This window comes from Jiella sonneratiae (assembly GCF_017353515.1).
Classification (GTDB): domain Bacteria; phylum Pseudomonadota; class Alphaproteobacteria; order Rhizobiales; family Rhizobiaceae; genus Jiella; species Jiella sonneratiae.
Window position 1 is genome coordinate 1 of record NZ_JAFMPY010000010.1, and the last position, 55911, is coordinate 55911.

Genomic DNA, 55911 nt, shown 5'->3' on the forward strand with positions numbered 1-55911 from the left:
GCCGCCATCGCCGGCGCCACGATCGCGAACCTTCGCCCGCTTGACGGGGACCGGGCCGATGCCGGTCTGGATCGCCCGCTCCGGGCCATGACCGTGGCGCACGAAGCGGGCCCGGCCGTCGCCCAGCCGCTCCTCTTTCATCGCAGCAAGAAAGGCAGCGGCTTCCGCCTCGACCGCCTCGGCAAGAAGACGCCGGGCACCGTCGCGCAGGACTGTGGTCAGGGGATCATCAATCGTGTCGGGATGTCGAAATGCGGAAACGGTGCTATCCGTCGTCATGGGCGTATCGCTCCTACGGGAGGTTCTGGCAGGCTTGATCACCCGCCTCGATACGCCGCCTCTCTCAGACCGTCATCACCCAGCTTCCGCCATAGCTCATCGCCGGTGGCGGCGATATACATCGCCCCGTCCGCCTCGGTGATGGTCTTCGACACGCTGACCCGGTCGCCGACCGAGAGTTCGTCGATGCTCTTGAGATCGTACATCGCGTTCAGTGCGCAGCGGCGACGGGCACGAGGCGGGCCGCGCCGGTCACGGCCCTCTCCTCGCCGACCAAGCCCGCCAGACCTTGGCCGCTTCCAGCCGCGGCAGCCAATAAGCGATCGTGTCCTGTTTCAGCCGCGCGGCGACCTTGCGATTGATTTCGCCCTTCCTCGCGAAGCAATCGTCGGCCGTAATCGGCGAGTTCCGGCATCTCCAGCGCTTCGGCAAGCGCGCACGCAGTCGACATCGAGATGATCAGATGCCCGTCGCTCGCGGCGTGGATCCCATAAGGCGCCGGGCTGAACCAGGCGGCCAGCCCGTCGCGGCCGCGCGGGGAATCGTGGGGAGCGCCGTTCATCCAGGCGGTGATCGACTCGGCCTGAAGATCGAGCGCGGCCTGGAGCATGTTGACCTCGACCCTGCGGGCAACGCCGGTGCGTTCGCGTTCGAACAGAGCGGCAAGGATCGCCGAGACGTAGATCGTTGCCGTGTGCTGGTCGATCGGCACGGTGCCGACGGCGACCGGGCCGCTCTCGGCCGAGCCGGTATGAGCGGCGAGCCCTGACATCGCCTGAAGGAGGACATCCTGGCCAGGGCGGTCGCGGTAGGGACCGTCGGCACCGAAGCCGGTGCTGACGGCAAGGATCAGCCGTGGGTTCTCGGCCCGCATCACCGCCTCGGACAGGCCAAGCCGGTCGAGCGTGCCGGGGCGGAAATTCTCAATCACCACGTCCGCCCGGCCAATCAGCCGCTTGATCGCGGCGATCCCGTCCGGCGATTTCAGATCGACGGCGATGGAGCGCTTGTTGCGACCCGTGGTCATGTGATTGACGGATGTGTCGTCGACGAAGTGGTTGGCGACCGCCCAGTTGCGCTGGAAGGCGCCGCCGATCGGCTCGACGGCGATCACGTCGGCGCCCATGTCGCCTAGAAACTGCGCTGCGGCGGGGCCGGACAGGAAGTGATTGAAGCTAAGGATCCTGATCCCGTCGAGGGCGCCCATCGCTGTCTCCGTCTCGATCTCGAAAAAGCCTTAAGCTCCCGATCGCAATGCGTGAATATCGCCTGCTATGGGAATGACGGGCGAGACAATTGGAAATGCTATAGTTCATCACCGGGCGGGATCACCGGTGTGGGCGCCCGACATCAATTCGGGCTCAAAGCGGGCCCGGCCCGCGCCACGGCATCGTCTCGAGGCGAGGCGGGTTCGCCTTCCAATTCACCGGAGAATTCCTCGAGACGCCCGCGGTCGAGCGCAGGTGTAGAGGAAGGGGGCCAGCTCGTTGCACAAGCCGGCGACAGGGTCGTTTTGCTCTTGAGTCGAGGGCGTGGGGTCTGCGCTTGGTCGCGTCTCCATTCAGGAATTCCGTTCTGCGCCGAGATTTGATTCGAGATCGCAAACGGAGAGCGATCTTGAGCAGACGAATCCTGACTGATGCCCAGTGGCATCGCATCGAAGAGCTCTCGACGAAGCGGCTCTCGCCTTCGCCATGGCCGGCGACGCCCCAGAGGCTGGGACGATAATCGATATCGAGCGCGGTCCGCGCTCCGTGCTTTCTGGCGAGCGCCAGGGCCTTCTTGACCGCCGCCTTGGTGCGCGGATGGCTGAGATGCGTGCCGGTCGCCCGACGCCGGCTGGAGAGACGACGCGAAGCGGCCTGCTTGACATGGGCGGCTGAAAGATCAACAAATCGCATATCGATCAATTGATCGAATTGAGATCTCTATGGGAGGAGCATCCAATGAAACTGTCCGCACTCTGCGCCGCCGCAGTGGGCGCCGCACTGGCGATCCTGCCTGTCCAGGCGAAGGCACAGGATCTCACCGGCAAGAAGATCGGCCTGGCGTCGCGCGAAATCACCAACGACTACAACCGTGACATCATCGCCGGCGCGCGGGAGGTCCTCGAGGCGGCAGGGGCCGAGGTCGTCGTCACCGATGGTGGCACCGATCCGCGCAAGCACAACGAGAACATCGAAAACCTGATCAATTCCGGCGTGGCAGGCATCATCGTCCAGCTCGGCAATGCCCAGCAGCTCGCGCCCGTGGTTGCCAAGGCCAACGAGGCGGGCATCCCGGTCGTCACCACGTCGGTCGGCTCCACCACCGAGGGCGCGCTGACCGATGTCGGCGGCGACGACGCGCTGATGTCGGCGATGATGAGCCGCGCGCTTCTGTCGAGCATCGACTATCAGGGTGACGTCTACGTCTTCTGGGTTCCGGGCGCGCCGCTCCTCGAAACCCGCAAGCGCGTCCTCGAGGCGATGGCTGCCGACTATCCGAAGGTGAAACTGCACGAAGTTCCGACCGAGCACAGCGTCGCCCGCGTCCAGACCCAGATGGAAGACCTCCTGACGGCCAATCCGGCGCCCGGCAGCATCGCCGCCGTGTGGGGCGCCTATGACCTGCTGACCTCAGGCGCGGTCGAGGCGATCCGCCGCAACGGCCGCACCGAAATCAAGGCGGCCTCGATCGACGGCGACCGCATCGGCTTCCAGATGCTGCTCGATCAGGACAGCCCCTTCGTCGCCACCGTCGTGCAGGACGTGCCGACGATCGGCCGCAAGGCCGCGCAGGCACTGCTCGACAAGCTGAACGGCAAAGAGGATTTTCCCTCCGCGCTCTACACCGACGCCTGGCTCGCGGTGCGCGGCAATGGCGTTGCCGCCGCGCAAAAGCGCTGGGGCGACGGCATCTGGGCCGATCTCGGCATGGACAAGGCCGACGTGGAATCGCGCTATCCCCAGGACAAGGACCTCGTGGTCGTCCAGCCCGTGCTTCCCTGACCAGATTGCTGTTCGTGGCCGGCGGCCGCTTCGGGGGCGCCGGCCGTTCATCTTCGGCACCCCGGCTCCTTCCACCGAAGAAGCCGGTCGGCTCTCGGTCCGCATTTCATGGCTTTTGATTTCGATCCGCCCCGGCCTGCGCTGGAGTGCCGGAACATCCGCAAGGAATTTCCGGGCGTTCTTGCGCTCTCGGACGTTTCCCTTCAGGTCCGCAAGGGCGAGATCCACGCCCTTCTCGGGCAGAACGGCGCGGGCAAATCGACGCTTGTGAAGGTCTTGACCGGCGTCTACCGCCAGGAAGCCGGCGACATCCTCGTCGACGGCGAGGTGGTGCGCATGGACCGGGTGGCGGATGCCGAAGCCAACGGCATCGTGATCGTCCATCAGGATCAGCAGCTCGTCGCCCAGTTCGACGTGACCCGCAACGTCTATCTCGGCATCGAGGAAACCACCGCAGCGGGCTTCCTGAAACTCGCCGAGATGCGCGCCGAGACCGCCAAGGCGCTGGCCAAGGTGGGCGCGTCCTTCACGCCCGATACGCTGATCCGCGATCTCAGCGTCGCCCAGCGCGAACAGGTGGCGATCGCCGCCGCCCTGCTGCGCAAGCCGCGCATCCTCATCCTCGACGAACCGACCGCCTCACTCTCCGAAACGGAAGTGGCGCTGTTGTTCGACGTCGTCCGGCGACTGCGCGACGACGGCGTCACCATCGTCTACATCTCCCACTATCTCGACGAGGTGCTCGATCTCGTCGACCGGCTGACCGTATTGCGGGACGGCAAGCTGATCGCCACCCGCAATGTCGGCGAAACCTCGCGGGGGGAGATCATCAGGATGATGGTCGGCCGGGAGATTTCGCAGCTCTATCCCAAGGAAGAGGTGCCGATCGGCGAAACGGCGCTGTCGATCCGCGACCTTTCGGTCGGCAGCGCCGTGCGCGGCGTCAGTCTCGACATCCGCCGCGGCGAGATCTTCGGCCTTGCCGGGCTCATGGGTGCAGGGCGCTCCGAACTGGCGCTGGCGCTGATCGGCGCGCTGAAGCGGACCGGCGGTACCGTGACCTTGCATGGGAAGCCGTCGAATCCTTCCGGCCCGCAGGCCGCCATGGCGGCGGGCTTCGCCTTGATCCCCGAGGATCGCCGGCATGACGGGTTGATCGCCGATCTGTCGATGCGCGACAATCTGACCCTGCCCAACATCGCCAAATGGGCTCGCTTCGGCCTGATCAACCTCGGCGCCGAAAAGGCCGAGGCGCAGGCGCTGCAGCGCGACCTGTCGATCCAGCCGCCGAACACCGCCACGCTGACCCAGAATCTCTCCGGCGGCAATCAGCAGAAGGTCGTCATCGGGCGCTGGCTGCCGGGACATTCGGACATCTTCCTGTTCGACGAGCCGACGACCGGCGTCGACGTTGGCTCGAAGGTCGAAATCTACCGGCAGATGACCGCGCTTGCGCGCCGCGGCGCGGTCGTCATCCTGATCTCCTCCGACTTCGAGGAGATCGTCGGGATGTGCGATCGGGTCGCGGTAATGCAGAAAGGGCGGGTCAACGCCCTGCTCGAACGCAACGAACTCGATGTCGCGACGGTGCTCTATCACGCCTCGGGCGGCGAGGAGGCCGAGCCGGGCGCAAAGCCGAAGGCGCCGCGAGCCGTGCCGACGGCGCCCGCCGAAAGCCCGCCCGGGACCGCCCGTCTCCGCGACGCCGCCGGCTTCGTCTCGCATTGGGGTGCACTCATCGGAATGCTCGCCACCCTCGCGGTGATCGCCTTCCTGGCGCCGGTGTTCCTCAGCCCCGGCAATCTTTTCGACGTTCTCAAGCAGGGGAGCGTTCTCGCCTTCATCGCGCTCGGCCTGACCCTGGTGCTCGTCGCCGGCGGGCTCGACGTCTCGGCCGGGGCGATCAGCCAGCTGACCTCGAATGTCGCCGCCGGTCTGATCGTCGGGGCGGCGGGCTCAGCGGCCGCGGTCGCTGCCGGTGTCGCGCTCGGCGCGGTGGTCGGCCTCGTCAATGCCGCTTTCGTGCTCGTCTTCGCCATGCCGCCCTTCGTCGCGACCCTCGGCGTGATGTTCGTCACCATGGGGGTGACGCTGCTCTACAATGGCGGCCAGGCAATCACCCTGGCCGGCGAGCCCGGCTTCTTCTATCTCGGCCAGGGCTATGTCGGACCGGTTCCGGCGGTGTTCATTCTGCTCGCCGTCCTCACTGCCATCCTGCACCTGTTCCTTTCCAGGACCCGCACGGGCCTGCGCATGTATGCGGTCGGGCAGAACCTGCCGGCGGCGAGACTGCGGGGCATAAGCCAGCCCCGCTATGCCACGGCCTCCTTCGTCATCGGCGGCGCGATCCTCGGCTTTTCCGGCGCCATCCTCGCCTCCTACAGCTATGGCGCCTCGGCGCTTGCGACCGGCATCGACTATCTGATCAGCGCGCTCGCGGCGGCCTTCCTCGGCTCCACCCTGTCGCGCAGCGGCCAGCTCAACGTCACCGGCACGGTGGTCGCGGCGATCTTCCTCGCCTCCCTGTCGAACGGGCTGATCCTGATCGGCATTTCCAATCAGGCGCTCCCCGCCGTCCAGGGCGTGGTGCTCATCGCGTCGATCGCGATCGGCGTCGTCCGCCGGCGCGAGATCGGCCAGATCCTTCTGTTCTAGCTCCGGGAGGCCGCATCATGAGTCAGGTTCTCAGTCAACGATCAACGGGCGGAGCGGCCCTCGGCTTCCTGCGCGACTACGGCGCGATCTTCGGCATGCTGGCGGTGCTCGCGATCTTCTACGTGATGCAGCCGGCCTTCGTGTCGCCGAACAACGTCCTCAACGTGCTGCGCCAGTCGGCGGTGCTGATCGCCATCTCGCTCGGCATGGCCGTCGTCATGTCGATGCGGGGCGTCGACCTGTCGGCCGCCCAGATCGCCGATGCGGCCGGGCTGATCGCCGCGATGCTGATTCTCCACGGCCAGCCGGTGTGGATGGCCTTCGTGCTGCCCGTCGTCTTCGGTGTCGCGATCGGCGCGATCAACGGTCTCCTGATGGCCTATGTCGGCGTGCCCGCCATCATCGGGACGCTCGGCATGATGTTCATCATCCGATCGGGCGAGTTGATCGCCACCAACGGCGCGGAGCCGCAGATCCTGTTCTCGCTGCCGCGCGGCATCACGGCGCCGTTCCTGTTTCTCGGCCAGGGCAGCCTCGGCCCTGTGTCGATGCTGATCATCCTCGCCGTCGTCCTGTTCGTCCTGGTTTACGGGCTGATGTCGCTGACGAGCTTTTCCCGCCGCGCTCGCGCCATCGGCGCCAATGTGCGCGCCGCCTATCTGGCGGGGATCCGCATCCGCTGGGTCTTCGCGCTGGGCTTCGTCGTCTCGGGCGCCTTGGCGGCGATCGGCGGCGTGGCGCTCGCCTCGCGCACCGGTCTTGCCATGCCGCGCGGCGCCGAACCATTCCTGCTCGACGCATTCGCCGCGGTGTTCCTGGGCACGCTGTTTTCGAAGCAGGGCGGAGTGAGCATCCCCGGAACCCTGATCGGCGCGCTGTTCATCGGGTTCCTCGGCAACGGCCTGACGATCGTCGGGCTCGGGGCGCCCTATCGCTACGCCCTGAATGGCGGCTTCATCCTGTTGGCGATGATGGTGGGCGGGCTGAAGAAGCGCACATGAACGACCAAACAGAGGAAAAGGACGATGACGATTATCGATTCCCACAATCACGTCGGCACGATCCGAAAGGCGCGTCAGTCCGGCGGCGATCTGGTCGCCAAGATGGACAAGGCCGGCGTCGAGAGGGCGGTGATGTTTCCCTTCGTCGAGGGCGATTTCACCAATGACGAGATCCGCGTCGCCCACAAGGAATTTCCCGACCGCCTGATCCCCTATTGCGCAGTCAATCCCTGGAACGCCGGCGCTCTCGACGAGCTGCGGCGATGCATCGAGACCGACGGCTTCAAGGGGCTGAAGCTTCACCCGACGATCAACGGCTATCATCTTTCCGATCCGCTTCTCTGCGACCCTCTGTTCGAAGCTTGCGGAGAGTACGGGATTCCGATCGTCGTCCACGGGGCGAGCGACCTGCGCAACTGTCCGCCGGAATTCGCGCTGATGGCCGCGCGCTTTCCCAATGTCACGCTGATCATGGCGCATATGGGGTTCTTCTGGTCGGTGGATCAGGCGATCCGTTTTGCCAACGAATATCCGAACCTCTACCTTGAGACCTCCCGCGTGCCGATCTTCGAAATCCAGAAGGCGGTGAGCGAGGTTGGTGCCGACAAGGTGATCTGGGGTACGGATTCGCCCTTCGTGGACTATAAGCTGGAATTCGAGAAGATGAGCGGCGCGGCCGAAGATCGGGCAGCCTACGAAAAGATCGTCGGCGGAAACATCGCGCGTATCCTGAAGCTTTGATGGAGACTGCGGAGAAGGTGAAGAAATCGGTTCCGCGCTACCCGCCCGATACCACCGATCGCAGGCTCGATCTGGCGGCGCGCGCGGCCTGGCTTTCTTATGAAAAGCACCGGACCCAGGATCAGATCGCCAAGGAGATGCAGGTCTCCCGTCAGGTCGTCCAGCGCCTGATGGCGCTGGCGCACCGTTCCGGGTTGATCGAGTTTCGGCTCAATCACGTCCTGAAGGATTGCATCGAGCTCGCCGAAGCGCTGCGGGATCGCTACGGCTTGCGCTACTGCGACGTCGCGCCGAACGAATCGGAGACGATCGAGGACATGGCGACGGTCGGCAGTCTCGGGGCGCGCTATCTCGAAACCATCCTGCCGCCGAACGAGTCTTTCACCCTCGGCGTCGGCAACGGCCGGACCATGCGCGAACTCTCCCGGCGGCTCGACCGGCGCGAACTGCCCAACTGCCGCTGCGTCTCGCTGATGGGCAATCTGACCCGCGACGGCAAGGCCAACAATCACGACGTCGTCACATGGGTGGCCGAGGCGTTGGGAGCGCAATGCTATCCGCGCCCCATGCCGATCATCACCAACACTGCCGAGGAATGCCGGGTGCTGCAGGCGCAGCCGGGCTATCTTTCGATCAGCGGCCTGATCGCCGAGGCCGGGGTGCTGATCATGGGCATGGGCTTTTTCGGCGCGCGGTGCTCGCTCCTGGAGGACGGGTTCATTACCGAGGCGGAGGCACGCCAGGCGATCGCTGCCGGCGCCGTCGGGGAGATGCTGGGCTTTGCCATCGATCAGGACGGCCAGTTCGTCGACGCCGAGTATCACGATCGGCTGACCTCCTATCGCCAGGAGCCGAACCAGGAACGGCCGGTGGTCATCGTCGCATCGGGCCTCCAGCGCGCCGCAGCGATCATCGCGGCCTGCAACGGCCGCCTCGTCAACGGCCTGATCACCGACGAGAACACGGCCCGCATCCTGCTCGACGAGGAGCGATCGAAGAAGGGCAACCGCTGACGGCTGACTTGGCAATCGTATCGCGGCGAGGGATGCTGGATCGCAGCCGAGGCCCTCAGACCAAGCTGCTGCCAGTGGCTGCGTCGAATAGACTGGCGCGGGAGGCGTCCGGCACCAGAGCCATGCGGTCGCCCGGGCCGACGTCGAGGCGATCGCGGCAGACATATGTCAGTTCCGTGCCTTTGCGCCGCAGCTTGACCTGGGTCTCCGAGCCAGCGGGCTCGACGAGTACGACTTCGGCGACGAGGCCGCCACCCTCGGCCCGCTCGAGGTGCTCGGGACGGATGCCGTAGATCGCCGGCCCCGGCGTCGGTCGCTCGAGGGCGGCAGGCAGTGCAAGGGCCTCGCCAGTCTCCAGGCGGAAACAAGGCGTGGCTCCGGTCTCGACGCTGCCCTTCAGCATGTTCATCGCAGGGGAGCCGATGAAGCTGGCGACGAAGAGGTTCGAGGGGCGGTCGTAAAGCTCCAGCGGCTTGCCGATCTGCTCGACACGGCCGCCCTGCATGACGACGATCCGGTCCGCCATGGTCATCGCCTCGACCTGATCGTGGGTGACGTAGATCATCGTCGTGCCGAGGCGCTGGTGCAGTTCCTTGATCTCGGCCCGCATCGCTACGCGGAGCTTGGCGTCGAGATTGGACAGCGGCTCGTCGAAAAGAAACACCTGCGGGTCGCGGACGATGGCGCGGCCCATCGCGACGCGCTGCCGCTGGCCGCCGGACAGTTCGCGCGGGTAGCGGTCGAGAAGGTCGCCCAGCCCCAGAATTTCGGCGGCGCGATCGACCTTCGCCTTCACCTCCGCCTTGCCCAGCCGGCGCAGGCGCAACGCGAAGGCCATGTTGTCGCGAACAGTGCGGTGGGGGTAGAGCGCGTAGTTCTGGAAAACCATCGCGATGTCCCGGTTTTTGGCGGCGACGTCGTTCACCACCCGGTCGCCGATGCGGATCTCCCCGTCGCTGATCTCTTCCAGTCCGGCGATCATCCGCAGCAGGGTCGACTTGCCACAGCCCGAAGGCCCGACCAGCGTGACGAATTCTCCGTCCGCGACGCTGAAGTCGATGCCGTGAATCGCCTCATACGCCCCATAGTACTTGCGGGCGCCCGCTATCGTTACGCTTCCCATTCATTCACTTTCCGTGTAGCCGAACTGCCCCCGGGTTCCGTATCGTCAGCCTCTCGCAACCCATTTCAGGATGTGCTGGCCGACCGCCACGACGTCCCCGGCCTCGTTGACGATCGTCACCTCTGACGTCGCGCGCCGCTTCTCGAGATCGAGCGCGGCAACCCGGTAGGTCACGGTGATCGTGTCGCCGATGAACACAGGGGCGACGAAGCGAATGCGATCGTAGCCCAGTGAAACCGGCGATTCCGGCGCATCGATGCGGCCCGCCCTCTCGGCCACGATGGTCGAGGTGGTGGACATGAAGCCGATCAGCATCGCCCCATGCGCCATGCGCCGGCCATAGGCGGTGGAGCGCATCTCGGCCTCGTTGATGTGATTGGGCGAGAAGTCTCCGGTGATGCCTGCATAAAGATAGACATCCGACTCGCCGATCGTCTTGCTGAAGCTCGCCTCGTCCCCAATCGCCACGTAGAAATTCGCGCTGTCCGCCGATTGCATCATGCTCACGCCACCTTCGCGTAGGCTGTCTCGGAATTCAGGCCGGCGAGGGTCATCATCTCGCAAATCTTGGCGATCTCGGGATCGGTCAGCTTGACCAGCGGCGGGCGCACCACGGCCCGCTCCATCCGCCCGAGATACACCAGCGCCTCCTTCATGCGGTTGTGCTGGTCGAACAGCGGCGAGTCGTAGAAGGCTCGAACGGTCGGGAAAATCCGGTCGTTTATCTCGCGCGCGTGCTCCAGCCGGCCCTCGCTGACGGCGCGGAACAGGGCGACCTGCAGGTTGGCGATGACGCTGCCGGCGCCGGACAGGATGCCCTGGCAGCCGAGCGCCAGCGAGCCGAGCAGCCAGGTGCTGTGCGTCGTGAGGACGTTGACGGGCCGGTCGAGCGCCGCCAACTCACGGATATGGCGCTCGTGCATCTTGCCGTCGCCGTACTGGTCCTTGATGGCCCGGATCTGCGGGTAGCGGTGGCAAAGGTCCAGGAGGGTCTCGAGCGGATAGGCGAGGCGGGACGCCAGCGGGTACTGGAAGGCGATGATCGGCAGATCGCTGGCCTCGGTGATCCAGCGGAAATGCTCGACGATGCTGGCCGGCCGCATGGTGCCCTCCAGCCCGAGGATGTCCGGCGGGAACACCAGCAGCGCGTCCGCACCCTCGTCCTGCGCCATCCGGGCCAGCCGGGCCGCCTCCATGCTGGAGTTGGTGAACACGCCGATCACCGTCGGTACGCGGCTGCCGAGCACCTCCTTGGTCACCGCGACGACGCGGCGCTGTTCGTCGAAGGTCAGCGAAGACACCTCACCGGCATGGCCGTTGGCGCAGATCGCCGCAACGCCTTCGACCGAGGCGACGTCTTCGAGGTGCCTGCGATAGCCGCGCTCGTCGACCGACAGGTCCTCGTTGAACGGGGTGAGACAGGCCGGCATCACGCCGCGCGCCTGGAACTGGTTTGTCTGCGTCATGGGATGAACCCCCCGTTGCTTTGATCAGCGGCGGACCCCGGCCATCGAGATGCCCGAGATGATATGCCGTCTGAGGATGAGGAAGATGATGAGGGCCGGCAGCGTCGCCATGAACGAGCCGGCCATCATCAGGTCGTACTGAATGTCGCCCGCGCCGACGAGAGTCTTCAGTCCTATCGGCAACGTCCTGACGTCGGCACGTTGGAGCGAGATCAGCGACCAGAAGAACTCGTTCCACGAGAAGATGAAGATGAAGATCGACAGCGCACCGTAGGCCGGTAGCGACACGGGGATGATGACGTGCCACAGGATGCCGAGATGCCCGCAGCCGTCGATCCGCGCCGCGTCCTCGAGATCGGTCGGGATGTTGATGAAAAACTGCCGCAGCAGGAACAGGCTGACGGGTAGCGCGGCGAGCGGCAGGGCGGCCCCGAGGAAGGTGTTGAGGAGGCCCAGGTCCTTGACGATGAAGAACAGTGGGATCGAATTGATCTCCCAGGGCACGAACATCGCGAGGATCAGCATCGTAAAGACGACGTTGCGGCCGCGCCATTCGAGGCGGGCGAGAGCGTAGGCGGCGAAGGTGGTGACGACGACCGTGATCGCCGTCGCCAGCGCCGCGATCTGGAACGAGTTCAGCAGCCAGAGGAAGAACGGCTTCTTGGCGAGCAGTTCGCCGAAGTGGGAAAAGGTCACCTCGCTGGGGATCCAGCGTGGCGTGAAGCTCATCACCTCGGGCGTCGGTTTGACGGCGGTGACGGCCATCCAGACGACGGGCACGAACCAGACGAGGGCCAGCAGGTAGCACAGCCCGTAGCGGAGATAGCGGCCGGCACGCATCAAGACAGCTCCGAGCGGAGGCCGAGCACCCGGAACAGCACCAGACTGACGCCGAATACGATGACGAAGAGGATGAAGCCCACTGCCGCGGCCTGGCCGAAATTGAAGGATTCGAATGCGGTGCGGTACATGAACAGGGCCATGACCTCGGACGCGGTTCCCGGCCCGCCGTTGGTCATCACCAGAACCTGCCCCAGCATGCACATGCCGGCAACCAGCGTCAGGATCGCGGCGAACAGGATCGACGGCCGCATGAGCGGCAGGGTGATGAAGAAGAACTGCCGCACAGAGCCGGCGCCATCGAGGGACGCTGCCTCGTAGAGATCATCGGGAATGGCGTTCAGCCCGGCCCGGAATACGATCATTCGGTAACCGGCCAGCCACCAGGCCGATACGACGGCGATGGTCGGCAGGACGATCATCGGGCTGTTGAGGAAATTCGGCGGGTCCACTCCCACGACGCGGAGGTAATACGGGACGATTCCGACGTCTGGATCCAGCAGGAATCTCCAGAGGATGCCGACGACCGAGACGTTGAGGAGATAGGGAAAGAACAGCGCGGCCTCCACGGCGGCGCCGCCCGGCAACTGGCCGCGGCGCAGAAGCAGCGCAAACACGAGGCCGACGAGCAGGATCAGCGGGATCGCCCAGGCCGCGTAGATCAGCGTGTTCCAGAGTGCCCCGACGAAACGCGGATTGCGAAACAGGTCGCCGTAGTTCTGGAACCCGATGAACTTGGAGGTGCCGATCGGGTTCCATTTGTGCAAGCTGATGAAGAAGCCGTAGACGATCGGCACGAAGGCGAAGATGCCCCAGAGCACCAGGTAGGGCAAAAGAAACAGCAGTGCGATCGCCCCGTTTCGGTTCCGCTTCGATTTCGGCATCGTCTTCGGCGGCCTTCATGTTCGGCGAGAAGGCCCGTGTTGGGCCTCCTCGAAATCTCTCTCAGGATTCAAGCGCTCGATTGGCAGCATCCTCGGCACGCGCAAGAGCGTCCTTGACGCTCATCGTGCCGTTGTAGGCCTCTTGAGTGAAAGGCTCGACGGCGGTATCGACGTCGGTGATCTTCGGATGCCTGGGTTCGGCTCGGATGACCCCGTCCGCCGCGGCCTTGGAGAAAACGTGCAACGTCTTTTCCCAAGTGCGAGACTTCTTCAGCTCGGGATCGCTCAGTGCGGCATTCCAGAGGGGGACGGCGCCCCCCATCTCCCCCCACATCGAGTAATGGGGCGTGAACGCCTTGAGGAATTCTGCCGTCCTTTGCAGCGCGGCCTCCTCGTCGCTGGACTGCTTCGGCAGGACCAGCAGATGATAGCCGCCCCACGCCACCTGGTCTTCGAAAAACGCCGGCGGCATCGAGCACCCGTAGTTGATCTTCGCATTCTCGACAGTGAGGTAGAACCAGGTGCCGTTTTGAAGAATGCCGAGTTCGCCGGCCAGAAACTGGTTGATGCCGTCCGTGCCGGGCTTGTTCCAGCCCCGCTTTTGAACCACATCGACCAGATATTGGAGGCTCTCGACTCCGCGGTCGTCGTTGAAGGCTGCCTTCCCGTCCTTCAGATATTCGCCCTTCGCGCTCCACAGGAGAGCCATCCAAGCCCGACGGATGTAGCGAGTGGCACCGCTGAGTGCCGGGTGATAGGCGACCTTGCCGATCTTCGTGATCGCATCGCAGGCATGTTCGAACTCTTCGCGGGTCTGCGGAAAACGCTCGGGATCGAGACCTGCCTCCTTGAAAATATCCTTGTTGTAGTAAAGCCCGAAGCCGTTCTGGTCGAGCGGCAGCCCCAATGACTTTCCGCCGACCTTGGTGGTGTCCCACTGTGCGAAGTCGTCCGGCTTGACGCCCATCAGGTCGAGAATATTGCCGGCGGGCGTATCCTCGACGTCATAGAGGACGTCGGCGACCGACTCGTATCGGAAGTCGTCCACCACGCCCAACTGCGGCGCTTCGCCGGCGACGACGGAATTGTAGAGCTGAGCATAGTATTCTGTCCAGGAACCCTGCGTCAGATCGATGTTGAGACTTGGGTTTTCATCCCTGATTTTCTTGACGATTGCGTCCATCGCGTCGGCGTCGCCGCCGTGGAACAAGGTATTGAACCAGAACTTCCCGTCGGCCGCAGCCGACGTTCCGGGAAACGAAAGCCCTCCGGCGCCGACAAGCCCGAGCGCAAGCGAAGATTGCATGAAATTTCTGCGGTCCATACGAGTCCTCCCTCGGTAATGGCACACTGGATGTAATCCATTACATCGGTGCTGTCAAATCGGGCTCACGCTTGAAGTGATGCGGTGGGAACGTCTAAATGGATCGCAATGCGACGAGGCGGGACGTCAGTGCCGCAGGGCCCAGGCGGACGATATCATTGCCAGCGAAAGACAAGTCCATCAGGCCTGCTCGGCGCAGCAGCGTCACCTCCAGCGCTGCGACGGTCCGCGACGTCGCGAACTTGGCACAGGTTTCGACGGCGACGGTGTCGCGGACGTTGAATGCGCCGGATCTCGTACGGCCCGAGGTCAGGGAGCGGGTCAGCAACGCGATCCAGAAACTCGGATACATCCCGAACGATTCTGCGCGCGCCCTGCGCCAAAACCAGACTCGCTTCATCGGTGTCGTCGTCCCGACGCTCAGCTATGCGCTCTATGCGGATTTCTATGCAGCGGTCGAGGAGCAGCTTTCCGCTCTGGGGTACTTTCCGGTGCTCAGCACGACCGACTACGACCTTGACGTCGAAGCCGAGCAGATAACCCGTCTGTCCCGGCAAGGGGCACAAGGACTGATCCTGGTCGGCCGCGTCCGCAGCAGCCGGGCGGCGTCCTATCTGGCCGCGACCGGCCTGCCGTTCGTCAGCACCTATGCCACCGATCCGCTGGGACGGGATGGGACCATCGGGTTCGACAACGAGGCGGCGATCAACGAGGTCGTCAACCACCTGGCTTCGCTCGGGCATCGCCGGATCGCCATGCTGTCGGGCTTGCGCTCCAATCTCAACGACCGGGCCATCGGCCGCGCGAACGGCTTCATTTCGGCGGTTCGAAAGCACGGCATCGCCTCGCCGGACTGGATTTTCGAAGGCCCCTACACCATCGAGAGCGGGCGTCGGGCATTGTGCGCGCTTCTGGATCGCGGAATCGACGCAACGGCCATCGTCTGCGGCAGCGACATGCTTGCGATCGGCGGGCTTCAGGAATGCAAGGCGCGAGGTATCCGGGTTCCGCGGGACCTGTCCATCGTGGGTTTCGACGACCTCGAGATCGCCGCGCACATCGACCCGCCGCTGACGACGGTGGCGGTGCCGTCGCGCGAGCAGGGCCGGCTTGCCGCGCAGGCGATCGTCGATCTCTGCAACGGGCGGCAATGCCCTCCGAACGCGGTTCTGCCGACGCATATGGTGGTCCGCGAGACGACGGCCGGACCGGGAGGCTGAGCCTCAGGTCCGGTTGTGCGCGTAGCCGACCGGGGCACGCTTGACCTCGGGCACGCCGACCACTTCGTCCGCGATGAGCTTCCCGATCTCGTCCTCGGTCAGGCCGAGCCCGCGCAGGATGTCGCGCGACTGCGCTCCCAATGGCTGCGGTGCCAGCCGCACCGCCGGACGTTCGCCGTCATAGCTGACCGGGTGCGCCACAAGCTTCACCGTCGCCGAAGTCGCAGCATTCGGCACGGCCATGATATGCCCGTTATGCTGCACCTGCGGATCGGCCTCCAGCTTCTCGTAGTCGTTCACCGGCATGTTCCAGACGTGATGCGCGGTCAGCCTTTCCTGCAGCTCCGCGACCGTGAACTTGCGCGTTCCGCGCGCCGTCAGCGAAGAAATCTCGTCCCGGCGCGGGAAATTCTCCTCGTCGGGAATTGTCGCCAGCTCGGGCGTATCCAAAGCCGCACCAAGCTCGCGGTTGCTGCAAAGCGAGATCGCGATGTCGCCGTCACGGGCTGGATAGATGCCGTAAGGCCCCTGCATCGGCCATCCGGACACATGTCCGGGCTGACGGATATCAGTCGGACGGCTGCCGTTCAGATAGGCGGTGAGGCTTTCTGTCTGAAGATCGAGCGCCGCCGCCAGCAGGCTCACGTCCACCCGGGAGCCCTGTCCGCTGCGCCGGGCCCTGTGCAGCGCCGCGAGCACGCCGACGGCAAGAAGCGCGGCGCCGTGATGATCGACCGCCGACACGCCGACGGCGCGCGCCCCGCCTTCGACGGTCCCGGTCACGGCCGCAAGCCCGGACAGCGCCTGGACCAGAAGATCCTGCCCCGGCAGGTCCTTGTATGGGCCATCCGGCCCGTAGCCCGAGGCGGACGCATAGACCACGCCGGGATTCATCGCTCTGACATCCTCGTAGCCAAGTCCGAGACGGTCCATCACGCCGGGCCGGAAGTTCTCCATCACCACGTCGGCGGTGCACACAAGGCGGCGCGCGATGTCCTTGCCCTTAGGATTGCGCAGGTCGAGCGCGAGGCTCCGCTTGTTGCGGTTCGCGGCGGCGAACAGCATCGACTCGCCGTCGACATAGGTATTGTTGGGACTCCATTTGCGCTGGAACGCGCCGTCCAGCGCTTCGATGGCGATCACGTCCGCGCCCAGGTCCGCGAGGATCTGCGCGCCGAGCGGCCCCATCAGGAAGTGATTGAAGCTGACAATGGTCACGTCATCGAGCATCGGCATGTCGGATTCCTCAATTCATCCAGAGACCGCCGGTTACGTTCACCGCTTGGCCGGTCATGTAGTCGGCGTCGCTGGAAAGCAGGAACAGGATGACGCCGGCGACGTCTTCCGGCTCGCCCAAGCGGCCCATCGGAATGGTGTCGATCCGCGCCCGTGCCGGGAGCAGGCCGCGCTGCTCTGACTGAAGGTCAGCCTCCTCGCGCATGCGCGTATGATCGATCGCCCCGGGGCAGACGGCGTTCACGCAGATACCTTGGGCCGCCACTTCTTTGGCGAGACTCTGGGTAAGGCCGATCATGCCGAATTTGGAGGCGGAGTAGGGGCCGTGTCCGGCCATTCCCGATTTCGCCAGCCAGGAAGCGACGTTGACGATCTTGCCGGATCCGCGGCCGGCCATGTGCCTAACGACCTCGCGGCACATCAGAAAGGTGCCATCGAGATTGACGCTCATGATCCGCCGCCAGTCGGCGAAACTGCAATCCGCGATGCGATCCAGATGGTCGATGCCAGCCGAATTCACCAGGCCGGCAATCGGCCCTACCTCGTCGACGGTGCGGCGCACGGCCGACTGCACCTGGCCTTCGTCGGCGATGTCGATCTCGATCGTTAGACGAAGATCCCCGCCCAATGCGCCAGCCTCGCGCAGACGGGCAAGGCCGGCAGCGTCCCGGTCGAAAGCGGCAACCGTCTTTCCTTCGCGCAGCAGGCGCTCCGCGGTCGCGCGTCCGATGCCCGAGGCTGCCCCAGTCACGATAATCGTCATTTGGCCCCCTGTGTGATGTAATGCATTACATAGAGGCGAAAATCACGTCAAGGGGCCGCGGAACGCTCCGCAGGCCTGTCACTTTTGGCCGAGAAACGATCGGGCGAAGTCGTTGGACCATCCGGAGCGCTTGCGTTCGCGTCTGATGCGGATGCCGGATCTGGCGCGCTTGGGCACGTTGAGGGCGAGCTTGCGAAAAATGGCGAGGTTTTCCGTCCCTTGCCCGCCTTTTGCTCCGCGTCCGGCTCACGCTTTCGCTTGCCGCCGGCCGGGCCCCCCGAGCCTCCTGTGGGACCGCCGAGGCGCGTATATTCCGCAGCTTCAGGGATCGCGGACGATTGGACGGGCAGCCAGGCCTCCATCAACCGGTCGCGGTCAAGGCTGTCGAGAGAGCCTCGTGCGGCCACGACGATTTGGGTCAGTTACCGCTGCTCTGCGGATAGGGGCACAGTCTCGCTTGTCTGAGCGCTGGCCGTCGCGGGAACGAGGCACAGCGCCCCCAGCAGCGACCCGAGGCGGGTGGAGGTCCGGGATCATCGGCTATCCTTTCTCGAAATGCTGTTCAGGCCCGCCAGAACGATCTCCAGTCGAGCCATGATGTCTTGCGCCTGGGCGGTCCGGTCGACCGCGCCCTTGCGCTTGCGCCGCGGCAGGAGCGCCCCGAACACGACGTCCATCAGCATTCCCGCCAGACGGCCGACGTCGTGGTCCGGCAGAGCGCCCTCGGCGATCTGGCCGTGCAGCCAGTCCATCAGCAGTTCCCGCGATTGGATGACGCGGGTGTCGTAGAGAATGGCGTTCAGCTCCGGGATCAGAAGGCTTTCCCGCGCCACCAGGTTGAGCATCGCGTCTCTTTCGTCGGCGTCGCGATCGCTGAGGTCGAGACGGAAGATCAGCCGCAGGGCTTCGAGGGGCGCGTGCCGCTCGCCGCCCGATCGCGGCAGGTCGAGAATGAGATGTCGCCGCGAGCCGATCGCCGCCGCGAAGAGTTCCGTCTTGTCGGCGAACAGCCGGTAGAGATCGCGTTTCGAAACCCGTGCGCGGCGCGCGATGTCGGTGGTGGTCGTTCTCGCAAAACCTTGTTCGATGAAGGCGCTCATGGCGGCCGCGAGGACTTGGTCGCGCAATTCTGCGTCGCTGAGGAGCTTCGGGCGGCCTCGGCGCCTGCCCACCTGCGGTGGGTTCTGGTGCTCCTCTTCCAACGATTTCGACCCACGGCTCTCGATTTTGGAACTATATGGGTACCCTATTCAAGGAGGCCTTCCGTATCAATCCCGCGGCCGAAAAACGACCGGAATGCTCCTGTGCGACGGCTGACCGAGGAGGCGTGATGCCAGGATCGGCGTGATGATGGCCGATGCTTGGAACGCTCAGGCACGCCGGCCGGCAAAGCGGGTCGTAGATCGTCTTCTACCCCATGCCTTGACAATCCCACCCTTCGGGAAAATATTGGTACCAACTAAGTACCTTATCTCTCATTCGATCGATTCCCGGCCGGCGCGGCCTCCGCGCTTGTCCGGACTGTCTTGAGGAAACGACAATGCCCGACGAGAAATCCGCGCCAGATAACCGGCCGAGCCCCATCCGCGACGCGCGCGTCTTGGAGGTTCTCGCGAGAATGAACGCCTCGCGGCGTCGCCCGCCGCGCGAAAGTTTCGGAAACCACTCGCGTCACGACCCGGAATTCTTCGCCGACTACGGCTTTTCCATTCACCCGGACCAGGGCGATCTGATCTATCTCCTATGCCGCCAGATGGGAGCCAAACGGGTCGTCGATTTCGCGACCTCGGTCGGGATGTCGGCGATCTACTTCGCCGCCGCGATCAAGGACAATGGCGGCGGTGAGGTGATCGGGGCGGAACTCGTCCCCGCCAAGGTGGAGATCGCCAAGGACAATCTCGCCGCGGCGGGGCTCGCGTCCTTTGCCGATATCCGCCTCGGCGACGCGCGCGAGACCCTGCGCGACCTTGGCGGCCCGGTCGACTTCGCACTCATCGACGGATGGCCGATGCCGGAAGGGCCGTCCCTCGCGCGTCAGGTCATCGACGTCGTCGCGCCGCAATTGCGGGTGGGCGGGTACGTCCTGAACGACAATGCCGAGCCGGATTTCCTCGATTACATCCGCGATCCCGCCAATGGATTCATCTCGATCAGCCTGCCGATCAAGCGCGGCACCGAACTGGCGCTCAAGATCCGTTAGCGCCCCCCGCCGATCGGCTTTCCAGCTTGCGCTCATCATAGGAGTTTCCCATGCGCCGCCGCCTGCCGATCGCCCTCGCCATGTTCTTGTCGGCTTCCGGTGTTCTTGCCGCCCAGACGAGGCAAGAATCCATGGACAGGGTCGTGGCCCAACTCGGCCTTCAGGAGGTCGAGATCCAGCAGGACAAGCATTTTCATGGCCCCGACATCGAGGGCAGGCTGCCGGATGGAACCTGGGTCGCGGTGAACGTCGACTGGCACGGCGACATCGAGGAGATCGAGGCTCATGGACATGGCGGCTTCAGCGCGGAGGCGGTCGCGCCGCTTCTTCCCGAGGCCGTGCGCAACAACGACTCCTGGCCGTCGCAGGCGAAATTGCACAAGCTCGAATTCCATGATGGCCGTCGCATCGAGGTCGAAGGCGATCATTCGGATGGCCACGAATTCAAAGCCGAGTTCGCGCCCGACGGCCAGTTGATCGAGATGAAGATCGGGGATTGAAGCCGCGAGGCGCGGAAGGAGTCGTAGCAATGCCATCGAGACGCGACCTTCTACGCCTTGGGCTCGTGATGGCGGCGGCCGGTGCCTTCAAATCCGCGGTCGCACGCGCGCAGGATGTGCAATCGGCACCGTTCAAGGCCGGGGCAGGGCGGGCGGAGGTCGTCTTCGCCGACGATATCTTTCCGATCGACGGGTTCGTCGCTGAGCACGACCTGCTCGCCGTGCGGGTTCTCCTGCTCGATGACGGTGAGCATCGAACGGCGATCGCCGTCGTCGACCTGACCTCGATCACCGACGGGACGATTGCGTCCTTCAAGTCGATCCTGACCGAGATCGCGGACGTGTCGGCCGAAAACGCGTTGGTATGCGCGAGCCACACGTTTTCCGCACCGCATGTCTTTCCCCCCGATCAAATGCCGGCGGGCACCGATGCCGCGCGCAACGACGCCAAGGCGAAAGCCTTCGAGGTGGCTTTGCGGCAGGCCGCGCAGGCCGCGGTGACGGCCATGCGGCCGGCGCGCCTCGGTTTCGGCGAGGGCGTCAGCCGGGTCAGCGTCAACCGCGACGTCGAAACGCCCTTCGGATGGTGGCTCGGTGCGGACGACGCCGGCTTCACCGATCCCGCGCTCGGCATCGTGCGATTGGAGGCCGATGACGGGACGCCCCTGGCGATCGTGATGAACTTCGCCGTCCAGTCCTCAGTGATGGACGGTTCGGAACGCGCGAGCGGCGGCAAGCTCATCAGCGCCGATCTCGCCGGGCGGGCCGCCCGCTTTGTCGAAGACCACTATGGTGCCGACACCGTGGCGCTCTTTCTCGTCGGCGCGGCGGGCGATCAGGCGCCCTATCTCCAAGCCGCCCGCCATGTCGTCGACGCAAACGGCAATGTCGGCCGCGAGGATATTCACGAAACCGGCTTCACGATCCTCGATCTTTTGGGCGAAAGGCTGGGCCAGGACGTCGTGCGCACCGCCGATGCGATCTCCATGGACAGCGCGACGACCCTTCAAACCCATCGCGCGACGATCGAGGTGCCGGGGCAGGGCTCGTCGCCCAAAAACCGGCCGGTCGGCCCCGTTGCGTCCTTCGCCTATGAGCCGGCGGGCTCGGTGGACATGCCGGTCGCCCTGATGCGGCTCGGCGATGTCGCCATCGTCGGCGTCCAGCCGGAACTTTCCGCTTCGATCGGCGTCACGATCAAACGCGGATCCCCCTTCGCCCATACCATGGTGGTCACCATGGTCGATGGCGGCGCCAAATACATGGCCGATGCCTTGGCCTACGACCGCTATACCTACGAGGCGCGCAACTCGCCCTTCGCCAAGGGCGCGGCCGAGATGGCCGCCGCGAAAATCATCGATCTGCTCAACGCGCTGAAAAGCGACAATGACTGAAGGAGGCGAGGGAATGCCGTCACGCCGCGAGTTCATGGTCACCCTGGCCGGTATCGGCGCCGTGTCTTTTCTCGGCCTGCCGGCGGGCGCGCAGACGCAGGCAAAGCCGGTATCCGCGACGGCCATCACCCAAGTCTTCGGCGATGGGGTGCGCTTCGTCGCCGTGGCACTTGAATTCGACGACACGATCGACGCCGACGCCCTGTCCAATGACGATTTCAGCGTCGCGGATCGCACCGTGACCGACGCATATACTGCGACGTCGACCGATCCGGCTGACAAGGCCGACAGCGGCCGGTTCGTGATCGTGACGCTCTCGCCGGAAGACGAGGGCGCCATCCTGGCCGAGCAGTCGGAAAACAAGGGCGGAGGCGGGCCGGGCGGCTCCGGCGATGCCGGAGGCCCCGGCGGACCGGGAGGGCCGGGCAAGGGCGGCCCCGGCAAGGCGGGCGATCCGGCGACGGCCGATTCCACCTGGCGCGAGCCGGTCGCCACGGTCACCCAGGCGGCCTTCGAAGCTGCGGACGGCGAGACCGTTGCGGCCGCCCGGATCGAGACGTCGGCCGTGCGCAACCTCGTCGTCGACGACTTCAAGCAACTGGAATATACCGACCCCGAGACCGGTGACACGCTGGCCTACAATCTCTTCGTTCCCCGCGGCTACGACCCATCCAAGTCCTATCCGCTGGTCAATTTCATGCATGATGCCGGCGCGACCAGCAAGAACCCCCGGACCACGCTCCTGCAGGGGCTGGGGGCGATTTCATGGGCGAGCCCTGAGGATCAGGCGAAGCGGCCGTGTTTCGTGCTCGCGCCGCAATATGACGAGATCATCGCCGACGACGATTCCAGGACGTCGAGCATGCTCGACACTACGATCAACCTGATCAAGTCGCTGGCGAAGGACTACAACATCGACACCGACCGCCTCTACACGACGGGCCAGTCGGGCGGCTGCATGATGTCGATCGCGATGAACATCGCCTATCCGGACTTTTTCGCCGCATCCCTGCTTGTGGCCGGCCAGTGGGACCCCGCCCTCGTGGCGCCGATGGCAAACGACAAGCTGTGGATCGTCGTTTCCCAGGACGACGACAAGGCTTTCCCCGGCGAGAATGCGATCACCGAAAAGCTCGAGGCGCAAGGGGCAACGGTCAGCCGCGCGGTGTGGGACGGCACCTGGTCGAATGAGCAGTTCCAGTTCGCCTTCGACGATCTCGATGCCGAGGCGAGCCCGATCAACTATGTCTGCTTCGCCGCCGGAACGGTGATCCCGGAAGGGGAGTCCACCGCCGGCGCCAGCGGCCACCGCAACACCTGGCGCATTGCCTATTCGATCGAGCCCCTCCGCGAATGGATCTTCCGCCACAGCCGTCTTCAGTAGACGGCGGGACCGGATTGAACCGCACCGACTTTCCCGCAGGCCGGTTTGCTTGAGTCCTACGCGGCGAGCGGCAAGGCCTCAAGCTGGGCGTAGTGGGCGGCTTCGCCGGCTGGTGATCGGGAATGTGATTGCCGCTGGACGAGTGGACAAAGGCCGGATGGCGTCGCCGGCGGTCGATCGAGTTGCATGCCGCCGGGTGCGGTGAAGGACAGCAGGCCACACGGCGTCTCACACGGCGAAGAAGTAGTTCGTCAGGTGGAAAAAGATCGGCGCGGCGAAGGTGACGGAATCCATCCGGTCCAGAGCCCCGCCGTGGCCCTCGATCATCGTGCCCCAGTCCTTGGCGCCCAGCGAGCGCTTGATCGCCGACAGGACGAGACCCCCGCAGAAGCCGGCGAGGACGATGGCGAGCGCCATGCCGCCGGCCTGCAGCGGGGAGAAGGGCGTGATCCAGAACAGCCCGGCCCCGACGAGCGCCGCCGACAGGCCGCCGCCGATCAGCCCTTCCCAGGTCTTGGCAGGCGAAACGCGCGGGGCGACCTTGTGCCGGCCGGCCAGCTTGCCGAAAACATATTGCAGGACGTCCGAAAGCTGCACCACGGCGATCAGGAAGAACAGCCAGAGAAAATTCTCTCCCTCGTGGCCGGGGATACGCAGAATCAGAAGCGCCGGCGCATGGCTGATGCAATAGACCGTCAGCATCAGGCCCCATTGCAGCTTGGCGGTCCGCTCCAGGAAATGGTCGGTCTCGCCGGCAAGGACGGTCAGGACCGGCAGGAGCAGAAAGGCATAGACCGGGATCGCGATGGCGAAGACCGTCTGCCATGCGTCGAAGATCAGCCAGTATTGCAGGGGAATGAACAGGTAGAACGCCGTCGCCACCGCCCGGTGGTCGGCGGGCCGGGTGGGCGTGAGCGTGATCATCTCGCGCAGGCAGTAGAACGAGGTGAGCGCGAAGAGGACGAGCGTCACCACAGGGCCCAGAAGAAAGGCGGCGGCAAAGATCGCCACCATCACCCACCAGGCCTTCACCCGGGAATTGAGGTTCTGAACCGTCGTCTGCATGGCTTCGCCATGGGCGCGCCGCGACAAGACGAAGGAGGCGAGCGAACCTGCCAGGAGGATGCCGATCACGCCGGCAAGAAGAACGATGATGCGCCAGTCGTCCATGGTTCAGACCTCTCCCGGTCTGCCGAGCGCGGCGACGGCCTCGCGCGCTCTCTCCAGAAACGCCTGCCGCTCTTCTCCCTGCCGCAAGCGCAGCGGAGCGCCGAAACGCGCCGCACAGCTGATCGGCGCGGGAACATAGGCGCCCTTGGGAAAGGCCCGGGCGAGATTGTCCAGAAAGACCGGGATCAGCTGGACGCCGGGATGGGTGTTGGCGAGATTGTAGAGCCCGGATTTGAACGGCATGATGGATGAACCCTCGCCGCGCGTGCCTTCCGGAAACAGGATCAGCGAACGCCCGTCGGCCAGGGCCGCCCGCAAGGGGGCGAGCGGATCGCTGCCCGCCGGCGCCTGGCGTTCGACGAGAACGCAGTCCAGGATGTCGAGGGCGACGAAGCGCCTGAGCCGCCCCTTTCCCCAGTAATCGCGCGCCGCCACCGGCGACGTCCTCGCCCGCAACGCGTCCGGAAGCGCCGCCCAAAGGACGATCGTATCGAGGTGGCTGCCGTGGTTGGCGAAATAGATCCGCTGCTCGAAGGTCGGCTCGGACCCGACCCAGCGCCCGTGGCCGCCGACGAGAAAGCGCGTCAGCGCGATGAGGACGAGGCGCGCCGCGGCAATCATCGGGCTCGTCCGGCGAGGCCCTCGGCCTGGCTTTGCAGCCGGCGGGCGATGGTCACCACGGTGCCGAGGGCGATCAGGCCGAGAAGCGCCGTCGAGACCGGATGGCTCGCGGCGAGAAAGGCTTCGGCAAAGGCGATGCCGGCAGCGAGCGTCAGGGCCGCCATGCGGTGCTGCTTGGCCATCGGGCCGCGAAAATCCTGCTTCAGCCCCACCGTGGCACCGAGAAGCCGGACATAGGCGGCGATCGCCGCACAGAGCGCCGCGAGCCAGCCGAGCCAGCCCACCCCCAGGCCATAGCCGAAAGCCACCAGGAACAGGCTGTCTTCCAGACGGTCCGGCGCCTCGTTCCAGAGCGCGCCGCTGGTCGAGCCCCGGCCGCCCTCCACCGCCACCAGCCCGTCCATCAGGTTGGCGACGAGGCGCAGCTGGATGCACAGCGCGCCGACGATCCACAGAAGGGGCTGAGGCAGGCGCGCGGCGAAGACGAAGGCAGCGGCGCCGGCCAGCGCAAAGACGATGCCGAGCGCGGAGATCTGATTGGCGGTCAATCCGGTGCGAAGCAGAAACCGCAGAAGCCGGCCCGCCCATGGCCGTTCGCGTGAGGCAAGAGGCCGCCGATCGCCAAGCGGCGCCCTGCCTTTGCTTTCGTCCGTCGCCATTCGCCGCTCTCCCGCAACAGGCCACACCCGCATGCGAGACGTCTCACGGCGGCCGGTGCCAGGCAAGCTGCCTCTGCCGTCTCGGAGCAAGCATTTCGATCCGGGCGAGTGGGGGCGTCATATCATCGGGTCGATGGAGAGGACCCGAAACCGCCACCGCCGTCGACGAGACGGAGCGATCGGGCCTGGATCGCGGCGGCGGGTCCTGAGCATATCAATTCAACCCGGCAGCGCGGCTCTTCGAGGTTCAACGGGTCTCGGCACATTTCCCGATCCCATTCAGCCTTTCATCCTACGCCGTCCGGCGGCGCAGGGCCCATTCGGCGAGCAGGGCCGTCGAGGTGACGACGATGAGGAGCGTGCTGACCGCGGCGATGGTCGGTTCGACCTGCAGCATGAGGCTGTTCCACATGCGCACCGGCAGCGTTTCGGCCCTGATGCCCGCAAGGAACAGCGAGATCACCAGTTCGTCGAACGACGTCAGGAAGGCAAACAGCAGCGAGGAAATGATGGCCGGCGCGGTCAACGGCAGCACCACCCGGTGGAAGACGCCGAACCGGTTGCATCCGCAGATCATGGCGGCCCGCTCGAGATTGACGTCGACGGTCTTCAGCGCCGATTGCAGAATGATGAGGACGACGGGCAGCGCGATGACCGAATGGGCAAGCGCGATCCATGGCCTGACGCCGATCATCCCGAACCTTGCCGACAGGAAGTAGAGCGCGACCGCCGTGACCACGTGCGGAACGATCAGCGGCATCAGAAGCAGCGCCGTGATGACCCGCCGGAAGGGCATGTTTCCGCGGATCATGCCGTAGGCCGCCAGGAACGCCAGCGCTGTCGAGCAGATGCAGGTGATGGCGGCGACGAGCACCGAGTTCCACAGCGCCATGGTCCATCGGGCATTGCCGAGAAACCGCTCGTACCACTCCAGCGAATAGAGTTCCGGCGGGAACTTGAGATAGGCGTCGCCGCTGAAGGAGACCACCGCGACGATGACGATCGGGGCGAGCATCACCGCGCAGAGCAACACGACGATCGCCCCGAGGACGGCTTTCCTGATCGAGAACCCGCCCATCAGAAGCCCTCGGCGCCGGACTGGTCGTTGAAGCGGGAATAGATGCTGTAGAGCGCCAGCGTGATCGCCAGGAGCACGATCGTCATCAGTGCCGCCGCCGGCCAGTTCTGCGAAAGCTCGATCTCCCGTTCGATCAGCATGGCCATCATCATGTCGCTCGGCCCGCCCATCAGCGCGGGCGTGATGAAATAGCCGATCGCCAGGATGAAGACGATCAGGCAGCCGGCCAGAACGCCATGCATGGTGAGCGGCAGGAACACCCGGCGGAAAACTTCGAAGGGTCTCGCCCCCATCCCTTCGGCTGCCTGAAGGAGGCGCATGTCGACGGCCTTCATGGCCGCGTAGAGGGTGAGGACCATGTAAGGAAGCAGCACGTAGGTCATGCCGATGATCACGCCCGTCCGGTTGTAGAGCAGTGCCAGCGGCTGATCGATCAGGCCGAGGGAGAGCAGCATGTCGTTGACGATGCCCCTGCGGCCGAGCAGCACCATCCATGCATAGGTCCTGACGATGATGCTGGTGAAATAGGGCAGGACGATACACACGAGCACGAGCGTGAACGCCGCGCCCTTCAGCCGGGACAGCGCGAACGACATGGGATAGCCCAGCAGCAGGGCGAAAAGCGTCACCGTCAGCGCGATGACGTTGGTGTTTAGGATCGTCTTGACGATGGCCGTCGAGCCGAGGGTTCTCTGGGTTTCGCCCCAGATTTCAGAGGCGCCCCCGAGGCTCGCCAGCGACCCCGCGATGAACCAGACGATCGGGACGAGGAAAAGCGCCGACAAGAGAGCCAGTGCCGGCGCCAGCAGCAACCATTGCGACAGTCGTCCAAGCGGCATCGCTCAGCCCTCCAGCACGTGGCACGCCGACGGCAACCAGCTCACCTGCACGAGGTCGCCTGCCTTCGGCATCACCAGTCTGTCGCTGTTGGCGGTGTCGCAGACGATATCGACCTCGTCGTCGACGGCGATCTCGGTGCGCACGACGTTGCCGAGAAAGGCGACGCTGCGGATTTTTCCCGGCAGAAAATTGCCGTCGACCGGTTCACCCGCGCTGGAAAGGCGGATCTTTTCCGGACGAACGAAGATCTTGCCCGTTGCCAGCTGCGAACGGTCTTTCTCGACCCTCAGCGCATTGCCGCCCGGTCCCCTCAGTATTCCATCCAAGCGCTTCACCGGCACGAGATTGGCTTCGCCGAGAAACCGGGCAACGAAGACGCTCTCTGGATGTTCGTAGACGTCGCGCGGCGCCCCCAACTGGGCGATCCGCCCGTTCTCCATGATGGCGATCCGGTCGGACATGGTCAGCGCCTCTTCCTGATCGTGCGTCACATAGATCACGGTCATGCCGAGGCGGCTCGATATCTCCTTGATTTCCATCTGCATCTGGTAACGCAGGTTCTTGTCCAGCGCTCCGAGCGGCTCGTCCATCAAGATGATCTCGGGCTGAGCCACGATCGCCCTGGCGAGCGCCACCCGCTGTTGCTGGCCGCCCGAAAGCTGCTTTCCGTAGCGCGTCTCGAAGCCTGTGAGGCGGACCATCTCCATGGCCTGTCTCACCCGCTTTTCGACCTCGTCCTTCGGCAGCCGGCGAACGGTCAGCGGGAATGCGACGTTGTTGAAGACGTCGAGATGCGGGAAGATCGCATAATTCTGGAACACCATGCCGAGCTTCCGGTCGCGCGGCGGCAGGCGGGTGACATCCTTCGCACCGAAGAGAATGCGCCCGCTATCGGCCGTGACGAAGCCCGCGATCATGGAAAGGGTGGTGGTCTTGCCCGACCCCGAGGGGCCGAGCAAGCTGAGAAATTCACCCTGTGCAATGTCCATGGAAATGGAACGAACGACGGTTTCCGATCCGTAGGACTTCGTGAGCTTCTCCAGTGTCACGCTCGACATCGCGCGGCCTACCCCAGGATCCAGCTCGACCAGCGCTTGTTGATCGCGTCGCGGTTGTCTTCCCACCAGGCGACGTTCTGGACGAAGGCCTTGTCCCGCGTGGCGGGGTTGCCGGGCATCTGCTCGACGATCTTGGGGTCGATCAGATCGAAGGCCTTGGTGTTCGACGGGCTGTAGCGCAAGGCCGCGCCGTAGCCGGCCTGCACGGAAGGCTGCATCATGAAGTCGATCAGCTGCTGGGCTTCGGCGACGTTGGGCGAATCTTTGAAGATCGCGACCTGCTGAAGCTGCAGCATGTGCTGGTTCCAGGTGAAGGACAGCGGTGCGCCCTTGTCCATGACGGCCTGCAGACGACCGTTCCAGATGCTGCCGGTGACGACTTCCGCATCGGTCATGAGCTGCGCGGACAAGGCGCCCGTATCCCAGAAACGGGTGATGGCCGGACGAATGCGCGACAGGGACTTGAAGGCCCGATCGACATCGAGCGGATAGAGATCCTTCAAGGCGACCCCGTCCGCAATCAGCGCGAATTCGAGGTTCGGCGTGCCGGTTGCCATGTCGGCCAGCATTCGTGGCCCGGGAAATTTCTCCGCATCCCAGAAATCCGGCCAGTTGTCCGGATGCGCATCGCCCTTGAAGGTGTCCGTATTGTAGGCGAGCACGGTCGCATAGGCGAAGTCCGTGACGCGGAACTCAGATTTGTATTCTTCGGTGATGTTCTCCGGCTTGGAGAGTTTCCAGCTGCCGTAGTCGATGGGTGTCAGAGCGCCTTTGCGCTCGAGCTGAATGAGGGGGCCTTCGCCCGTGTCGATCAGGTCGAGTTCGACATTGCCGGACTCGAACATCGCAAGCAGTTTCGCCACGGTCGCGGCCACCGGAACGACGGTGATGCCCGTCGCCTCGGTGAAGGGGTCGTAGACGTTCTTGCGCATGATCTCGTCGTAGACACCGCCGGGTGTGCGCACGATCACCTGTCCCGCCGCAAGCGCCTTGCCCTTCAGGACATAGGGCGCGGCAAGCAGCGTCGCGCCGCCCACCAGGAACTGGCGCCGCGAGCTTCGCATTCCTTTCAGGCTCATGGTCATGATCGTCTTCCCTGTTGCTTGAGTGCTGGTTGGGTTTTGTCGGGACGCTGCAGCGGGATGCGATGAAACGCGCTCGTCATCCCGCTCTATCTTCCTGTTTGCGCATGATCTTTTCCGAAATCCGGTTCGCATTTTCCGGAATCGTCCCCTAGGCACCGAAGCGTGCCGGCGCGTATGGCGTGGCATCGACGGCGGGCTTGCGCCCGACCGCGAGCTCGGCAACGATCTGCCCGCTGAGCGGCGCGCCGGTCAGGCCGTAATGTCCGTGGCCGAAACAGAGCATCAGGCCGGGATGGGCCCTGACCGGGCCGATGACGGGCAGGCTGTCGGGCATCGAGGGACGGAAGCCCATCCAGATTTTCGGCTTTCCGCTCTTCATGTCGGGAAAGAGCGTCCTGGCCTTGCGCCACAGAACTTCCGCGCGCTGCTCGTTCGGCGGCGCGTCGAGGCCGGCGATCTCCACGGTTCCCGCAAGACGGATGCCGCCCTCCATCGGGGTCATGCCGAAGTGTCTGGACTTCTGCAGGATCGGATAGGGCAGGGCGATGGAGGGATCGGGAAGCATGGCGTGATAGCCGCGCTCCGTCTCCAGCGGCAGACTGATCCCGAGCGGCTCGAGAAGACGGCCGGAAAAGGCGCCCGCGGCGACGACGACCCGCGGCGCGCGGTGGTTGCCGTTGTTGGTCATCACCAGCCAGTCCGGCCGGTCGGCCCGCCGCTCGGGGATCAGCTTCATGACCCGTTCGTGGACGAGTGTACCGCCCTCTTCGACGAAGATCTGCGCCAGCGTTTCGACGAGACGCGCCGGATTCACGGTGAAGCCGTTGCCGTCGACCAGCGTCGCGCGGCGGACCTTCGTGTCGATGCCGGGCATCAAATCCTGCAGCTCGTCGATCGGAACGGACTTGACCGCAATGCCGAATCTGGCGCGAAGCTCGTTCTCGATCCGCGTCGCCTCGCTTTGCTCCTCGGTGTCCCACAGGTGCATGACCCCGTTCGGACGGATGAGACCGGCATAGCGGTTTCCCCCCAACAGCTTCTCCCAGCCGTCGAATGCGTCCTTGTGCAGGTGGTGAAGGGCGAGGGCATGGAGCGGCACCTGGCTGCGCCGGCCGGCCACGATCCAGCGCAAGAGCCATGGCAGGGCCTTCAGAAAGTAGGACGGCTGGACGCGCAGCGGTCCCAGCGGATCGAGCAGCCACTTCGGCACCTGCTTCAGCATGCCCGGCAGCGCCATCGGCATGAAGGAGGCCGGCGAGATCAGGCCGGCATTGCCGAAGGACGCGCCCCCCGGAGAGGGCAAGGGATCGATCAGGGCGACCTTCTGCCCGAGGCGGAGCAGATGGATGCCAGCGGAGAGGCCTATGACGCCGCCACCGACCACGATGGCGTCGATACCGTCCAGATCGTCCATCTCAGGCCTCTTCGATCCAGGCTATCGCCGTCAGTTCGATGCGCATGCCCGGCGCGAGGAGCTCCTTCGCCACGACGGTCGCGCGGCACGGATAGGGTGCGGAGAAATATTCGCGCCAGACGGCGTTCATGGCCGGGGCGTCGGCGCCGTCGATCAGGTAAACCTGGGCTTGCATGACGTCGGCGATCGAACCACCCGCGGCCGCGAGCCCCATTGTCAGATTGTCCAGCGTCCGCCGGGTCTGGACCGTGATGTCGCCGTCGACGACCTTGCCGGTTTCGGGGTCTTTCGGAATCTGCGCCGTCAGCACCAGCGGCCCCTTGCGCACCATTCCGTTCACCGGTGCGGCCGATGCGGCCACGCCGGTATTCACGACGTCAAACATCCAACTCTCCTGGGGAGTTTACGATAAGCCGCCTCGGAAAGCGGGTGAGCCGCTCCGCAGCTTCGGCGGTAACCAAGACCGTCTCGCTCATCGACGCGCCGCCTGCCGACGCGTAGATGTGAAAGACCATGTTTTCCTCGAAGACCCAGTCGGCCTCGGGGTGCAGCATCCGGGTGAAATCGCTGGTGCGCGGAACCTGCGGGGCATAAAGGCCGAGCGTGTAGCCCGTGATGTTGTCGTAGCTGTCGCGAAGGCCCGACTTCAGCATTCCGTCGCGCATGACGGCATCCACCTGCCGGGCCGGCACGCCCGGTCTGATGGCCGCAATCTGCTCGTCCTGGAGGAGAGCCAGCGTTTCCGACGCTCTCGCCAGCCCCGGCTTCTCCGGACCGATGGCGACGCAGCGCATGAGCCGGGCGCTGTAGCCGGCAAAACGCGGAATGAGCTCGACATGAACCGTATCGCCGCGGGCGAGCGGTTCGCCGCTCGGCGCGGCATGAAGGAAATTCCAGCCCTTGCCGCTCGAAATCGGCCCCGGCAGGCAGGCATCTCCGCCAAGCTCGACATATCGGGACATCGCGATGCGCTGGACGTCCCGGTGCGAATTGCCCGGCACGCAGACTGCGGCGACATCGGCCATCGTCTTGTCGGCGATCGATGCCGCGCGGCGCAGATAGCCGATTTCGAGCGGCGATTTGATCAGGCGCAACTCGTTCACGATCGCGCCGGTGTCGACGATCCGCGCGTCCGGCAGATGCTTTCGCATCTCCTCGAGCCGGCTGGGCGAAAGGCAATAGGAGTTGAAATCCGCGCCGATCGTCGCCCTGCCGAGACCGCGGTCGCCGATCGCCTCGCCCAACGGCACCATCGGGCTTTCCCAATCGCGGAACGTGCGCACGTCCCTGATCCAGGTGGCTTCGCGGCATGGCTCGGCGTCGAGCGCACGGATGACGTAGAAGGGCTCGCCCACAAGGGGAATTCCGACGCAGCGCCAACGGTTGAGGGACGTGCCGTAACCGGAGATCCAGCTTATCGCCTCGATTTCGTCCAGGATGGCGATCTCGACGCCGCTATCGGCCATCCGGGCCCGCAGCCGCGCCACCCGGCCGGCAAATTCAGGTGCCGGCGCCGAGGATGACGATGCGCAAAGCTTCGCCGCCGAGAGCGCTGCATCGGCTGCAGCGCCCTCCACAAAGGTGTGAGGACTTGTCATTGGGACCACGGATGCGATTTCGGCGCTTGGTGGCGCCCGAATACCCGACAAGTGTCCCGAGTCCGTCAGATTTTGTCTATCCCCACATCGGTTATGATGATTTAACTCCGGTTATGGGCTTGGGGGCGTCGCGCCGTGCCGGCACGATGCGGTCGTCACGCCCGTCGGGCCGGCCATCGGGCGCGTTGCGCCCGATGGCCGAAGAAGAAGGGACGCGGCTGACGCATCGAATCCGAACGACGTGCTTTCGAAGGGCCGATGCCGATCGCGGGCGGATGCCGTGACGTCCGGGTTTCGTCGAAGTCGGATGACTCCAGCCCGTTCGACCGACCCGGCGGACGGGCCGACGTGCTAACAAGGCTTGTCAATTGCCGCATTCAGCTTCGGGTTCTTCCGCTTCCAGACCGTCGGACAGCAACGAGCGAAAGGTCCGGCATCGTCACCTCGAGGTCTTCCGCGCGGTGATGCGTTCGGGAAGCATCACGGGCGCATCCCGTCTCCTGGGAATGTCCCAGCCCGGCGTCAGCAAGTTGATCGCTCAGACCGAGGAACGCTGCGGCTTCCAACTGTTCGACCGCGTGCAGGGACGGCTGCAGCCGACCGATCGCGCCCGGCGCCTCTTCGACGAGGCCGAGCGCCTGTTCGTCGGCATGGAGGAAATCAATCGTCTGGTCGGCCGCATGGGCGACGACGGGCCGTCCCGCACGGTCATCACCGCAGTGCCGATCATCGCGCAGCAGATCCTGCCGAGGGCAATCGCCCAGTGGCTTCAAACGGCCGAGACCCGGCCCTTCGTGACGACGCGCGATGCCGGCGGTGTCGTCGCGCTGGTGGCGGCACGCAATGCGGATATCGGCGTCACGACGAGTTTCAGGCGATTACCGGGTATGCGAAGCCAGCTGATCGCCCGCAACGAGGCGATGTGCGCCCTCCATGAGGATCATCCGCTGGCCCGCAAAGCCGCCTTGAAGCCGGAGGACTTTCACGGCGTCCCGTTCATTTCGCTTTCGCGCCACGAAGGACAGCAGGAAAAGTTCGACAAGATCTTCGCCGAAGCCGGCGTGGACTTGAACGAAGTCGCCGAAATGCCCCTGATGCTCGGCGCCGCAGCCATGGCGCATGCCCGGATAGGCGTGACCTTCGCGGACTATTTTTCCGCCCAGCCGTGGCTCGACAAAGGCCTCGTCCTGCGTCCCTTCAAGCCCCGGGCGCAGTTCGAATACCATGCGATCTGGACGGAAAACCTGTATCGCGGCCGTGAAGTCCACGCCCTGGTCGCCGCGCTCCTGTCGGTATGCCGGGACCTCATAGCGGACGCGAAGCGGGCTTAGAGCCCGTCCGGAAAGTCACTCGGGTCGGCTTGGCGGCGCTTTTCGCCGCTCGCTTCGTTGCCGATCCTCGCCGATGCCGCCGGCATCGACTGCGTTCGGCGCCTGGCGAGACAACGAAAATCCCTCGCCAATCCTCAACCGGGGACTACCCGGACGGGCTCTTAGGATGGCCGCGGCCCCGTCGCGGAGGCGCTGTCGCGAATTTCGGCTGGTGGTCGGCCGGTGGATGGAGTTCGACATTTGCCGAGCGGTCTTCGCGTGGCGGCCTTTCCGCAGGACATCATTCTCCTCCGTCGTCGTCCGGAACCGGCGCTATTCGCTGGGCTGCGGCGACCTCGAAGCAACGATGCCCGATCCGATCTCCGTTTCTTCGCAGCCCTCGCGACCTCCGTCGTTCATGCGTGGCGCCGACCGTTCGGTCCGCTCTTTCAGGCGCCAGCCGGAAGAGGCCCGCCCTCCAAAGCCTGCATCAGGCGTGGCAGGCGCGCATGATGATGCCGGAGAACTTCGCCGCGAGGGCGGGGATGTCCGCCGTCCGGTCGTTGCCGATCCACAGGAAGCTATAGAAATACATGCCCATGAGGGCTTTCAGTTCGTCGTTGTCGAGGGGTCGGAAGTCGCCCTCGCGCGCCGCGTCGTCGGTCACCTGGCGCCAGATTCCGAGATAGGCGCCGTGGAGGCGCAGGACCGACCGGCGCCGCGTGTCTTCCAGAGCATGGACCTCGCGGAAGCAGACGGTCATCTCCGCCTTGTCCTCGACGACGGCGCGCAGGATGCTTTCGCTCAGCGCGTAGACGCGCTCCTTCACGTGACGCTTTTCCGCAAGGATCTGCCGCGCTTCGGACAGGAGATCCTCCAGATAGATCGTCATGATGTCGTAGAGGAGATCGCCCTTGGAGCGAATGTGATAGTACAGCGCGCCCTTGCCGTATCCCGTCGCTTCGGAGATCTGGCTGGTCCCGACGCTTCCGTAACCCTCGCCGGCAAACAGTTCGGCGGCGGTCTTCATGATCTTCCGCTTGGTGTCGGAAAGGGGCGACCGCTGCACTTGGGAACGGGAGGTGACTGCGGCCATGGCGCTTTCGGTTCGTGCTTACTGCAGCGCAGGATAACCGGAATTCCGGTAAAGACCAGCGTGGAGGCGAGGATACGCCAGCGCGCGCCCCGGCGATGCGCCAGCGCGGACGGCAAGGGTCGGATCGCCTCTTGCACCCCGATCCCGCGTGACCGGCCGGTCCCGACCGGCGCAGGCATCGTCGACCGACCGACCGGTATAATATCGTGGCCGCGAGTGACGGCCCGGTGCCCGGGACGGGCGACCCATGGCGACGGTGATCCTGTTGAAAGAAGTGCCGAGCCTTGATGCGGGCTCTGCGGCCCCGCGCTGCTCCCGTCGAAACCCGTCAATCGCGCCCTTGCAAAAACCGACCGATCGGTACAGGATTGCCGCAATGGCGGAGACCGCTCCCTTTGGCGAGGGCGGCCGATTTCGGGGGGAACGATGGCGAGCGTTTCTGCAGCGCAGATCAAATGGCGGCCGCCGGAATGGATGCGGGAGACCTCTGCCATCGCCCGCTTCGCCGAAAGCGCCGGCATCGCGCGGGACGACTACGCGTCGCTGCATGGCTGGTCGATCTCCAGGCCCGGCGAATTCTGGTCCCACCTCTGGGATTTCGCGGCCATCGTCGGCGAGAAGGGCGGGGCGGCCTACGTTCCCGACGCGCTCGCGCCGATGACCGGCGCCCGCTTCTTCCCCGAAGCCAGCCTCAACATCGTCGAGACCCTCCTGCGCGAGGAGGACGAGACCGGGATCGCCGTCGTCGAGACCGACGAGACCGGCGCGAGCCGGGAGGTCAGTCGCGCCGAATTGCGCGCGGCCGTCGCCAGATGCGCCGCGGGCCTGCGGGCCGCCGGCGTCGTCGCCGGGGACCGCGTCGGCGTCATTCTGCCGAACCGCCTGGAATGTCTGGTCACCTTTCTCGCCTCGCTGGCGATCGGCGCCGTCTGGACGTCCTGCTCGCCCGATTTCGGGACGGCGGCGATCCTCGATCGCATCGGCCAGGTCCGGCCGCGCGTCCTCATCGCGCAGCCGCAGGTCCGCTACGCCGGCAAGCCGGTCGACATCTCCGGGCCGCTTTCGCAGGTCGCCGCGATGATGGCGGGTCTCGAGCGGCTGGTCCTGGTCGGCCCGGGCGAGGTCGAGACCGATCTTGCCGTCACGGCGTGGGAGGACTTCGGCACGCACGCGCCGCTCGCCTACGCCCGCCTGCCCTTCGATGCGCCGGCCTACATCCTCTATTCGTCGGGCACCACCGGCGCGCCCAAGGCGATCGTCCATCGCGCCGGCGGCGTTCTCCTGCAGAAGGTCAAGGAGCACCTTCTGCACAACGACGTCAGGCCGGGCGACCGTTTCCTCTGGTACACCAACACCGCCTGGATGATGTATCACTGGGTCGTCGGTGTGCTGGCCTGCCGGGCGACGCTGGTCCTTTACGACGGCGCCCCGGTTTTGAAGGGAAAGGACGGCCTCGACTGCGACCCGTTGTGGCGCGAGGTCGAGCGGCAGCGGCTGACGCATCTCGGCATCTCGCCGCGCTATCTGGCGGCGGTCGCCGAAGCGGGCTATCGGCCCGGCCGCCGGCGCGATCTTTCCTCGTTGCGCTGGCTGCTGTCGGCCGGCAGTCCCGTCGCCGCCAGCCAATATGACTGGATCTACGAGGCGGTGAAGCCCGATCTCGGCTTTGCCTCCATCTCCGGCGGCACGGAGATCATGGGCTGCTTCCTGCTCGGCTCGCCGCTGCATCCGGTGCGGCGCGGCAAGCTGTCCGCCCGCGCGCTCGGCCTTGCCGTCAACGTCTTCGACGAGCGCGGTGCGCCGGTGCTCGAGCGGCCGGGCGAACTCGTCTGCACCGAGCCCTTTCCGTCCATGCCGCTGACCTTCTGGGGCGAAGACGGCGACGAGCGCTACCGCAAGACCTATTTCGAGCCGCGGCCGGAAATCTGGACCCATGGCGACCATGCCGAGCTGCATGTCGACGGATCGGCGGTCATTCACGGGCGCTCCGACAGCACGCTCAATCCCGGAGGGGTGCGGATCGGCACCGCCGACATCTACAATGTCTGCGACAAGATCGCGGGCATCGAGGACTGCGTCGTCTTCGGCCGCCCGCTGGGCGACGACGAGGAGATCGTGCTGTGCGTCAAGATGCAGGAGGGCCGCGACCTCGACGCGAGCCTCGCGGCGACGATCCGCAACGACCTGCGACGCCAGTGCTCGCCCCGTCACGTGCCGGCCGCGATCTATGCCGTCGGAGCGATACCCTACACCGTCAACGGCAAGCGCGTGGAAACGGCCGTGAGGGCCGTCGCCACCGGGCGCGAGGTCAAGAACTTAGGCTCGATCGCCAACGCCGCCTGCCTCGGCGAATACGAAACGCTCTCCTCGAGGGAGGCGTTGTGAGCCGGTCGAAAGCCGCTCTGGTCGGGATCGGCGAATTGAAGCCGACCCGGCGCACCGAGGGCGAGAGCACGCTGGGCATGCTGGCGCGCTGCTCGGCCCTGGCGATCGCGGATGCCGGTCTCGACAAGGACGCGATCGACGGCCTCCTCGTCGGCCCGCAGGTCGGCGAGACGCCGCAGCACGTGCCGGCGACCGTCTCGGAATATCTCGGCCTCGCGCCGACCATGTCGAACCTCGTCGACCTCGGCGGCGCGTCTGGTCCGGGCATGATCTGGCGCGCCGCCGCCGCCATCGGGGCCGGCATGTGCGAGACGGTGCTCTGCGTCCTCGGCAATCACCGCAATCCGGAGGCCCCGCGCAGCCCCAACCGCAATCCCATCCGCGAGTTCGACGTGCCTTTCGGCGCGTCCGGGGCAAACGTCTCCTATGCGCTGCTGATGCAGGCCCACATGGCCGCCTACGGATCCAGGGCGGAGGATTTCGCGCTCGTCGCATCGAGGGCGCGCGCCAACGCGCAACACAATCCGGACGCGATCTTTTATGGCCAGCCGGCGAGCGTCGAGGACGTGCTCGCTTCGCCGATGATCGCCTCGCCCCTGCATCTCTTCGAGATCGTCATGCCGGTGGCCGGCGCCGAGGCGGTGATCGTCACCGCGGCGAAGGTCGCCCGCGAGCGCGGCCAGAAGGCCGTCCATCTGCTCGGGGCCGGCGAGAAGATCACGCACCGGGCGGTCAGCCAGGCGCCGTCGCTGACCTCCGGCCCGCTGAAACCCGCGATGGCGCGCGCCTTCGCGCAGTCGGGCACCGCCGCCCGTCAGATGAGCCTTCTGTCGCTCTACGACTGCTACACCATCATGGTGGCCGCGACGATCGAGGACGCCGGTCTCGCGCCGCCGGGCGGTTTCGGCGGCTTCGTTCGCGAGCAAGATTTCGGCCCCGACGGGCGCTATCCGCTCAACACCCATGGCGGCCAGCTGGGCTTCGGCCAGCCGGATCTCGCCGGCGGGATGACCCATGTGGTCGAGGCGGTCCGCCAGCTCCGCGGGACGGCGGAGGGGCGCCAGATCCGCGATCCGAAGCTGGCGCTGGTGACCGGCAACGGCGCGACCATGTCCGAAGCGGTCGCCCTGGTCCTCGGAGCGGACGAATGAGCGAGCTTTCCGACCTCAAGGTTCCAGGTCCGACGACGATCGCGCTGACCGAACCGTTCTGGGCCGCCGCAGAAGAAGGCCGGCTGATCCTTCAGCATTGCCGGTCCTGCGATCGGTCCGTCTTCTATCCGCGCGAGATCTGCCCCCATTGCTGGTCGGGCGGTCTCGAATGGCGCGAGGCGTCCGGGCAGGGCCGGCTGAAGAGCTTCAGCCGCATCCATCGGCCCGGCCATCCGGGATGGGCTCCGGTCGCGCCCTATGTGGTCGGGCTGGTGGAACTGGCCGAGGGGCCGACGATGCTGAGCCACATCCTGGCCGACGAGCCGGAAGTGGGCATGCCGCTCGAACTCGCGCCGACACGGATCGGCGGGCGCGTGCTGCCGTGCTTTCGGCCGCAATTTCACCATCAGGAGGAGAAGACAATCATGAGCGACACCAAGCCAAAGGACGGCTGGGCCAACGTGACGAGGGGCAAGCCGAGCGTCGGAGACACGGCGGAGCGAAGCCGCAAGACGTCCATGGACGACATCCACGCCTTCACGGCCATGACCGGCGACCGCAATCCGGTGCATTACGACGAGGAACTCGCCAAAAAGACGCCCTTCGGCAAGCTGGTGGTCCAGGGCGGCATCACCACGGGCATCCTCAACGCCGTCGTGGCGGAGGATCTGCCGGGCCCGGGAACCGTCTTCCTCAACACCAACTTCAATTTCAAGAAGGCCGTCGGCATCGACGAGACGATCATCGGCCGCGTCGAGCTCACCTCGGTGCGCGACGACAAGCCGATCTGCCAGCTCGCCTGCACGGTCACCAACCAAGACGGAGACGTCTGCGTCGAGGGCACGGCGGTCACCTACACGATGCCGCTCGAAAACCTGTGAGCGCCGAAGCCTCCCCGGCCTCACCGGCCGACCCGGTCGATCCGGCCGTGGCGGAGGGCCGCTGGACCATGCTGGCGCTCATCTGCGTCGGCGTGGTCGGCGCCCTGGCGACATGGTTCTCGGCGACGGCCGTCATCCCCGAACTGATCGCGGCCTGGTCGCTCGGCCCCTCCGAGGCGGCCTGGCTCACCAATGCCGTCCAACTCGGCTTCGTCGTCGGCGCGATCGGCTCCAGCCTGGTCAATCTTCCCGACATCGTGCGGCTTCCGGTTCTCATGGCCGGCGCGGCCTGTTTGGCGGCGCTCGCCAACGCCGCCCTGCTCGCCGGCGCTTCACCCGCGATCGCGATCCTCGCCCGCTTCGTCACGGGCATCGCGCTTGCGGGCGTCTATCCTCCCGCCCTGAAACTGCTCGCGACCTGGTTCCGGCGGGGGCGCGGCCTTGCGCTCGGCTTCCTGATCGGCGCCCTGACGCTCGGCTCCGCCATGCCGCATCTCGTTCGGGCCGTGACGGACGGCGTCGCATGGCAGGCGGTGATCGCCGCGACCTCCGTCTCGACGCTTCTTTCGGGCGTTCTCTTCCTCCTCGCGCTTCGCGAGGGACCATACGGCTTCGGCCGGGCGACCTTCGATCCGAGACAGTGTCTGAGGGTCTTCACCGACCGCCCGCTCTGGCTCGCCAATCTCGGCTATTTCGGCCATATGTGGGAGCTCTACGCCATGTGGGCCTGGCTCCTGGCCTTCGTGACCGCCATCGACGCCGCCGGCGTCACGCCGCTGCCCTTCGGCTCGCCGTCGATGCTCGCCTTCGTCGTCGTGGGCTCGGGGGTTGCCGGATGCCTTCTCGGCGGGTGGCTGTCCGACCGGATTGGCCGCTGCCTGACCTGCATCGGGATGATGACCGTCTCGGGCGCCTGCGCCTTCCTGATCGGCTTCGTCTTCGATGGGCCTTCATGGCTGCTCGCGGTCGTCGCGCTGGTCTGGGGAATCGCGATCATCGGCGACAGCGCGCAGTTTTCCGCGGCCGTCACCGAGCTCGCGGATCAACGTTTCGTCGGCACCGCGCTGACGCTGCAGCTCGGGATCGGTTTCGCGCTGACCGTCGTGTCGATCTGGATCATGCCGATCCTCGCCGGTCTCCTGGGAAGCTGGCGATGGGTGTTCCTGGCACTGGTGCCGGGGCCGGTGATCGGCGCGCTGGCGATGGCGGCCCTGCGACGTCTGCCGGAAGCGACGCGCCTTGCCGGCGGGGCGCGCTGACGCCTCTCTGCGGCCGGACTTTGCGAGGCCGGCCGCGATGCATTCGAGCCCTGACCTGGATCAGTGGAAGTAGATGCCCCCGTCGACATTGAGCGCCTGGCCGGTCACGAAGCCGGAAAGCTCCGAGGCGAAGAAGGCGGCCGGACCGACGATGTCGTCCGGGTCGCCGAGGCGGCGCAGGGCCGTGACGCCCGCCCAGTAGCGTTCCGCCTCTTCGGAGCCGAGATTGTTGCGGCCCATCTCGGTGGCGATGATGCCGGGGCAGATGGCGTTGACGGTGATGCCGTCCTCGCCGACCTCCTGGGCGTAGACGCGGGTCAGCGTGATCACGGTTGCCTTGGTCGCGGCGTAATGGCCCTGGGTCGGCACGCCCTGGCGACCGGCGATCGAGGCGATGTTGATGATCCGCCCGTTCTTGCGGGCGCGCATCTGCGGCAGGACGGCGTTGGTCATCAGGAGGACGCCCTTGGCGTTGACCGCGAAATGCGCGTCCCAGGTCTCTTCGCCCAGATCTTCCAGGCGGGATGGCTTGAGGATACCGGCATTGTTGACGAGAACGTCGATGCTTCCGCATTTGGCGGTGACGTCGTTAACGACCGCCTCGATCGCGGATTTGTCGGTCACGTCGAGATCGTAGACCAGCGCGTCGCCGATTTTCGCCGCGACGGCCTCGCTGTGCCGGCGCTGGGCCGCGAGGTCGCAGAGGACGACGCGGGCGCCGTGGGTGGCAAGCCCGGCCGCGATCGCCGCTCCGATGCCGCGGCTCGCTCCGGTGACGAGAGCGACTTTTCCTTGGAGCATGGCCATCACGCGACCTCCTTCGTCGACCAGTTCTTCATGGCGTCAATGGTGTCCTCGAAGGAGGCGAGCTTGCCGTCCGAGCCGAGCCCGAGGGCGACCTTGGCCGCCACGGCCGAGGCGAAGCGGGCGCATTCGCGCAACTCCCACCCCTTGGAGAGGCCGACGATGATGCCGGCGCTGAAGCTGTCACCGCAGCCGGTCGTGTCGACGACGTCGATGTCGTAGGCGGGCAGGCGGAAGGGATCGCCCGTCGCCGGATCCACATAGACCCCCGCGCCGCCGAGCGTCAGGATGGCGTTCTTGACGCCGTGATCCTTGAAGAAGCGCGCGACGTCCTCGGCTCCCTTTCGCCCGGACATCTCCTCGGCCTCCTCGATGGAGGGGATGAAATAGTCGATATAGGGAAGCAGCGGCTTCACCAGCTCGACCGTTTCCGGATTGGCCTGGATGAGGTCGAAGGTGGTGGTGCGTCCGGCCGCCTTCGCCGCCTTGATGAAGGCAAGGGTCGGCTCGCCGTCGAAAGCCTTCAGGAGCCCCGTGCCGCCGATATGGACGATGTCTGCATCGAGCGCAGCCGCGTAGTCGGCTTCTTCGAGGCTGAAGAGGGCGGCGCTGCCGGGCACGTGGAGCGCGGGCCGCTCGCCGTTCGGCCTGACCGGCAGGATGGTCGCGGAGGTCTGGGCCCGGCCGTCGCGGCGGACCATCGAGGTCTCCATGCCGTAGCCTTGCATCTTGGCGAGCAGGAAGTCGCCGAGTTCGTCCTCGCCGACGCAGCTGACCATGCGCGTCTTCAGACCGAGGATCGCGCAATCCATGCCCGTCGCACCGGCCGTACCGGCAACGGTCATGCGGATCTCGTCGATATAGTCGGCGCGCCCGCCGTCCGGGATGCGTGTGACCGGCCGCCCGAGGATGTCGAGGACGAGGAAGCCGACCGAACTGACGTCGAAGCTGGGCATGATTGATCCTTATTCACTGCGCCCGCGCAGCCCGAACGAAATGCCGAGCACGAGGAAGACCAGCACGCCGATTCCGACCTGCTGCCAAAAGAAGTTCCAACCGATGAGGAGGAGGCCGTTGCGCATCACCGCCAGGAGCAGGACGCCGAGCAGCGTGCCGACGACCGAAGGCCGACGCTCGCTGTTGATGGCCGTGCCGATGAAGGTCGCCCCGATCGCGTCGAGCAGGAAGGCGTCGCCCGAAAGCGGGACGTAGGATCGCACCGTGGAGCTCAGCAGGATGCCGGCGAGGCCGGAGAGCAGCGCACAGGCGACGAAGACGATCGACGTATGGAACCCGACCCGCACGCCCGAATAGCGCGCGACGTCCGGCGCATCGCCGAGGACCGTGACGAAGCGCCCGAAGACGGAACGATGCAGCGCCAGATAGACCGCGACGATGCACAGCGCCATCAGGATAATGGGCGTCGGAACGCCGAGGAATTCGGTGCGCGCGATGACGTCGAAGGTCCCGGCATACTGGCCGCGCGTCAGATAGATCGGATTGCCGCCGCCGGTGGCGACGCGCTGGACCGTCTCGCCGATGAACAGGATGCCGAGGGTCGCGAGAAACGGATTGATCTTCAGCTTGTTGATCAGCGCGGCGTTGGCGAGGCCGACGCAGAGCGCCGCCGCAAGTCCGCCCACAGCACCGACGAACCCGCCGTAGCCCGCGGCGATGAGCATGACGAAGACCATCGAACTGAGGTCGATCGAAACGCCGACCGACAGGTCGATGCCCCCGGACGCGATGACGAGGGTCATGCCGAGCGCCACGATCGCCAGGATGACGACCTTGTTCAAAATGATGCTGACGAGGTTGTCGAGGCTGAGGAAGCCGTCCGCGAAGATCGCGAAGAAGGCGATGATCGCCAGGAAGGCCGCAAGGACGGCGTAGTTGGACAGCGCTTCCAGATTGAAGGCCGGCCGCGACGTCGTGTGGGATGGAACGCTCATATCCGTCCTACTTCTTGGCGAATGACGTGACGGCGACGACCACCAGGATCAGGGCCCCCTGCACTCCGCTGACCCAGTAGGAGGAGATGCCGAGAAGCTGGAACCCGTTGGCGAGCGTGCCGATGAAGAGCGCGGCGAGGCACGTCCCGCCGATGGTCGGGATGAGACGCCTGGAAAACACCGTTCCGAGCAGCGCCGCCGCCAGGACGGGAAGCAGCATCTGCCCGGTGCCGGGCGTCGAGGACGAAAGCCGCGCGACGATGAGGATGGAGGTTAGGCCGGCGAGGCCGCCGGCCGCGATATAGGCGCCGTAGACATAGGCGCCGTTGTTGATGCCGGCCGCCCGCGCGGCCTCCTTGTGGCCGCCGACCGCGTAGAGACGCAGGCCGATCCGCGAGTAATGGGCGATGGCGACGAGGACGATCGTCGCCACGACGAAGATCCAGGTCAGCGACGACAGGCCGAGAAACCGGCCGAATGCCAGCATGTCGATCAGGGGCGAGGAGACCGGCACGACGGTGTTTTCGGTGAGCGTCAGCTCCAGCCCTTCCGCGATGTTCAGGACGGCAAGCGTCGCCAGGAGCGGCATGATCTTGAACAGGACGACCGCGACGCCGTTCAACGCCCCGATCGCCATGCCCGTCAGGATGGCGGCGGGAATGGCGATGGCGCTTCCATATCCGTTCCGCAGCAGGACGGCGTAGACGGCGGCGCACAGGCCGGCATTGGCGGCGAGCGACAGGTCGATGCCGCCCTTCTGGACGTCGGTGCCGGTGCCGGCGAAGACCAGGGTCATGCCGAAGGCGAGGAGGCCGAGGATCGTCGACTGCTCGACGATGTTGGTCAGGTTGTAGGGCGAGACGAAACCCCTTGCCGTCGCCGCGAAGTAAAGGGCGATGGCGGCGAAGCCGGCGAAGGCGCCGAGGCGGACGGCGAGTTTCGAATAGTCCCGCTTGCGCCTGGTGGGCCGGGCGGTACCGGCGGTCGCGACGGCGCTCATGCCGATCTCCGGACCGGCGCCGGCGTGCCGCGCTCGGCGGGCGCTCCCGACGCCGCCGCAAGAAGACGGTCGGCGTCGATGTCGCCCCTGGCGTAGTCGGCGATCATCTCGCCGCGATAGATGACGAGCGTGCGATCACACATCTCGACGATCTCCTCGAGATCGGAAGAAAGGAAAATCAACGCTTTCCCCTCCTCGGCAAGACGATTCATCAGTTCGAAGATCTCGATCTTGGCGCCCACGTCGACGGCGACCGTCGGCTCGTCCATCAGATAGACCTGGCTGTTGCAGTTCAGCCATTTGGCGACCACGACCTTTTGCTGATTGCCGCCGGACAGGTTCTTGACGAGCTGATCGGGGCCGGGGGTCTTGATGTTCAGATCGTCGATGAGGCCGCTCACGACCTCGACCTCGCGCGAGCGGTTCACGAAGCCTCTGCTGGAGACGTCCGAAAGCGAGGCGAGAGAGACGTTTTCGCGCACCGAAAGGCCGGCGGCGACGCCATGGGCGCGCCGATCCTCGGGGATCTTGGCGACGCCGCTCGAAACCGCCGCGACCGGCGATCGGAACTCGACGCGCTCGCCGTTGAGGTGGATTTCGCCGGAGTCCGTCCGCAACTGGCCGAAAAGCGCCTTGAGGACCTCCTTGTCGCCGGATCCCAGAAGCCCGGTCAGGCCGAGGATCTCGCCGGCGTGAAGATCGAAGGAGACGTTGCGGAAATAGGGTTCGCAGGTGAGGTCGCGAACCGACAGAACGGGCGCCCCGAGCGCGACGGCGCGGCGCGGATACATCTCCGACGTATTGCGCGCCGTCATCATCTCGACGATCCGCGGGATGCCGACCTCACGCGGATCGACGACCCCGACGTCGACGCCGTTGCGAAGCACGGTCACCGTGTCGCAGATCTCGGTGATCTCGGACATGTAGTGGGAGATGAAGACGATCGCGAGACCGTCGTCGCGAAGCCGACGCAGCACCTTGAAGAGGCTCTTCACCTCCTTGTCGATCAGGGCGGCCGTCGGCTCGTCGAGAACCAGGACGCGCGCGTCCTGGGCCAGCGCCCGGGTGATCTGCACGATCTTCTGCTGGGCGGTCGAAAGCTCGGAAATCAGCGTGTCCGGCGAAAGCTCGAGGTCGAAATAGCGATGCAGCAGCTCCTTGGAGCGTCTGCGCATGTGCCGGTGGTTCAGGAAGGGGCCGAAGCGCGGCTCGTTGCGCAGGAATATCGATTCCGCCACGGTCGCCGTCGGCACCAGGAGCCGGTCCTGATGGATGAAGTGGACGCCGCGCCTCTCGATCGCCACCGGCGTGACGTCCTCGATGGTTTCCCCGAAGATGCGGATTGTGCCGGCGGTCTTGCGATAGATACCGGCGAGGATCTTGATGATCGTCGACTTGCCGGCGCCGTTGGCGCCGACGAGGCCGTGGATGGTCCCCGGATGGACGACGAGATCGGCTTTTTCCAGGGCGATGACCGGGCCGAACGTCTTTCTGACGTTCCGCATCTCGATCGCGGGTTCTGACATCGGTCCCTCCCGTCATCTCTGCCTGATGCGCGCCCGCCGGCGCTTTCGCGGGGGCGGGCGGCTCGTTTCGGGATGGTGCGCCTATTGAGCGGCCGCCTTGCCCTCGGCCTTGCCTTCGGTTTTGTCCGACGCGCCCTCGGCCTTGTCGCCGGTCTTGCCGTCCTTCGGCAGGAAGGGAGCCGCGGTCTCGCCTGCATTCTCCTTCGTCACCAGCACCGCCGGGATGAAGTTGAAGGGCGGCACCTCGTCGCCGTTCAGGAACCGTGCGACAGTCTGCGCGGCAGTCTGGCCGATCTTGTAGGGCTGCTGCGCGGCGACGGCGCCGGCCGGGCTCTTCGGATCGGCGACCATCTCGACGAATTCCGGGCTGCCGTCGACGCCGTAGGTCTTGACGTCCTTGCGCCCCGCGTCGGCGATTGCCTGGGTGGCGCCGATCATCGGCACGTCCCAGCACGCCCACACCGCCTTGAGGCCGCTGTCGGGGCCGTACTGGTTGAGCACGTCGTTCACGTCGGAATAGGCGGACTGCACCGTGTTGGGGATGACGTCGCGCAGTTCCGGTTCGATGATCTCGATGCGGGGAAAGCTCTGCAGGACGTATTTCAGCTGGTCGTAGCGGATCTTGCAGACCGGGACCGAATAGAAGCCGTTGAAGACCGCGACCTTGCCTTCGCCCCGCATGTCCTTGACCATCTGGAGCGCTAGCTGGGCGCCGATCGAATAGTTGTCGGACGTGGTGTTGGTGATCGCCTCGGGGGTCGCCGTATCGACGGTGAACAGCGGGATGTCCGCCTGGCGGATCCGCTTCAGCCAGGGCGCCAGCACCTCGATGTTGCCGAGCTGCTGAATGATCGCGTCGGGATGCTGGGCGATCAGCGTCTGGATCTGGCTGACCTGCGTCTGGTCGTTGCGGCCCGCATCGAGCGCGATGACCTCGGCGCCGAGCTTCTTCAATTCGTCGATCTGGCCCTGATAGGCCTGCAGGTCCCAGTGGTGATCGGTGCCGATGACCGTGACGCCCACGGTCTTGCCCTTGAGCGAGGGCACGTTGCCCTCTTCGGCCATCGCGCCGCCGGCCATGAGGGCGAGCGCGGCCGCAAGCGTGATTTTGAACGCGGTATGCATGAGCATGTTCCTCCCTTTGGATCGCGTTGTCTCGTGTCCGCCCTCCCAGGCGGACAGGCATCGACGTCAGTCCGAATGCCCGTAGCCGGCCATTCGCTGGATGACGTTCTCGATTTCCTCCTCGCTGAGGCAGGGCGGTTCGCCGGTCGGCAGGCAGCCCAGATATTGCCTCGCGAGAGTCTCGACTTCCGTGGCGCGCCACATCGCCTGAGCGAGCGAGGAACCGGCCGCGATCATGCCGTGATGGGCGAGAAGGCAGGCGGTCCGTCCCTCGAGCGCCTCGACGGCGTGGCGGGACAGTTCCTTGGTGCCGAAGGTGGCGTAGGGGGCGCAGCGGATGTCGTGGCCGCCGCACACGGCCACCATGTAGTGGATCGGCGGGATCGGCTTTTCCATGATCGACAGGGTCGTGCAGGCGGTCGGATGCGCATGGACGACGGCATTCAGATCAGGGCGCGCCTTCAGGATGTCGAAATGGAACTGCCATTCCGAGGAGGGGCGACGATGGCCGTGGCGCGTTCCGTCGAAGCCGATCCACACGAGGTCGTCCGGGCGCATCAGGTCGTAGTCGAGCGAGGTAGGCGTGATCAGGATGCCGTCGCCCTGGCGGACCGAGATGTTTCCGGAGGTGCCCTGATTGAGGCCGCTGGCGTTCATCCGGCGGCATGCGGCAATGATCGCCTCGCGAACCTGCAGCGCCGCGTTCGAGGTCAGATCGAGTTCCATCGGCGCGCTCACAGACAGGTATAGCCGCCGTCGACGGCGACGATGGAGCCGGTGACGTAGGCGGCGCCGTCACTGGCGAGGAAGAGGACGAGGGCGGCGACTTCCGCGGGGGTGCCGCAGCGACCCATGGGCGTCATTTCGAGCCATGTGTCGAAGAGCTCCGGGCGCGACCGCATTTCGAGCGTCATCTCGGTGCCGATGTAGCCGGGTGCGAGCGCGTTGACCCTGACGCCGGTCTTCGCCCATTCCACCGCGAGTGCCTTGGTGAGCTGGTGGACGGCACCCTTCGAGGCCATGTAGCTCGCGGCGAACTGGGGCTTGTTGACGATCGTGCCGGACATCGAGCCCATGTTGACGATCGCTCCCCTGCCGGCCGCGACCATGTGCCTGCCGAATGCCCGGCAGCACCAGAAGGTGCCGTTCAGGTTGACGTCCATCACCTGGCGCCATTCCGCGTCGGCGACGTCGAGCGCGCCATGCAGCCGGGCGATCCCCGCCGAGTTCAGGAGGACGTCGACCTTGCCATGGCGCTCGACGACGGCGTCGGCGGAGGCCGTCACGGCGGCGGGATCGGTGACGTCGAGGCGCGTGACACCCACCCGGACTCCGGCTCCGGACAATTCGGCCCTGGCCTTGTCGAGGGCCGCCTCGCCGAGATCCAGCAGTTCCAGCACGGCGCCGCAGGAGCCGAACGCCCGGGCGCACTCAAGGCCGATGCCGCTGGCACCGCCGGTGATGGCGACGACCTTGCCCTTCAGATCGAAAAGCGACGGATAATCCAAATCGTCCTCCCCGCGGACGCCGCCATGTGGCGTCGACCGCGCTGCACGCCCTTGAAACGTTGCGAGAAGCTCCGCTTCTCCTCCCACTGCGCCCGTTTGTGGACTGCTTGGTACAATGAGGGAAGGAAGCCGGGTCTGTCAATCTGGTTATTACCAAAAAAGAATCATCCGCCCGCAGGCTGCGGAGACATCACCGTATCGTCGCTGCGGAGCGGTCAGTTCGCGAAGGTGCCCGTCGAGACTTTGATCCTTGCGACCGCGGAATTGTAGAAGGCCCGGTAGTATTCGAGCGGCGCGTCGTTCGGGTCGTAGGCGATCGACTCGATGGCGATCAGCGGCTGGTTTTCGGAAATCTCCAGGCGCTTGGCGACCTCCGGCGGTGCGGCCTCGGCGGTGAACCAGCGCTCGGCGCGCTGGGACACCAGACCGTAGTGATCCTTCAGAACCTGGAAGATCGACAGCCCCTCGATGTCGAGCGTCTCCATCTCGGGCACCTTGTGGCCCGGCAGGGAAATCAGCGTGTGGGTGATCGGCCGGCCGTCGGAGCGATAGACCCGCCCGACCCTGACGACGCTGCCGTCGGGCGGCAGGGAGAAGACGCGCGCCTCGTCGGCGTCCGGAGGACATCGGCGGAACTCGAAGGCCTGCGCCGTGACGGTGTGGCCCCGCGCCTCGAGATCCGAGTGAACCGAGACGTTGGAGGTCAGAAAGTTCGTCTCGGTGCGCGGCGGCGCGACGAAGATCCCGCGCCGCGGGACCTTTTCCAGGATCCCCTCCGCGGCGAGCCGCGTGATCGCCGCACTGACCACCGGTCGCGACACGTCGAGCGCCTGGCCGATCGTATATTCCGACGGCAGGCGCGCATGCGCCCCGAGCCCCTGGCTGTCGATCTCGCGGGCGATGGCGTTCTTGATCTGAACCCAGAGCGGGACGGCACTCGCCTTGTCGATGCCGCCGTTGCTCGCGACGCGTTCCAGAAAGCCGGTCGCGAAAGCATCCTCGTTTTTGGGCCGCCCCCTGGAGCGTCTTGCATTTTGTGACATCGAAGCTTTCCGCGAGCCCTTCACCGTTTCGACACCTCACTCTGTAGGACGTACGGATCGTTCGGCAAAGCTCTCGGCACGGTCCGGCGCGGGTCGGAGCGACGCTGGCGGGCGGACAAGCATCGCCGGCAGCAGGGATGCGGGGGAGGGGGTTTTGCGGCCGGCGACCTCGGCGCGTCTTGAATTCGGTTGTCTTCGTCGCATCTGCGGGGCATAGAGTTCTGGACCGGTCGGTACAAAGCCGCCTTGCGTGTTCGATCGGATCGACCATGTGCCACCCGGCGGTGATCGCCTTCGGCCCGCAGGCCCGGACAGGGCATCCGGCAAGGATCGAGGGCCCCCGACGGCCGACCGACCGTCTCGGCACGCAGGGCAGGAGGAGCCGGCATGAACGTCCCCATCGTCATCGTCGCCGCGCGGCGCAGCGCCATCGGCAAACTCGAGGGCGCGTTCGCGGACTTGTCGGCCGCAGAGCTCGGCGCGGCGGTCGTCTCCGACCTTCTCGCGGCGACGAGGATCGAGCCCGAACGCGTCTCGGAGGTGATCCTCGGCCAGGTCCTGACCGGCGGGGCCGGGCAGAATCCCGCCCGCCAGACCGCGCTGAAGGCCGGGCTGCCGGTCAAGGTGCCGGCCACGACCGTCAACATGGTCTGCGGCGCGGGACAGAAATCCATCCATTTCGGCCTGCAGGCGATCCGATCGGAAGAAGCCGAGATCGTCGTGGTCGGCGGCCAGGATTCCATGAGCCAGGCGCCGCACTTGCTCTACCGATCGCGCCGGGGCTCGAAGATGGGCGACACGGCGCTGAAGGATTCGATGGTCGTCGACGGCCTGATGGATGCCTTCCACGACGTTCATATGGGTGTGACCGCCGAAGAGTTTTCGCAACGCTACCAGATCACCCGCGACGCCCAGGACGCCTTCGCCGAGCAGTCCCAGCAAAAGACCGCGAGGGCCATGGAGGCCGGCCGCTTCGACGCCGAGATCGTGCCGATCGACGTTGCGGGAAAACGCGGGACGACGCGTGTCCTGCGGGACGAACACCCGAATCCGGCATCGACCGTGGAAAGCCTGAGGTCGCTCAAGCCCGCCTTCGCGGAGGGGGGGACGGTGACCGCCGGAAACGCCTCGGGACTGAACGACGGCGCGGCGGCGCTGGTCATCATGAGCGAGGCGACGGCCGAGCGGCTCGGACTTGAGCCTCTCGCGCGGATCGCCGCAGCGGCCTCGGCCGGCGTCGAGCCGATGCTGATGGGGCTCGGTCCCGTCGCGGCCTCGCGGCGTGCGCTCGAAAAGGCCGGATGGAGGCCGGGGGATCTCGATCTCGTCGAGGTCAACGAGGCCTTCGCGGTCCAGGCGATCGCCGTCAACCGCGAGATGGGCTGGGACACCGACCGGGTGAACGTCAACGGAGGCGCGATCGCCCTCGGCCACCCGCTCGCCGCCTCCGGCGCCCGCATCGTCGTCACGCTGCTGCACGAGATGATCAGGCGCGACGCCAGACGGGGCCTTGCAACCCTTTGCATCGGCGGCGGCCAGGGCATCGCCACCTGCCTGGAGCGCGTCTGAGGCGGGATAGTCTGAGCCTTGTTCACAGGACACGGCGCTGTCGCTGAGGTCGACACGATCCGCTGGCTTCGAGGATTCCGTCGCAAAAGGATCCTGGCCCGCGCCCCGTTTTGACCGGCCAGGTGGCGTGGCCGACGAGGCGACGAAATCCGCCTGTGCGTGCGACGATGGCGAAATCTCCTGATGGCCCCTTTTCGCGGGTTGAGAGGGTCGCTTCCGTCCAGCACCGCCGCGGTGGTCGACCGCTGAGAGAGGGCAGCGGCGACGACAGGATGGCGCAGGAGCCTTGCCGGTTGTATTCTGAGCGAAAGCGATCCGGGGAGGAAATCATGGCCGACAGCGAACGCGTGGCGATTCTGAGGCATGCCTATCGATGCTGGGTGGAGTGCTCCGGCGCCGATCGGAACGTCTGGCTGGATTTTGCCGCCGACGACGTGGTTCTCCATTCGCTCCAGACAGAGAAGGGCGAACACCCCCTGGCGATCGCAGACGTCTATCGGGGACGCGAGGAGCTCGGCGCCTATTTCGACGCGTTGGAGCGGGACTGGGAGATCCTCGCCTTCGATCCGCAGACCTTGATCGAACAGGGCGACGAGGTCGCAGCGTTCCTGATCGTGAAGGTTCGCGCCAAGGCTACCGGCAAGATCGCCCGCACCTGGCTCGGCCACTGGTGGACCTTCGAAGGCAACCGCTTCCTGAAGCTGGTCGAGGTCTTCGACGGCACCAAGGCGCTGATGGCGATGACGCCGGACTGAGGCCGCCGTCGATCAGGGGCATGGATGGCTTTGCCCGCGCGGGGGCGAGGCGTCGTTCCGCCGGACGTGACGAGACCGAACCTTCAGCCGCGATGGCGAAGGGCTTCGACGAGGAGGGCAAAGGCCGGCGACTGCTGACGGCGGCTCGGATAGTAAAGGTGATAGCCGGAAAACGGCTCGCACCAGTCCTCCAGCACACGGACGAGGCGGCCGCTTTCGACGTGCGGCAGGACTTCGGTCTCCGGCACATAGGCGAGGGAGAGCCCGTCCAGCGCCGCCTGCACCAGAAGAAACACGCTATTGAAAACCACCTGGCCGTCGACACGCACGCGCAACTCGCGGCTGTCCTTCTCGAACTCCCAGGCATAGAGCCCGCCATGGGTCGGCAGGCGGAGATTGGCGCAGGAATGGGCGGTCAGATCCTGCGGCGTCAGCGGCGGATTTCGCCCGGTGAAATAACCGGGGCTGCCGACCACGGCCATGCGCATCGGCGGTGCGATCGGCACCGCGATCATGTCCTTTGCCACGATCTCGACATTGCGCACCCCGGCGTCGTAGCGCTCGGCAACGATGTCGGCGAGGCCGAAATCGATCACGATCTCGACCCTGATGTCGGGATAGCCCGGCAGGAAGCGCGCCAGCGCCGGCCAGAGGACGCGATTGGCGGCATGCTCGTCGGCGGTGATGCGGATGGTGCCGGCCGGCTTCTCCCGCAATTCGCTCAAGGCGGAGAGTTCCGCCTCGATCTCGTCCAGCCGGGTTCCGAGCGTCGATGCGAGCCGCTCGCCGGCTTCCGTCGGTGCGACGCTGCGGGTCGTGCGGGTGAGCAGGCGCAGACCGAGCCGCGCTTCCAGATTGCGGATCGTCTGGCTGAGCGCCGATTGCGTGACGCCGAGCTTGGCGGCCGCCCTGGTGAAACTGCGGGCGCGGGCGACGGCGAGGAAGGCGGCCAAGTCGTTCAGGTTCTCATGCGGCATTCATTAGGTCTTCTAATGGGTTCAATCGGATCATATGGGCTAATCGCCGCGGCGGGAAACGACTACCTCATCGGACGAAGCCGGCGCCCGCCGTCTCGGGGCGCCGAAGCAAAGAAGGAATTGTCCCATGGATATCAAACGCAGCGGTTCGCAGCCCTCCGGCAAAGGCCCCGACGAATACTTCACCGGGACGGTGCGCATCGATCCCCTGATGAGCCCGCCGGAGCCGGCGCGCGTTGCCGGCGCCAGCGTGACCTTCGAGCCGGGCGCGCGGACCGCCTGGCACACCCATCCGCTCGGCCAGACGCTGATCGTCACCTTCGGGCTTGGCCGGGTCCAGCGCGAAGGCGGGCCGATCGAGGAGATCCGCCCCGGCGACGTCATTTACTTCGAGCCGGGCGAAAAGCACTGGCACGGCGCCGCGCCGACCACGGCGATGACGCATATCGCCATCCAGGAAAAGCTGAACGGCTCGCCTGTCGACTGGATGGAGAAGGTCACGGACGACCAATACGGCGCGTGACGGCCCGGCGGGGCATGATCCCGAAACGCGGGAGCCGGCTTTCGGACAGGTCATGCGCACCCGGGAAGACTTGAGAAGAGAGAGCAGGATGCCGGGCGAAGCCCATCGCATCCGGCTCTCGCCAAGAAAAGGAAGATCGTCATGATCAAGGACAAGGTCGTCATCATCACCGGCGCGTCGTCCGGCATCGGCGAGGCGACCGCCAGGCTCCTCGCCGGCAAGGGCGCCAAGGTGGTTCTCGGCGCCCGGCGCGAAGACAGGCTCGAAGCCCTCGCCGAGGAAATCGGCAAGGCGGGCGGCGCGGTGTCGTATCGCGCGCTCGACGTGACAGAGCCGTCCGACAACGAGGCCATCGTGACACTCGCCAAGGACAGGTTCGGCGGCGTCGATGCGATCTTCCTGAATGCCGGGCTGATGCCGAGCTCGCCGGTCTCGGCGCTCAGGACCGACGAGTGGAACAAGATGGTGGACGTCAACATCAAGGGCGTCCTCAACGGCGTCGCCGCGGCGATGCCGACCTTCCTCAAACAAAAGTCCGGCCATATCGTCGCGACCTCGTCGGTCGCGGGCCTGAAGGCCTATCCGAACAGCGCGGTGTACGGCGGCACCAAGTGGTTCGTGCGGGAATTCATGGAAGTCCTGCGGATGGAATCGGCCATGGAGGGCACGAACATCCGCACCGCGACGATCTATCCGGCGGCGATCAGGACGGAGCTGCTCGATACGATCACCGACAGCCGGGCCTCGGAGGCGATGCACGGCCTTTACGAGAAATTCGGAATTTCGCCGGACCGCATCGCCGACGTCGTCGCCTATGCGCTCGACCTGCCGGCGGATACGACAGTGAGCGAATTCACCGTCGGGCCGGCCAGCCAGCCCTGGTGAGTGAAAGACGAAACACCGAAGGAGGCGTCTCATGCCGCATGTCATCGTGAAACTCTGGCCCGGCAAGACCGAGCAGCAGAAGAGCGAACTCGCCGAAGCCATCACCCGGGATGTGATGGGAATCCTGAATTACGGCCCCGACTCCGTCTCCGTCGGCTTCGAGGAGGTCAGCGCCGACGACTGGCGCGAGAAGGTCTATCAGCCCGACATCGAGGCCAAGGCTTCGGCGCTCTACAAGAAACCGGGATACCGGATGTGAGCACCCGTGCCGTGCGCGGCGGATGAAGGCGGGCGACATCGCCGTCGCCGGCCGCCGGCCGGACCGTCCCGGAGACTCTCCTTTCTGTCTCCGATTGACTTCGGATCGCGCCGCGGGGCACCAAGGGCGGCCGCCTGGAGGGGAGGGGGCGGGACCGTGAATCCCCGCGCACCATTCTGCCGGGCGCTCCCGCCGCGCATTCGACCGAGGACCTCCCGCCCCGATGAAGAACGCCCTCGTCGCCCTTGCCGTCACCGTCGTCCTGGCGGCGCTGATGTTCCTGCTCCTGCCCGATTCGGCCTATCTCTGGGTGAAGTCGGTCCATGTCTTTGCCGTGATCGCCTGGATGGCCGGCATGCTCTATCTGCCGCGGCTCTTCGTCTATCACGCCGGCGCCGAGACCGGCTCGGTCCAGTCGGAGACCTTCAAGGTGATGGAGCGCCGGCTGCTCAAGGGGATCATCAATCCCGCGATGATCGGCACCTGGGTCGCCGGCGTCTGGCTGGCCTTTTCCGGCGGCTGGCTGACCTCCGGCGATGCCTGGCTGCACGTGAAGATCCTGCTCGTCCTGATCATGTCTGGAATCCACGGCATGCTGACTGCCGCGACGCGGCGCTTCGCCGAGGACCGGAACGAGAAGTCCGCCCGCTACTGGCGGGTGCTGAACGAGGTGCCGGCGGTGCTTTTGATCGGCATCATCGTGCTCGTCGTGGTGAAGCCGTTCTGAGCATTCAGATAGCCAGCAAATGAAAATTCGAGCAACTGCCCGTTTTACATAAGTGTCTGTATTTCAAATAGAATCGAATAGATTTTCTCTCTCGCCATGGCTCGGTCGGCGATTTTGGGTGGAAGCGGCAGCGTGTCATTGCTAGATCGCTACGTCTCAAGGTTTCTAATTCCAGTTGTTGTAGTGCGAGATTTTGCGGCAGGGCTGAAACCACTTTTTGACGAATGGCGGAGATAAGGAGTCTAAACGATGGACCACGCTATCCGAACGTTGAGGTTAGTAGTGCCAAGCTCTGCCGAACTGACGGTCGAATTGTCATTCAGTTTGATACTCTGGTTCGTCGCCGGAGCATATGTCACGTCGACCTTGGCATATCTGTTCCCCGCCTTAGGCGGATTTCTTCCCGCCATTTTGGGTGGATTGATCGGGGCGGGTATCAGCCGGCTTGTTGGGCGTCTGTAGATCTCACGATGAATGCGCCATGGATTTGGTTTGCTAACCCCATTTCGTCGTTGGCTATTGGAGTATTTTCACTTCTGCTTTTCAGAATTAAAGGATATCATCGGAACAGCTCAGGCCAGCTTCTTCGTAGGCGATTGGGTAGCGTATTTATTCTCTCATGCTCGACTTACACCTTTTT

53 protein-coding genes and 2 pseudogenes are annotated in these 55911 nt (G+C 65.5%); 21 read left to right on the top strand and 34 right to left on the bottom strand.

What is annotated here, in order from left to right; all coding sequences use genetic code 11:
* From J1C47_RS11265 to J1C47_RS11275, 3 genes and pseudogenes are all read right to left on the bottom strand, one after another.
* Nucleotides 1-279, bottom strand: a pseudogene (locus J1C47_RS11265) (IS256 family transposase); the annotation flags it as partial.
* Between the two features lie 38 nt (nt 280-317).
* A complete protein-coding gene (locus tag J1C47_RS23710; protein WP_245396500.1) occupies nt 318-485 on the bottom strand; it encodes a hotdog family protein in 168 nt (55 codons plus the stop codon).
* A gap of 5 nt (nt 486-490) precedes the next feature.
* Nucleotides 491-1486, bottom strand: coding sequence for a CaiB/BaiF CoA transferase family protein (locus J1C47_RS11275; protein WP_245396501.1), 996 nt, complete (start codon nt 1484-1486; stop codon nt 491-493).
* A gap of 739 nt (nt 1487-2225) precedes the next feature.
* Here J1C47_RS11275 and J1C47_RS11285 point away from each other — a divergent pair.
* The 5 genes from J1C47_RS11285 (at nt 2226) to J1C47_RS11305 (ending at nt 8679) form a co-directional block, all read left to right on the top strand.
* The gene (locus J1C47_RS11285) at nt 2226-3269 is read left to right on the top strand and encodes a substrate-binding domain-containing protein (RefSeq protein ID WP_207350872.1); all 1044 of its coding nucleotides are present in this window, start codon (nt 2226-2228) and stop codon (nt 3267-3269) included.
* 108 nt (nt 3270-3377) lie between these two features.
* Nucleotides 3378-5924 (top strand): ATP-binding cassette domain-containing protein, encoded by a 2547-nt coding sequence (locus J1C47_RS11290; RefSeq protein WP_207350873.1) that lies wholly within the window; start codon nt 3378-3380, stop codon nt 5922-5924.
* A gap of 17 nt (nt 5925-5941) precedes the next feature.
* On the top strand, nt 5942-6925 hold the full coding sequence (locus J1C47_RS11295) for an ABC transporter permease (RefSeq protein WP_207350874.1): 984 nt from the start codon (nt 5942-5944) through the stop codon (nt 6923-6925).
* Nucleotides 6926-6949: 24 nt separating this feature from the next.
* On the top strand, nt 6950-7666 hold the full coding sequence (locus tag J1C47_RS11300) for an amidohydrolase family protein (protein ID WP_207350875.1): 717 nt from the start codon (nt 6950-6952) through the stop codon (nt 7664-7666).
* Nucleotides 7666-8679 carry a sugar-binding transcriptional regulator gene (locus J1C47_RS11305; RefSeq protein ID WP_207350876.1) on the top strand — a complete coding sequence of 338 codons (1014 nt, stop codon included), beginning with the start codon at nt 7666-7668 and terminating at the stop codon, nt 8677-8679. The genes J1C47_RS11300 and J1C47_RS11305 overlap by 1 nt, the downstream gene beginning before the upstream one ends.
* Nucleotides 8680-8734: 55 nt before the next feature.
* Here J1C47_RS11305 and J1C47_RS11310 read toward each other — a convergent pair whose 3' ends face one another.
* The 6 genes from J1C47_RS11310 to J1C47_RS11335 form a co-directional block, all read right to left on the bottom strand.
* Nucleotides 8735-9802, bottom strand: coding sequence for an ABC transporter ATP-binding protein (locus J1C47_RS11310; RefSeq protein WP_207350877.1), 1068 nt, complete (start codon nt 9800-9802; stop codon nt 8735-8737).
* A gap of 45 nt (nt 9803-9847) precedes the next feature.
* Nucleotides 9848-10303 carry a MaoC family dehydratase gene (locus tag J1C47_RS11315; RefSeq protein ID WP_245396514.1) on the bottom strand — a complete coding sequence of 152 codons (456 nt, stop codon included), beginning with the start codon at nt 10301-10303 and terminating at the stop codon, nt 9848-9850.
* 2 nt (nt 10304-10305) lie between these two features.
* Nucleotides 10306-11268 carry a dihydrodipicolinate synthase family protein gene (locus J1C47_RS11320; protein WP_207350878.1) on the bottom strand — a complete coding sequence of 321 codons (963 nt, stop codon included), beginning with the start codon at nt 11266-11268 and terminating at the stop codon, nt 10306-10308.
* A 24-nt stretch (nt 11269-11292) separates the two neighbouring features.
* Complete coding sequence (locus tag J1C47_RS11325; protein WP_207350879.1) at nt 11293-12108, bottom strand: carbohydrate ABC transporter permease; 816 nt, start codon at nt 12106-12108, stop codon at nt 11293-11295.
* Complete coding sequence (locus J1C47_RS11330) at nt 12108-12992, bottom strand: carbohydrate ABC transporter permease (protein ID WP_207350880.1); 885 nt, start codon at nt 12990-12992, stop codon at nt 12108-12110. The genes J1C47_RS11325 and J1C47_RS11330 overlap by 1 nt, the downstream gene beginning before the upstream one ends.
* 61 nt (nt 12993-13053) lie before the next feature.
* On the bottom strand, nt 13054-14316 hold the full coding sequence (locus J1C47_RS11335; RefSeq protein WP_207350881.1) for an extracellular solute-binding protein: 1263 nt from the start codon (nt 14314-14316) through the stop codon (nt 13054-13056).
* A gap of 158 nt (nt 14317-14474) precedes the next feature.
* On the opposite strand from J1C47_RS11335, the gene J1C47_RS11340 reads away from it, so the two are divergent.
* Entirely contained in the window at nt 14475-15536 is a 1062-nt protein-coding gene (locus J1C47_RS11340) for a LacI family DNA-binding transcriptional regulator (protein ID WP_207350882.1), read from the top strand.
* Between the two features lie 3 nt (nt 15537-15539).
* Here the strand turns inward: J1C47_RS11340 and J1C47_RS11345 are convergent, their stop codons facing one another.
* The 4 genes and pseudogenes from J1C47_RS11345 to J1C47_RS11355 form a co-directional block, all read right to left on the bottom strand.
* Nucleotides 15540-16772: a CaiB/BaiF CoA transferase family protein gene (locus J1C47_RS11345; protein WP_207350883.1), complete on the bottom strand. Its 1233-nt coding sequence runs from the start codon at nt 16770-16772 to the stop codon at nt 15540-15542.
* Nucleotides 16773-16782: 10 nt separating this feature from the next.
* Complete coding sequence (locus J1C47_RS11350; protein WP_207350884.1) at nt 16783-17535, bottom strand: SDR family NAD(P)-dependent oxidoreductase; 753 nt, start codon at nt 17533-17535, stop codon at nt 16783-16785.
* Nucleotides 17536-17613: 78 nt separating this feature from the next.
* Nucleotides 17614-17754, bottom strand: a pseudogene (locus tag J1C47_RS23715) (ISAs1 family transposase); the annotation flags it as partial.
* A 314-nt stretch (nt 17755-18068) separates the two neighbouring features.
* Nucleotides 18069-18737 (bottom strand): TetR/AcrR family transcriptional regulator, encoded by a 669-nt coding sequence (locus tag J1C47_RS11355; RefSeq protein WP_207350885.1) that lies wholly within the window; start codon nt 18735-18737, stop codon nt 18069-18071.
* A 416-nt stretch (nt 18738-19153) separates the two neighbouring features.
* Between J1C47_RS11355 and J1C47_RS11360 the strand changes: the two genes are divergently transcribed.
* The 4 genes from J1C47_RS11360 (at nt 19154) to J1C47_RS11375 (ending at nt 23013) form a co-directional block, all read left to right on the top strand.
* A complete protein-coding gene (locus J1C47_RS11360; RefSeq protein ID WP_245396502.1) occupies nt 19154-19735 on the top strand; it encodes an O-methyltransferase in 582 nt (193 codons plus the stop codon).
* Between the two features lie 50 nt (nt 19736-19785).
* Nucleotides 19786-20235, top strand: coding sequence for a hypothetical protein (locus J1C47_RS11365; RefSeq protein WP_207350887.1), 450 nt, complete (start codon nt 19786-19788; stop codon nt 20233-20235).
* 68 nt (nt 20236-20303) lie between these two features.
* Nucleotides 20304-21629: a hypothetical protein gene (locus J1C47_RS11370; RefSeq protein ID WP_207350888.1), complete on the top strand. Its 1326-nt coding sequence runs from the start codon at nt 20304-20306 to the stop codon at nt 21627-21629.
* A gap of 34 nt (nt 21630-21663) precedes the next feature.
* Nucleotides 21664-23013 carry a PHB depolymerase family esterase gene (locus tag J1C47_RS11375; RefSeq protein WP_207350889.1) on the top strand — a complete coding sequence of 450 codons (1350 nt, stop codon included), beginning with the start codon at nt 21664-21666 and terminating at the stop codon, nt 23011-23013.
* A gap of 228 nt (nt 23014-23241) precedes the next feature.
* Here the strand turns inward: J1C47_RS11375 and J1C47_RS11380 are convergent, their stop codons facing one another.
* The 10 genes from J1C47_RS11380 to J1C47_RS11425 form a co-directional block, all read right to left on the bottom strand.
* Nucleotides 23242-24183, bottom strand: coding sequence for a phosphatidate cytidylyltransferase (locus tag J1C47_RS11380; RefSeq protein WP_207350890.1), 942 nt, complete (start codon nt 24181-24183; stop codon nt 23242-23244).
* A gap of 3 nt (nt 24184-24186) precedes the next feature.
* Nucleotides 24187-24804, bottom strand: a complete 618-nt coding sequence (locus tag J1C47_RS11385; protein WP_207350891.1) for a lysophospholipid acyltransferase family protein — start codon at nt 24802-24804, stop codon at nt 24187-24189.
* Nucleotides 24801-25463 (bottom strand): CDP-alcohol phosphatidyltransferase family protein, encoded by a 663-nt coding sequence (locus J1C47_RS11390; RefSeq protein WP_207350892.1) that lies wholly within the window; start codon nt 25461-25463, stop codon nt 24801-24803. The genes J1C47_RS11385 and J1C47_RS11390 overlap by 4 nt, the downstream gene beginning before the upstream one ends.
* A gap of 292 nt (nt 25464-25755) precedes the next feature.
* Entirely contained in the window at nt 25756-26541 is a 786-nt protein-coding gene (locus tag J1C47_RS11395) for an ABC transporter permease (RefSeq protein WP_207350893.1), read from the bottom strand.
* Entirely contained in the window at nt 26541-27380 is an 840-nt protein-coding gene (locus J1C47_RS11400; RefSeq protein WP_207350894.1) for an ABC transporter permease, read from the bottom strand. The genes J1C47_RS11395 and J1C47_RS11400 overlap by 1 nt, the downstream gene beginning before the upstream one ends.
* A gap of 3 nt (nt 27381-27383) precedes the next feature.
* On the bottom strand, nt 27384-28430 hold the full coding sequence (locus J1C47_RS11405) for a polyamine ABC transporter ATP-binding protein (RefSeq protein WP_207350895.1): 1047 nt from the start codon (nt 28428-28430) through the stop codon (nt 27384-27386).
* A 17-nt stretch (nt 28431-28447) separates the two neighbouring features.
* Complete coding sequence (locus tag J1C47_RS11410; protein ID WP_207350896.1) at nt 28448-29476, bottom strand: extracellular solute-binding protein; 1029 nt, start codon at nt 29474-29476, stop codon at nt 28448-28450.
* A 196-nt stretch (nt 29477-29672) separates the two neighbouring features.
* A complete protein-coding gene (locus J1C47_RS11415) occupies nt 29673-30938 on the bottom strand; it encodes an NAD(P)/FAD-dependent oxidoreductase (RefSeq protein ID WP_207350897.1) in 1266 nt (421 codons plus the stop codon).
* Nucleotide 30939: 1 nt separating this feature from the next.
* Nucleotides 30940-31323 (bottom strand): RidA family protein, encoded by a 384-nt coding sequence (locus tag J1C47_RS11420; protein WP_207350898.1) that lies wholly within the window; start codon nt 31321-31323, stop codon nt 30940-30942.
* Entirely contained in the window at nt 31316-32536 is a 1221-nt protein-coding gene (locus J1C47_RS11425) for a M24 family metallopeptidase (RefSeq protein ID WP_207350899.1), read from the bottom strand. Before J1C47_RS11425 ends, J1C47_RS11420 begins: the two co-directional genes overlap by 8 nt.
* Nucleotides 32537-32904: 368 nt before the next feature.
* On the opposite strand from J1C47_RS11425, the gene J1C47_RS11430 reads away from it, so the two are divergent.
* Nucleotides 32905-33867 carry a LysR substrate-binding domain-containing protein gene (locus J1C47_RS11430; RefSeq protein ID WP_207350900.1) on the top strand — a complete coding sequence of 321 codons (963 nt, stop codon included), beginning with the start codon at nt 32905-32907 and terminating at the stop codon, nt 33865-33867.
* A 469-nt stretch (nt 33868-34336) separates the two neighbouring features.
* On the opposite strand, the gene J1C47_RS11435 is transcribed toward J1C47_RS11430, so the two are convergent.
* A complete protein-coding gene (locus J1C47_RS11435) occupies nt 34337-34942 on the bottom strand; it encodes a TetR/AcrR family transcriptional regulator (RefSeq protein WP_207350901.1) in 606 nt (201 codons plus the stop codon).
* 426 nt (nt 34943-35368) lie between these two features.
* On the opposite strand from J1C47_RS11435, the gene J1C47_RS11440 reads away from it, so the two are divergent.
* From J1C47_RS11440 to J1C47_RS11460, 4 genes are read left to right on the top strand one after another with little or no spacing between them, the layout of a single operon-like run.
* Complete coding sequence (locus tag J1C47_RS11440) at nt 35369-37327, top strand: acetoacetate--CoA ligase (RefSeq protein WP_207350902.1); 1959 nt, start codon at nt 35369-35371, stop codon at nt 37325-37327.
* Nucleotides 37324-38478 (top strand): thiolase family protein, encoded by a 1155-nt coding sequence (locus J1C47_RS11445; RefSeq protein ID WP_207350903.1) that lies wholly within the window; start codon nt 37324-37326, stop codon nt 38476-38478. The genes J1C47_RS11440 and J1C47_RS11445 overlap by 4 nt, the downstream gene beginning before the upstream one ends.
* Nucleotides 38475-39359: an OB-fold domain-containing protein gene (locus J1C47_RS23720; protein ID WP_245396504.1), complete on the top strand. Its 885-nt coding sequence runs from the start codon at nt 38475-38477 to the stop codon at nt 39357-39359. Before J1C47_RS11445 ends, J1C47_RS23720 begins: the two co-directional genes overlap by 4 nt.
* Nucleotides 39356-40618 (top strand): MFS transporter, encoded by a 1263-nt coding sequence (locus J1C47_RS11460; RefSeq protein ID WP_342591968.1) that lies wholly within the window; start codon nt 39356-39358, stop codon nt 40616-40618. The genes J1C47_RS23720 and J1C47_RS11460 overlap by 4 nt, the downstream gene beginning before the upstream one ends.
* 60 nt (nt 40619-40678) lie before the next feature.
* Here the strand turns inward: J1C47_RS11460 and J1C47_RS11465 are convergent, their stop codons facing one another.
* From J1C47_RS11465 to J1C47_RS11505, 9 genes are all read right to left on the bottom strand, one after another.
* Nucleotides 40679-41425 (bottom strand): SDR family NAD(P)-dependent oxidoreductase, encoded by a 747-nt coding sequence (locus tag J1C47_RS11465; protein ID WP_245396505.1) that lies wholly within the window; start codon nt 41423-41425, stop codon nt 40679-40681.
* Nucleotides 41425-42378, bottom strand: coding sequence for a carbohydrate kinase family protein (locus J1C47_RS11470; RefSeq protein ID WP_207350904.1), 954 nt, complete (start codon nt 42376-42378; stop codon nt 41425-41427). The genes J1C47_RS11465 and J1C47_RS11470 overlap by 1 nt, the downstream gene beginning before the upstream one ends.
* Before the next feature lie 9 nt (nt 42379-42387).
* Nucleotides 42388-43374, bottom strand: coding sequence for an ABC transporter permease (locus tag J1C47_RS11475; RefSeq protein WP_207350905.1), 987 nt, complete (start codon nt 43372-43374; stop codon nt 42388-42390).
* A gap of 7 nt (nt 43375-43381) precedes the next feature.
* The gene (locus tag J1C47_RS11480; RefSeq protein ID WP_207350906.1) at nt 43382-44374 is read right to left on the bottom strand and encodes an ABC transporter permease; all 993 of its coding nucleotides are present in this window, start codon (nt 44372-44374) and stop codon (nt 43382-43384) included.
* Nucleotides 44371-45900 carry a sugar ABC transporter ATP-binding protein gene (locus tag J1C47_RS11485; protein ID WP_245396506.1) on the bottom strand — a complete coding sequence of 510 codons (1530 nt, stop codon included), beginning with the start codon at nt 45898-45900 and terminating at the stop codon, nt 44371-44373. Before J1C47_RS11485 ends, J1C47_RS11480 begins: the two co-directional genes overlap by 4 nt.
* Nucleotides 45901-45981: 81 nt before the next feature.
* On the bottom strand, nt 45982-47025 hold the full coding sequence (locus J1C47_RS11490; protein WP_245396507.1) for a sugar ABC transporter substrate-binding protein: 1044 nt from the start codon (nt 47023-47025) through the stop codon (nt 45982-45984).
* A 66-nt stretch (nt 47026-47091) separates the two neighbouring features.
* Nucleotides 47092-47751 (bottom strand): class II aldolase/adducin family protein, encoded by a 660-nt coding sequence (locus tag J1C47_RS11495; RefSeq protein WP_207350908.1) that lies wholly within the window; start codon nt 47749-47751, stop codon nt 47092-47094.
* A gap of 8 nt (nt 47752-47759) precedes the next feature.
* On the bottom strand, nt 47760-48533 hold the full coding sequence (locus J1C47_RS11500; protein WP_207350909.1) for an SDR family NAD(P)-dependent oxidoreductase: 774 nt from the start codon (nt 48531-48533) through the stop codon (nt 47760-47762).
* 215 nt (nt 48534-48748) lie between these two features.
* Nucleotides 48749-49576, bottom strand: coding sequence for a GntR family transcriptional regulator (locus tag J1C47_RS11505; RefSeq protein ID WP_207350910.1), 828 nt, complete (start codon nt 49574-49576; stop codon nt 48749-48751).
* A 387-nt stretch (nt 49577-49963) separates the two neighbouring features.
* On the opposite strand from J1C47_RS11505, the gene J1C47_RS11510 reads away from it, so the two are divergent.
* Complete coding sequence (locus tag J1C47_RS11510) at nt 49964-51145, top strand: acetyl-CoA C-acetyltransferase (protein WP_207350911.1); 1182 nt, start codon at nt 49964-49966, stop codon at nt 51143-51145.
* Nucleotides 51146-51474: 329 nt separating this feature from the next.
* Nucleotides 51475-51900, top strand: coding sequence for a nuclear transport factor 2 family protein (locus J1C47_RS11515; RefSeq protein WP_207350912.1), 426 nt, complete (start codon nt 51475-51477; stop codon nt 51898-51900).
* An 83-nt stretch (nt 51901-51983) separates the two neighbouring features.
* On the opposite strand, the gene J1C47_RS11520 is transcribed toward J1C47_RS11515, so the two are convergent.
* Nucleotides 51984-52877 (bottom strand): LysR family transcriptional regulator, encoded by an 894-nt coding sequence (locus J1C47_RS11520; RefSeq protein ID WP_207350913.1) that lies wholly within the window; start codon nt 52875-52877, stop codon nt 51984-51986.
* Between the two features lie 127 nt (nt 52878-53004).
* On the opposite strand from J1C47_RS11520, the gene J1C47_RS11525 reads away from it, so the two are divergent.
* The 4 genes from J1C47_RS11525 to hemJ all read left to right on the top strand — a co-directional run bounded on the left by J1C47_RS11525 (nt 53005) and on the right by hemJ (nt 55271).
* On the top strand, nt 53005-53400 hold the full coding sequence (locus J1C47_RS11525) for a (R)-mandelonitrile lyase (protein ID WP_207350914.1): 396 nt from the start codon (nt 53005-53007) through the stop codon (nt 53398-53400).
* Nucleotides 53401-53541: 141 nt separating this feature from the next.
* Entirely contained in the window at nt 53542-54285 is a 744-nt protein-coding gene (locus J1C47_RS11530) for an SDR family oxidoreductase (protein WP_207350915.1), read from the top strand.
* Nucleotides 54286-54316: 31 nt separating this feature from the next.
* Nucleotides 54317-54544, top strand: coding sequence for a tautomerase family protein (locus J1C47_RS11535; protein WP_207350916.1), 228 nt, complete (start codon nt 54317-54319; stop codon nt 54542-54544).
* A gap of 223 nt (nt 54545-54767) precedes the next feature.
* Nucleotides 54768-55271, top strand: coding sequence for a protoporphyrinogen oxidase HemJ (gene hemJ / locus J1C47_RS11540; RefSeq protein ID WP_207350917.1), 504 nt, complete (start codon nt 54768-54770; stop codon nt 55269-55271).
* Nucleotides 55272-55911: the final 640 nt, after the last annotated feature.

What these genes read in the sequence shown, in the direction of transcription:
- J1C47_RS11525 (WP_207350914.1), top strand. Translation starts at nt 53,005, where the DNA reads ATGGATATCAAACGCAGCGGTTCGCAGCCCTCCGGCAAAGGCCCCGAC.
- J1C47_RS11330 (WP_207350880.1), bottom strand. Translation starts at nt 12,992, where the DNA reads ATGCCGAAATCGAAGCGGAACCGAAACGGGGCGATCGCACTGCTGTTT.
- J1C47_RS11365 (WP_207350887.1), top strand. Translation starts at nt 19,786, where the DNA reads ATGCGCCGCCGCCTGCCGATCGCCCTCGCCATGTTCTTGTCGGCTTCC.
- J1C47_RS11305 (WP_207350876.1), top strand. Translation starts at nt 7,666, where the DNA reads ATGGAGACTGCGGAGAAGGTGAAGAAATCGGTTCCGCGCTACCCGCCC.
- J1C47_RS11345 (WP_207350883.1), bottom strand. Translation starts at nt 16,772, where the DNA reads ATGCCGATGCTCGATGACGTGACCATTGTCAGCTTCAATCACTTCCTG.
- J1C47_RS11485 (WP_245396506.1), bottom strand. Translation starts at nt 45,900, where the DNA reads ATGTCAGAACCCGCGATCGAGATGCGGAACGTCAGAAAGACGTTCGGC.
- J1C47_RS11390 (WP_207350892.1), bottom strand. Translation starts at nt 25,463, where the DNA reads ATGGCGACGGACGAAAGCAAAGGCAGGGCGCCGCTTGGCGATCGGCGG.
- J1C47_RS11325 (WP_207350879.1), bottom strand. Translation starts at nt 12,108, where the DNA reads ATGCGTGCCGGCCGCTATCTCCGCTACGGGCTGTGCTACCTGCTGGCC.
- J1C47_RS11495 (WP_207350908.1), bottom strand. Translation starts at nt 47,751, where the DNA reads ATGGAACTCGATCTGACCTCGAACGCGGCGCTGCAGGTTCGCGAGGCG.
- J1C47_RS11420 (WP_207350898.1), bottom strand. Translation starts at nt 31,323, where the DNA reads ATGTTTGACGTCGTGAATACCGGCGTGGCCGCATCGGCCGCACCGGTG.
- J1C47_RS11440 (WP_207350902.1), top strand. Translation starts at nt 35,369, where the DNA reads ATGGCGAGCGTTTCTGCAGCGCAGATCAAATGGCGGCCGCCGGAATGG.
- J1C47_RS11510 (WP_207350911.1), top strand. Translation starts at nt 49,964, where the DNA reads ATGAACGTCCCCATCGTCATCGTCGCCGCGCGGCGCAGCGCCATCGGC.
- J1C47_RS11370 (WP_207350888.1), top strand. Translation starts at nt 20,304, where the DNA reads ATGGCGGCGGCCGGTGCCTTCAAATCCGCGGTCGCACGCGCGCAGGAT.
- J1C47_RS11535 (WP_207350916.1), top strand. Translation starts at nt 54,317, where the DNA reads ATGCCGCATGTCATCGTGAAACTCTGGCCCGGCAAGACCGAGCAGCAG.
- J1C47_RS11290 (WP_207350873.1), top strand. Translation starts at nt 3,378, where the DNA reads ATGGCTTTTGATTTCGATCCGCCCCGGCCTGCGCTGGAGTGCCGGAAC.
- hemJ (WP_207350917.1), top strand. Translation starts at nt 54,768, where the DNA reads ATGAAGAACGCCCTCGTCGCCCTTGCCGTCACCGTCGTCCTGGCGGCG.
- J1C47_RS11310 (WP_207350877.1), bottom strand. Translation starts at nt 9,802, where the DNA reads ATGGGAAGCGTAACGATAGCGGGCGCCCGCAAGTACTATGGGGCGTAT.
- J1C47_RS11505 (WP_207350910.1), bottom strand. Translation starts at nt 49,576, where the DNA reads ATGTCACAAAATGCAAGACGCTCCAGGGGGCGGCCCAAAAACGAGGAT.
- J1C47_RS11490 (WP_245396507.1), bottom strand. Translation starts at nt 47,025, where the DNA reads ATGCATACCGCGTTCAAAATCACGCTTGCGGCCGCGCTCGCCCTCATG.
- J1C47_RS11465 (WP_245396505.1), bottom strand. Translation starts at nt 41,425, where the DNA reads ATGGCCATGCTCCAAGGAAAAGTCGCTCTCGTCACCGGAGCGAGCCGC.
- J1C47_RS11285 (WP_207350872.1), top strand. Translation starts at nt 2,226, where the DNA reads ATGAAACTGTCCGCACTCTGCGCCGCCGCAGTGGGCGCCGCACTGGCG.
- J1C47_RS11335 (WP_207350881.1), bottom strand. Translation starts at nt 14,316, where the DNA reads ATGGACCGCAGAAATTTCATGCAATCTTCGCTTGCGCTCGGGCTTGTC.
- J1C47_RS23710 (WP_245396500.1), bottom strand. Translation starts at nt 485, where the DNA reads ATGTACGATCTCAAGAGCATCGACGAACTCTCGGTCGGCGACCGGGTC.
- J1C47_RS11400 (WP_207350894.1), bottom strand. Translation starts at nt 27,380, where the DNA reads ATGCCGCTTGGACGACTGTCGCAATGGTTGCTGCTGGCGCCGGCACTG.
- J1C47_RS11415 (WP_207350897.1), bottom strand. Translation starts at nt 30,938, where the DNA reads ATGGACGATCTGGACGGTATCGACGCCATCGTGGTCGGTGGCGGCGTC.
- J1C47_RS11475 (WP_207350905.1), bottom strand. Translation starts at nt 43,374, where the DNA reads ATGAGCGTTCCATCCCACACGACGTCGCGGCCGGCCTTCAATCTGGAA.
- J1C47_RS11530 (WP_207350915.1), top strand. Translation starts at nt 53,542, where the DNA reads ATGATCAAGGACAAGGTCGTCATCATCACCGGCGCGTCGTCCGGCATC.
- J1C47_RS11295 (WP_207350874.1), top strand. Translation starts at nt 5,942, where the DNA reads ATGAGTCAGGTTCTCAGTCAACGATCAACGGGCGGAGCGGCCCTCGGC.
- J1C47_RS11520 (WP_207350913.1), bottom strand. Translation starts at nt 52,877, where the DNA reads ATGCCGCATGAGAACCTGAACGACTTGGCCGCCTTCCTCGCCGTCGCC.
- J1C47_RS11425 (WP_207350899.1), bottom strand. Translation starts at nt 32,536, where the DNA reads ATGACAAGTCCTCACACCTTTGTGGAGGGCGCTGCAGCCGATGCAGCG.
- J1C47_RS11315 (WP_245396514.1), bottom strand. Translation starts at nt 10,303, where the DNA reads ATGATGCAATCGGCGGACAGCGCGAATTTCTACGTGGCGATTGGGGAC.
- J1C47_RS23720 (WP_245396504.1), top strand. Translation starts at nt 38,475, where the DNA reads ATGAGCGAGCTTTCCGACCTCAAGGTTCCAGGTCCGACGACGATCGCG.
- J1C47_RS11435 (WP_207350901.1), bottom strand. Translation starts at nt 34,942, where the DNA reads ATGGCCGCAGTCACCTCCCGTTCCCAAGTGCAGCGGTCGCCCCTTTCC.
- J1C47_RS11275 (WP_245396501.1), bottom strand. Translation starts at nt 1,486, where the DNA reads ATGGGCGCCCTCGACGGGATCAGGATCCTTAGCTTCAATCACTTCCTG.
- J1C47_RS11385 (WP_207350891.1), bottom strand. Translation starts at nt 24,804, where the DNA reads ATGATTGCCGCGGCGCGCCTCGTCCTCATCGCGCTGACGCGCTTTCTC.
- J1C47_RS11300 (WP_207350875.1), top strand. Translation starts at nt 6,950, where the DNA reads ATGACGATTATCGATTCCCACAATCACGTCGGCACGATCCGAAAGGCG.
- J1C47_RS11320 (WP_207350878.1), bottom strand. Translation starts at nt 11,268, where the DNA reads ATGACGCAGACAAACCAGTTCCAGGCGCGCGGCGTGATGCCGGCCTGT.
- J1C47_RS11470 (WP_207350904.1), bottom strand. Translation starts at nt 42,378, where the DNA reads ATGCCCAGCTTCGACGTCAGTTCGGTCGGCTTCCTCGTCCTCGACATC.
- J1C47_RS11360 (WP_245396502.1), top strand. Translation starts at nt 19,154, where the DNA reads ATGAACGCCTCGCGGCGTCGCCCGCCGCGCGAAAGTTTCGGAAACCAC.
- J1C47_RS11380 (WP_207350890.1), bottom strand. Translation starts at nt 24,183, where the DNA reads ATGGACGACTGGCGCATCATCGTTCTTCTTGCCGGCGTGATCGGCATC.
- J1C47_RS11515 (WP_207350912.1), top strand. Translation starts at nt 51,475, where the DNA reads ATGGCCGACAGCGAACGCGTGGCGATTCTGAGGCATGCCTATCGATGC.
- J1C47_RS11480 (WP_207350906.1), bottom strand. Translation starts at nt 44,374, where the DNA reads ATGAGCGCCGTCGCGACCGCCGGTACCGCCCGGCCCACCAGGCGCAAG.
- J1C47_RS11375 (WP_207350889.1), top strand. Translation starts at nt 21,664, where the DNA reads ATGGTCACCCTGGCCGGTATCGGCGCCGTGTCTTTTCTCGGCCTGCCG.
- J1C47_RS11350 (WP_207350884.1), bottom strand. Translation starts at nt 17,535, where the DNA reads ATGACGATTATCGTGACTGGGGCAGCCTCGGGCATCGGACGCGCGACC.
- J1C47_RS11395 (WP_207350893.1), bottom strand. Translation starts at nt 26,541, where the DNA reads ATGGGCGGGTTCTCGATCAGGAAAGCCGTCCTCGGGGCGATCGTCGTG.